Consider the following 57,671-nt stretch of genomic DNA (forward strand, 5'->3'; position numbering starts at 1 on the left):
GATCGTTTCTCCGTCTTTTGCCTCCACAATATTTTCTTTCCCGTTTTTCAGATTGAGCACTCTGATCTCCGTAGCTTCTTCCAATGACCCATTCGTCTGATAAGCCAGCATGTGTCCGTCATCGGACGCCGTATACTGACCCTCAGCCAGATCCTCCGCAAGGACTTCCTGCTTATTGTTATCCAGATCAACCTGGTACAGCTTTCCGCCCGCGAGTACATAGAGCATCTGACGCTCATGGCTGTAGTACACCATCTTGCCCAGCTCGTCTTCTGCGATGGCAAAAGACTTGTTGCTTGGAATAAACGCCTTTTCCTCCACCGCATTTTTGTCGATGTCAAAGTAATACACATCAACACCGACTTCCCCCTCGTGCTCGCCCCTGTTCATATATCCATAAACTGCAAATGCCGTACTGCCGTTTTCATCCACACTGATGATCCGTACTTCATGCTGATCGTACCTGCTGCGAACGTCATGACCTTCTTTGTTTGCAAAGCTGAACACCAGTGAGAGCTCATCTGCATCCTGATTGTATGTCCAAAGATCCCTTTCCTGTACAAAAGAAACGATTGTGCCATTTTTGTTCGTCTCGTACGGCACATTAGATGAAGCTATACCAAGCAGGATACCATTTTCGTTTAAAACTTTTTTATTGCCATTAAATACCTGATTCATACTTCGGTTGTAATCCAGCAGGTATAATTCATCTCCACTGTATCTCACCCGAAAGAATTCCTTGATATTGTATGTTTCGACCTCTTCCCCATCCCCCACACACGTTACCTGATACTTCGCCAGAAGAGAGGTATATACACTGTTGCTCTCCTTGATGCTCCATTCAACATCACTGGAAATCTCAGGGGCCAGGTTTCCCCAGGTCAGCTGCGAACTGCTGGAGTGAATTGTTACCGTCTGAAAGGTTGTATTATCTCCTTCTTCGTTGGGTTCAAGGTATGTGCTAAGATCGGACGCATTTTTTTTGTCAAATGTCTTAGTATGAAAGTCTTCTGCAAAATTCAGGCATTCTCCGACAGCAAGATCATCTGGACGCTCAATTCTCGTATAGAAATAAATGTCTTGCTTTTCCACCTTTAGTGTGACCTTTAGAACAGCTTCCGATATTCCTTCCGCCAGAGCGCCGTTTAAATCCAGCTGTATTGCAGTGTCAGAAAGATCCTTAATCTCACCCTTTTTATAAATCTCTTCCCCATCCAGTGAGTATACCTCATAATGGATTTCCTGTATTACATTGCCATCCGTATCTACTGCCATCTGAAGCGTTCCGTTTTCTTCCAGCGGAGTTATCGTATCCCGCATAGCGGTGATATCCATTTCATTAACATAGCCGGCCAGCGCATTTACATTTTTCCCCTGTACCGAAAAAGAAATCCGCGGCAGAGAAGGCTCGCTCAGGTCAACCGTCAAATCGGCCGTTCCTCTGTTTGTCAGCAGACTGCTTATGACAATTGCGATAAGAAACACGCCCGTCAGAATGCCTGCTTTTATCCACCTCTTTTTTTTCATTTGTCTGTCCCCTTTATTAAAAAGATTATCCCAACTCCCATTCTCATTCCCCATCCGGATACAACAGTCTTCCCAGGATCGGATTTACATGAAGCAATGTCTCACATTCTTTGATTTTTTGTTCTGCATCAGTACTGTTTTTACCGGTTTTCACCGCACGCAGCAGTATATTCTTCGGCGTATGCTCCATATCAATAAATTCCAAGACTTGTGTGGCATATCCGAAAGCCTCCAGATACTTTGCCCGCAGCCCGTCGGTCACCAGAGCGGCAAACCGTTCCTTTAAAAGGCCATAGTCCATGACCGGAGCCAGATCCCTGTTTTCTATCTGCCCATTTAATTCATGCTGACAACAGGGGACTGAAAGAATCACCTTTGCATTCCAGCCAATGGCTTTGCTCAGCGCATAATCTGTCGCCATATCGCAGGCATGGAGCGTTACCACCATATCGACAGATTGTACGCCTTCATAGTCCGCAATATCCCCCTCCAGAAATTGCAGTTTGTCATAACCGTACTTTTCCGCCAGCCGATTGCAATTCTCAATCACATCCCGCTTTAAATCAAGGCCGATGATGCGTATATCATACTGCTGTATTTCGTGCAGGTAATGATACATCGCAAACGTCAGATAAGACTTCCCGCAGCCAAAATCCAGAATAGTAAGCTCACGCCCCCGGTCAAGCTGAGGCAGAATATCCTCAATAAACTCCAGAAAACGGTTAATCTGCCGAAACTTATCAAACCGGGCTTTGACAACGCTCCCATCGCCGGTCATCACCCCCAGATCCTGAAGAAACGGAACCACCGTCCCCTCCTGCAGAATATACTTCTTACTTCGGTTATGCGATAATTCCGGCGCCTTCACCTCCGCAGCCTGTCTCTTCCTCTGAATCGTAACTTTTCCCTTCTTACTCACAAGAACCGTATAATTCATTGACCTCGTCGTCATCTGCATCTGCCGGAACGCCGACATATACTCCACGATCCGCCTGCCCGCATCCTCCGCCGTCAGATTCTCATGGAACGCCTGCGTCTCCGTGAAAGATTCAAATTGAAAATAAAGGCTTCCCTTCTTTTCCACCGGCCTCACCTTAATCTTCAGCACCCCATCCTTCGTACGAGGATTACTAAGAATCCCCTGAATAAAATCTATATTTAAAATATCAACCAGTAATTCCTGTAAAGATTCCATAAGCACCTCTTAAATCAACCATCATTCGTTCCTACCTAATTGTAAAGCAAAACACCGGATGGTGCAAGAAACACTTCCTGATTGGGTACACTTTATATTATCAGTATCCTCAAAAAGCCAAAACATATTAGAAAAAATGAGAATATTCTGAAAAAGGAACGCAAAGGGGTCAGACCCCTTTGCAGCAGGGTCTGACCCCTTTGAACACTTCCCCGATTTACTTCACCCGAGGAAACTCTATCGTTACTTTAAACAAATCGCCGTCCAGATAAAGTCTGAAATCTCCTTCCTGCATTGTTGTCAAGCTCTTAGCAATTGACAGGCCCAGTCCGCTGCCTTCCGTGCTTCTTGAGATATCACCTCTGATAAAACGTTCTGTTAGTTCATCCGCAGAGATATTAAGAGGCTGTTCGGAAATATTCTTCAGAGAGAAGCCTACATTCTCCTCCGTCACCCACAGATCCGCATATACACGTGTTCCGGGCATTGCGTACTTGGCGGCATTGTTATAGATATTCTCCAGTACACGCCACATCCGCCTTCCATCCACGTGAATCATTGCCGGCCCGTCCGGCAGGTTCTGTATCATTTCCAGGTTCTTTGCTGCGAATTTTTCTGCAAACTCCCCGGCAGTCTGATTGATCATCTCCACCAAATTGACGTCCATGAATTCCAGGACAATATTCCCGCTGCTCACTTTGGATGCTTCCACAACATCTTCCGTTAATGTTTTCAGGCGCTGCGCCTTTGCCTCCAGTATATCGAGATAGCCCTTTATCTTTGGATCATTAAAATTCTCCCGCTTTAACAAATCTACATAGTTGATGATGGATGTCAGCGGGGTCTTAATATCATGGGACACATTTGTGATCAGATCGGTCTTCAGACGTTCACTCTTCATGCCCTCTTCCACAGCCCGCTGCAAGCCGTTGCCGATATTATTCACCATCTCGGCCATCTTCAAGTCCCCGCCGTTAAGGCGGTCCAGCGGGATCTGATAATCCACGTTGCCTGATGCAATCTCCCGGATTCCTCTTTTTATCCTGCTCTTCGAAACAGCCCCTCTTACTACCAAAAATACGGCGGCCGCCTCTGTCAGCAGCATGAGGATAAAAAAGCCGGAAAAACCTCTAACCCCAATTGCCAGCCAGTGTATTACCATAAAGACACCCAATGAGAATACTGCCCGGAATGTTACATTACGGTTCAGCCAAAACTCTTTTAAAAACAGACAAACACTCCTCAGCAGGCTATTCCTCCAGACGGTCCCTGCCTTAATTCTGCGCACAAGGCTCAGGTAACCAAACAGGAAACACGCCGTAGTGAATGCCGCAAGTATTCCCATTAATATTAAATCAGATAATCTCAAATAACTGCCATACCCTCTGTATGCCATATTCGTAAATAATTCCCACGAATAGCTGCCATCCGGATAAACCGATGTATTAGAAAGTGATCCGATACCGCCCCACATGCTTCCTAAAAAGGTGACAGGTATCAGCCATAACAGGATAACAAACGCCGCACCCAGTTCCGTCTTCCACCTGTCAAACAGATTCAGGTGGACTTCACCGTCCTTGCCGCTCCTTCCCGCTATCAGTGTCATCCATATCAGGATTACAAGGAATAAGATGGAGCAGATTGTACTTCCAGCCGCCGCCAATCTCATATGAGGCGCATAGGTATCATAATCCTGTGCATCCGCATAAAATACGTCCTGTATTGGAAAGTTTGTATCCACAGCCGCCGCAAAAATGCAGTCTGCCTTTTGTCTGTAATTGTAGGACTTCACCATAGAACGCCATTCATTGGCAGAAATATCCATATTCGTCTCAAACTCTGCCAGTTTCGGCCTTACAATCAAATACTTATTGCTGCCGCCGGCCTTCATCTGTTCCAGATTTTCTTTTACAGAATCGTAATCCCGGAGATGGCTGTTATTTGTATATACTTTTTTCGCACTTTCATCTACAAACATGTAAATGAAATTCGTGTTCCCTTCTTCCCATGTATCTCCTGAATAAAGGTATCTGTCAACCTGGGATGACAGCGTACTCAGAATGTTCTGCAGATAGCCGTATACCCGGGACAGTTTCCCATTGAGCTCCGGCGATTTGTTTACCACCTCTAGAATATTGGCAGCCCCTGCCGGCGTATACTTTTCCCGCAATGCCTCGCTGAATGTCCAGCAGTCCGTATACACCGTGATACCATCGGTATTCTTAATTGCCATACTATTATAATAACCCGATGTATAATATCCGTTTTCCAGCTGATTCATAAAATCTTCAGATGTAATTCCTTCGACTTCCAGCCTCAGTTTATTATCCTCAATCAGAGACTTAAACTCTCCCGTATAATAATAATGATAAGTTCCGTCAGGCTTCTCGCAGACAACCACACCATTGTCATCGTAGCTGGCCCCTTCCTCCGTGTACTCGCTGCTCCAGTTCACGAGGTCCTCCAGGGTGTATGCCAGACCGCTTTCATTCTCCCCGTCTATTACTCCGTTCTTCGCAAAATTTATAATATCAACCAGCTTTTCGGGATTATATTTGCCGTCTGTCTCAAAATTATTCTTCATAGCAATGCCTTCCATGACATCCCATGTGGCACTGGATACTAAATTCTTAAAACTCGCGGATTCTTCATATGGCTTGCTCGCAGACTTCAGAAAACTATCGCTCCCTCTGCTTCCGAAAAAAGCCAGCATGATTACCATGCCAAGAACGGCTGTAACTACCGTAAGGTGGGCAAGCAGCAGCAGAATCCCTTTCGTCACCGGCTTTTTATACCAGTTTTTCATATCGCTCCTTCCTAGAGTTTTTCTATCTTATACCCAACGCCCCAGACGACCTTCAGGTATCTGGGCTCCTTCGGGTTGATCTCAATCTTTTCCCGAATATGCCGGATATGCACGGCAACCGTATTGTCCGCTCCGATTGCATCTTCATTCCAGATCGATTCATAAATCTGGTCTATAGAAAAAACTCTCCCCTGATTTTTCATTAATAATAATAAAATGTTATACTCGATAGGTGTCAGCTTCACAACCTCTCCGTCCACGGTAACTTCTTTCAGATCATCATTAATAGCAAGGCCGCCAACCTCATACACCCGCTCGGACTTTTCCTTAACACTGCCTCCGAGCTGGGTATATCTGCGCAGTTGAGATTTGACCCTCGCTACCAGTTCCAATGGATTAAATGGTTTTGTTACATAATCGTCGGCGCCGACGTTCAGTCCCAGAATCTTATCCGCGTCCTCAGATTTAGCGGACAGGATAATAATCGGGATGCTGTTGTTCTCTCGAATTTTAAGGGTGGCTCTGATTCCGTCCAGTCTGGGCATCATGACATCCAGTACAAGCAGATGCACTTCCTGCGATTCAAGCATCTTCAATGCCTCTGCCCCGTCATAGGCTTTCAGTACATGATAGCCTTCCTGGGATAAATATATCTCGATTGCTTCTACGATTTCCTTATCATCATCACAAACTAAAATATTATACATTTTTCATCACCTCCCTTACAGTATACATGATATCTGTGATTTTTTAAGACCCATTGGGGAAAATCTTATATTTTTCTTAAATTATTATTCATCTTCTTCCGCTTCCGGCCGCCCCGGCCCTTATCTCAAAGCCTCCCTCTCCACCTCACTCGTCCAGGTCCTGTTAAAAGCCTCAAGCCCCACATGGTGATAACAGGATGCCGCCAGGTACTCTTCATAATATCCCCGGTACTTTCTGCATCTGCTGGGCTGTCCAAGCAGATGCAGGGCGTTATTCTGCTGATTGGCCGCGGCATCCTTTGTGATGCCGATTGCCTCTCCCGTTTCCCTAAGCGTTTTCTGGTCCAGAAATCTGCAGCGAATCACTGCAGCCTGCTTTTCCTCAAGGCATTCCACTGCCTCCCAGAGCATTCTTTTCATATTCTGATAATCCAGCCGCCGTACAGCTTCCTCCTCCAGATCCTCTTCGGAGGCGATGGTCTCCTCCATATCCAGACCGCTGTCCTCCTGCCCCAGAGGTTCACTCAGACTGTATATCTTCTCCATATCCGCACTTTTTCTGACCGCCTTCAGCTTTTCCCGGCTGATCTGAAGCAGAGCGCATAAAGTATCATCCTCCGGTTCTGAGCCATAATATTTACAGTACTCTGCTGCCATCTTCCTGTATCTGCGGACCCAGTCCCTCGCGTGCGTGGGAATACGGACGGTCCCGCAGCAATTTTCTATGTAGCGCTTCATTCCCTGTTTAATCCAAAAGGCGGCGTAACTGATAAATGGCACCTCCTGGTCAATGTCATAGTGCCTGACCGCTTCACAAAGAGCAAGATAGCCCTCCTGCATCAGATCCTCTAATTCCGCCCTGCCCGGCCCCGCAAAGCGCCGGCCCATCATTCTGATAAACGGTTCATTCTGCTGCCAGAGCAGGAGCATATTATCCGCCTCATCTACCCCTGCCTGTATTCGTGCTGCTAACTGCTCATTTAACATAATCCCATCCGCCTCCTGTCATATTTGCTCCTCTTACACCGCATTTTTGTTAATACCCCGGACAATCATAAAATTTGAAAGTCCGGGATACTCTCACAAATAATATCCTATCCACGGCTCCACGTATTTTATAGATTCATTTCGAATCCATAAAAATCATATCATATTCGATTTGAATCGTCAATATATTTTTATTATTCATTTTGAATCTATTCAAACACCACTTAATATGTTATAGTTTTGAAATAGATAGAAAAAAGGTGGGATAAAATGTCTGTTGGAGATCATATTAAAAATGCAAGAAAGAGCGCCGGGCTGACCCAGAAAGAGCTTGCGGAAAAATGCGGAGCAGCCGAGATCACAATACGCCAGTACGAGTCGAACAAACGGGAGCCGCGCAATGAACAGCTTATGAAGATCGCCCGGATACTGAATGTGGAACTTTATGACTTACTAGGTTATACTGCACCGGAACAAAAAGAACACGTGAAAAAAGCCAGAATCCAGGTTCTGCAGGATAGGTTGGAAGAACGGGAAAAGAAAACAGTTTCTTTAGAAACACAAATCACACGGAGCCAGGAGACCGTGCTCCAATATATGGAGTCACTCAATGGGAACGGACAGGCTGAAGCCATCCGTCTGGTCGAACTGCTGACTAAGATACCTGAGTATAAAAAAGAGAGAAGATAGGCCGCTGTCCCAGAGCGTATCTGAAAATTCATTATCGCAATATACCTCCCCGCTTCACGGTCTATGGTCCGTGAATAGTAACCAATTTTGCTCCTGAGACATATAATAAAATGATAAGTATAGCCACTTTTTATATGGCAAAGGAGTTTTTTTATGAGCACACGAGGACTAGATGTCAGTGAATTTCAAGGTACTGTAGACTGGGAGCAGGTAAAAGCTGCCGGATATCAGTTTGCCATGCTCCGTGCCGGATACGGTTTCGGCACTTTAGATCAGCAGTTTCAGAGAAACGCCGCAGAATGTAACCGAATTGGACTCCCTATCGGCGTATACTGGTTCTGCTATGCCATCAGCCCTGAAACGGCCCGCCAGGAGGCTGACGGCTGTATAAATGCAATCTCTTCCTATCGTCTGGATTATCCGATATGCTACGATATAGAACAGGCAACGGTAAACTACGCCGCTCAGAACGGAGTGACACTTACCCCATCCCTTGCGACGCAGATTGTCCGGAGCTTTTGTGACAGAGTGGAAGAACGCGGCTATTATGCCATGTTTTATAGTAACCGTAACTTTCTGAATACCTATTTCCCGGCCGATCTGTCTGACCGCTACGCATTGTGGTATGCCTATTATAACAGCCAGTTCGACGGCACCAACTGCGGAATATGGCAGTTTACGGACCAGGGCAGTGTTCCCGGGATCAGCGGCAATGTAGACCTAGATACAGGCTTTATCGATTATCCTGCCGTCATCCGCAAAGCCGGCCTGAATCATCTTGACGGAGGAAGCAATCCTGCACCGCCGCCCGTTCAGGACTACATTACGTATGTGGTACAGCCCGGCGACACATTAAGCGGCATAGCAGCACGCTACGGCACTACCTATCAGACGCTCGCCGCACTGAACGGCATTACCAATCCAAACCTGATTTATGCCGGCCAGACGATCCGTATTCCGGAGGACGGCAGCTCCACCGCACGCTACTACACCATACAGCCAGGGGATACACTGAGCGGAATCGCACAGAAATTCGGTACTACGGTCAGCGAACTGCAAAGGCTCAACGGCATAAGCAACCCAAATCTGATCTACGCCGGGAATACGATTAGAATCTCATAAGAATGTTTTTAGAATTTGGTAATAATTTTTCCACTTCTTTTATAGAAACGACATACTTTATGCACATTTATCTCTTATAATAATACTCAGATAGTTGATAAACAACTATCTCCCCCCTCATAAAGTAAAGGTATTCTGAAATGCACAGAATGCCAACTTTACTCTCATTCCTTTAGATAACTATAAAAACAACGAAACCCCTGTAGCCGATACTGCAGGGGTTTTCGCTGTCTATTGTGCTTTTTACGCGTGTCTTTTCTCACGCCTTGCAGATCCTGCAGGACAGGTTTTCGCCGTATATTGTGCTTTTTCTGCCGGCTCCCTGCCCATTGTTTATACTTTTAAATCTGCACATTCCAAAAAGAACTCCCTTAAGATAGAAAAGACATATCAGCCTCCAAAACTTCTAACTACTGCCCCGCTGATTACATCCCCGATCAGTTCATAACCTTTATCCGAGCAATGAACCATATCTTCTCCCGGAACCGCTCCATAAACGCACCATGTTCTCCTGTTAATCCCCGATGTTTTCCACAGGTTACATACCGGAATACTGTTATCTGCGGCTACTGCTTCCATAATCTCCGTCATTTTTTTCAGGGATCTTCCTGACCCAGGCGGATACTCCTCATACCCATCCGCATTAATATATGAATATTTCCCTACACAGTGCGGTGTGACAATCAGAATTCTGCAATCCAAATTGCCGGCCTCCTCCAGGCGGTCGTAAATGATATCAATGCAATATTGCAGTGCCGCTGCTGCGTCAGTATCCACCCTGTCATTATATCCCGCAAAAAAAATAACCAGATCCATTTCCGCCAGAACTGAGGCAGACAACGGGGGGAGTACGCCCTCCGCACCGACTCCGCCGTCCACAATCTCCCGCATTTTAAGGCCGCCTTTGCAGTGTCTGTACACCCTGCAGCCCAGATTTTGCCTTAACCGCTCCGTCCATACGCCTGCCTGCGTCAGGCTGTCTCCCATGCAGCATACCCTTTTATTCTTCCATTTTTCTGTCATCAGCATATTTTGTACCTCCTGCACGCTTTTCTATCTTTCAGAAATTCCAATTAGATCAATCATTCATCATCGGTCCCGTTTGTTACTCTAGTCTGATCTCAACCATCTGATGCCCTTCTATCTTTTCGACTTCAAATTCTACATATCCATCCTTTTCTTCATAAGCAATCGGTTTATTCTCCGGGACAAGCCGCATTCCCTTCATATGGCGCCCACCCAAATGTACTCTGAACTCCGTATGGTATAAAGGAATCACATCTTCAATCGTATAAATTTCCTCCGACCTTTTTTCCGGAATATAGTGGAGCAGATGCAGTATTTTACAACTCTCTTCTGTTTGATCCGGCCTATCCTGTGTCTGTTGACTCAATATACACAGCAGGCTGGACGGACCGTTATGGGAAACCATTTTATTTCCACAGAATCTCTGTATCGCATCACTCACCATAACTTTACACCATTTCGGCGCATTTTTCCTATAAATCCCAAACACAGGATGTGCACAATAAATCACATTTCCCTTCTGAAACAGTTCCCCTTTTCTCTCATAATCCGGGGTAGGTGCGTGTTGATGGCTGCAAAAGCGAAGCCCCTCATGGCCGGTCAAACCCTCACTGGACGCATTTCCAGTTCCCCCTGACCATGTGCCCCTGCTGCCCCGTTCAAACCACGGACGAATTTTCTCCATGATTACATTCGCAGAATCAGCCTCCGCATCCATTCCTCTCTCATACATTACAAAGGGCTCTTTCGGAAGCTCCTTCCCAATCGTCTCGTTCGGCAGTACAAATTCCCGGCTGTACTCTGATTTGTTAATATCACGGATCCCATACAGCTCACTTTCGTCCCCCTTGATACACGCGTTAAAAGAGGCAAAAACCGCTCCCCCCTTCTCCACATACGCGTTAAGTTTCCTCTCCAGTTCCTCTGAATAGGGGAGCTCATCCGGCAAAAGAAGCAGCGGATACGCTTCAAAGCATTCCTCAGGATCAATCAGCGTGAATTGATACGCCATCTCCTGCAGCATATGCACTGCGCCGATCAGTGATTTGGGCAGCTCTCTCCCATCCAGAATCGGATTCAAAAACACATGCGGTGTAAGCACCGCTATCTCCGCCTCCGGGTATGCACCGCGGCAGTACTGCTCCTTCTGTTCCACACTTTCATAGACGCTGCCGATCAAATCATAGGTCGCTTCCGACAATTGCCCCCACGGATGAAGCTGGTCTCCCACGGAGCAGCCCGCTCCCATGGCAAGCATATGGAAACATTCGAATTCCAGCGCCGCTTTATTTTTCAGCGAATGGAAATCCCCCCACGAAGTGTGGAACTTCCCTGTCATCCCGATCATTTCTTTTCCAAAATGCCCAGCATACCTTGCCATAATTGGGAAATGGTCATATCCCCAGTCCCCGCTCGGCAGTGATTCCAGTTCCAGGTGGCTGTAGGTGTCAACGGAGCGCTTCATGACCAGATCCACGCCCGGATCATTATAGAAGATCGTGGCATTCGGCGCACTTTCCCGAATCAAAGCCGATATCTCGCTCCGGAAACGATTCAGCGTTAGCTCTGCAAAATAAACCCGGTCTGTCCGAAGCTTGGGATTCAGCCCTTCCTCCAGCATTAACCGCCGGCAGTCCTTACAGCAGCATTCTGTCTGGGACATGATATCCATAAATATTCCATCCAGATTCTCTCTTCCAACCACCTCAATGATATCCCTCAGATGCTCTTTAAAAAACTCCCGGTAGCCACTATTCAAACATATGTCATAGTAAAAATGCGGTTCTGGCACATTTCCTTTATCCACCGGACTACCATGCTCATCGCGGCACAGCCACTCTGGTTTCTCACGGATAATCCGCTCGTCCCATCTTACGGTCGTATAGACTGGCACGCGGATCCCACGTTTATGGCATGCTTCGATCTGTTCCTGCAAAAGATTCCTGTTTACGAGATTCGGATGTATCAGCTCCGGATGATTCACGGACGGATAATACAGCCACCCATGATGGCACCTGGCAAAACACGTTACAGAATCCACGTGCGCTCTTTCCAGCCTTTCTGCAAACCTCTCCGCATCAAAATCTTTTCCAATCTCTGTTATATACTGACTTGTATGAAAATCCATATGTACCTGTCTGTATCTTAATTTTTCCATTTTACATCTCCTTCTGCTCTGTATGTTTTTAGCCGCCTTTCTAGTCTGTTTCCTTTATTTTGCAGCTTGCTGCAAATCCGCCCTTCCGGGGCATGGTTTTTGGTGTTTTCTTTGGCATACCTACTCCTTCACCGCCCCTGCGGCAAGCCCGCCCTCTACCTTTTCCTGGAACAGCATATAAATGAACATCGGCAGGGCTACCGTAATGACGATTGCCGCCATCATCAGCCCATATTCGGTGCCTCTCTCCCCATTGAAATTAAGAATCCCAAGAGCCACCGGCTTCAAATCATTATCCTTAATAAAAATCAGCGGAAAAATAACATTATTCCACGCGTTCAGAAAATTAAAGATAGATACCGTAGCAATCGCCGGCTTTGTCATCGGCAGCATCACCTTCCAGTAGATCTGGACATAATTTGCCCCATCCACCAGCGCCGCATCTTCCAGGGAACGGTTCACCCCCCGCATAAAATTGGTCAGGACCAAAATACTAAATGGCAGCCCAAAGGCAACATATACCAAGATCAGTGCCGGTATATTATCGGAAAGATTCAGCTTCCCAATCATATAGGATATCGGTACCAGCACCGTATGCATCGGAACCATCATCCCGATCAGGAAAAAAAGCATGACCCCTTTACTGATGCGAAGCCGGAATCTGGATAATACAAATGCAGCCATAGAGGACAGGATCCCCAAAACAATCACCGTGATTCCCGACTGTATGATACTGTTCAAAAAATACCGGCTCATCCGGGCTCCCTGCCACGCATCTATATAATTTGACCACATTGGCGTTTTGGGAAGTGCAAATGGAGCGGCGAAGATCTCCACCTTTGTCTTCAGTGAAGACATCAGCGTAAAAAGCATCGGCGCTGCGAACATCACTGCCATGACCGACAGAAAAATATATACTCCAACCCGTTTTTTCTTCATCGTTCTCCCTTTCTCCTAATCGTTTTTCTTCATCTTTGCCTGAATCAGATTCGTTGCCAGGGTTCCTGCAAGACAGATCAAAAGGATCACAATCCCGATGGCGCTGCCCTGACCATAATGTTTATATTTGAAAGCTTCATTGTACAAAAGCGTAGTGGGCAGATTAGTCAGCCCGTTCGGCCCTCCGCCTGTCATCGCATACACCAAATCAAAGACCTTTACCGATCCCATGATATCAATTAAGATGCAGACAAAAATCACATCCTTCAGCATCGGTACCGTAATGCAAAAAAACTTTTTGACTGGACCGGCGCCATCAATTGCAGCCGCTTCATACACATCCTCCGGGATCGACGTCAGTCCGGCCAGTAAAATCACCATATAATAGCCAATACCAGCCCAGATATTCACAAAGATGATCGAATTCATAGCCGTGCTTTCATTGACCAGCCATGGAGCCATCATATCCGAAAGTCCGATCACATCTAAAAACGCGTTGATTGCACCCGTAGGCATGAATATGAAATACCACATCAGGCCGACAGCCGATAACGGAAATACCGTAGGCACAAAATACATGGCTTTAAATATGCGAAACCCTCTGCACCTCGTGTTCAGAGCCACTGCCAGGAGCAGAGCAGCCGGAGTGTGGAACACGACACTGAAAACAACCATCTTAAACATGTTCTTCAGCGCAAGCAAAAAATCCGGGCTTTTAAATATAGTTTTAAAATTTTCCAATCCGGCAAACTCGATTGCAGAACCGGCAATCCCGTTCCAGTTCGTTACCGAAAAATACCCCGCCTGCACCAACGGAATAATCTGGAACGCGGTATATATCAACACTGCCGGAAGCAGAAAAACTAAAACCGTCAGTATATCCTTCTTATTTTTAATTTTGAGCATTTTCCTCTCCTTCCTCATCCAGTGGGCGCCCGCGCACCCTGCCTTAGGGTATGCCCAGAGGTATAAAACGAGCCACCCTCCGGGAACGCGGGCCCAAGCCGCATCTCCCGGACAGATGGCTTTCATTTATTGTGCCGCATCCACTTCTGCCTGAATTTCTTTTGCCGCATCTTCCGCCGATGCATTGATAAACATACTCACAATAGAATTCCTTGTCCGGTCCATCATAGAAGGGATCGGGTCAAAATCAAACACATCTACTCCGATACCGGTATTATTCTCACAGAGTTTGATATTGTCCGCCAGAAGCCTTGGAACCTTTGACTCATCCAGATCGATGTCATTTCTCGGGATCAGAACGCCTGCCTCCTCGGAAAATCTCTTGGCCGCATCTTTATCAGTCAGCATCTGGATCAGCTCCATTGTCAGATCCAGCTCTTTTCCTTCAAGCTGACCGCTGACCATATAGGAACCAATTGTCTGCATATTTTCATTTTTAAACTCTGGCTTTTCCTCAAAATACGGGAAATTTGCAGTCTCAATCTGATCAGAAACCGGGGTCAGCGTCTCATCCAAAAAGCTGTCACTGTTCCAAAGCCCGGTCAGAACCATGGCTGCCTGTCCCTCCCGGAACTGGGTGAGCGCCATCTCATCGGTAAGACCAGCCGCATTGGGGTCAAACGCACCTGCATCGATCAGATCTTTCACAAACTGCAGAGTCTCTACCACCCCCTGATCCGTCCAGTTCATTTCTCTGCTTCCAAGCTCTTTTGCAGCATCCGTTCCCAGCCATTTGTAAAAAATGGAATCATGCAGATGACCAGCCATATAAGTGGACTGCGCGCCCATTGCAATCGGAATTACGCCCGTCTCTTTGAGTTTTGCAACAGCGTCCAGCAGCTCGTTCCAGGTCTCTGGAAATTTATCGATCCCGGCCTTGCTCAGAAGCTCCTTATTATAGTAAAAACTAATCGTACCGGATTCCATTGGAATTGCATATACCCCATCGTGACCCGGAACTTTAAAGTAATTCAGCGCGCCCTCTGTGAAACCTCCGCCCCATTCCTGGTCTTTTTCCAGATAATCTGATACGTCCTTAATCAGGCCGTTATCAATATAATCCGCCAGATTGGCAACACCCTGAATCCGGAAGATATTTGCCATATCGCCGGAGGCAATATCAGAAGCAATCAAATTATTAAACGCACTTTCCTCACTTTGAGAGTTATCCACAATCTCAACCTCTGGATGTGCTTCCTTGAATTCGTCCAGTATCTCATTGTAGATCTGCGTCTGTTTGGAGGTTCCTGCAATTCTTGTTAAGATACGGATTGTCACCTTATCCTCCGTTTCTTTCCCCTTATCCGCAGCTTCCTTACTACCGCTTGTGCATCCTGCTAACATTGTCGCCCCAAGCGCTGCCGCCAGCAGCATGGATATGACTTTCTTCTTTACATGTCTTTGTCTTGCCATCATAATTCTCCTTTTCTCTCCTATGTTTTGTCATAACTATTAACCCGCCGGGATGTACCCCGGCTGCTTTATGCTGTTATTCTAACCGCAAACCAGGCATATTAAAATGGACAAAATCTAGGCGGCATGTACATTTCCACGGTAAAAAAATAAACCTCGTCCGATATTCTTGACATATGAAAAAGATACATATTATAGTAATTTTACCACTACAGAAAGCAGGGGTATATATGAAGATTCAAAAACGGGAGGCCCCCCTCAAAACCAAATTTTTTCTCTCTATGTGCAGCCTGACCACCTCCGTGACCGTCCTGCTCCTTATTATCATGTCCCTTATTTTTTACGGCCATTTTTTCTCTGTACAGGCGGAATCCTCCGCCCTGCAGCTGAACGCAGTGAACAAGCAGCTGAATTTTTATCTGGATTCTCTGGACAATTATTCCAGAATGATGATCAGTGATACCATCATACAAAAAAATGTCATCAAGTATGAAAATTCCAGGCGGAAATACGCGAAGGCTGCAAAGGGGTCAGACCCCTTTGAACTATACACGGAGGCGGACCGGACCCTCCTGCGCTCCGAGATGCGGAAGTTTCTTCAGACAATTCCCTATATTCACTCCGCAACCATTTATGCGGATGATTATACTTGTATTGCTTCAACCGCAACCGCTTTATATCCCGCGCCTCTCAAGGCCATCGGCACGGAGAGGCAGAGCGTTTATGCCATTACCCAGAAGTTTTCCAATTTCAACCTGAAGACCGAGATACAGACTTTGTCTCTGCTGCGCCCTTTTTATGAGATTGCAACCGGAAAAAGACTTGGCTATATTGAGATCTCCATTTCCGAACAGGATATCGCGGCGCTATACTCGGCCAATACCTCAGAAACCAGTAAACTTCTGATCACAGACCGGTCGGGGAAAATTGTAAGTACAGACGGCACCTATGCGTTAAATAAAACCTTTGCTCCCATCACGAATCAGGGGGGCAGCATTCCAAAGCAGTTTTACACGGGAAATGGGTCTATCTGTTTTGTCTCATACATCCATGATTTGGACTGGTTTATTGTAAATGAAGTGAAACTCTCCGCCTTTTTCCAGCCGCTGTACCGCATTCTTATGATAACAGTACTGATTTATCTGCTGTTCCTGGTATTTTCCATGGTGATATCCAGAAAGGTCAGCGAAACGATTACAAAACCGCTGTATCTCCTGATAGCACATATCCAAAAGGTAAAGCAGGGAAACTGGAGTCCGCTGAACAATGCTCCCAAAGACGTGGATTTTCATCTTTTATTCCAGGAATTTGACAGTATGCTTTTGTCTCAGGAACAGCTCACCCAGGATCTGATTGTAGCCCAGAAGACCAAAGACAAATTATCCCTGGATCTTCTGCAGCAGCAGGTGAATCCACATTTCCTTTATAACACACTAGACAATATTGAGTCACTGGCCGAACTGGATGAAACGGCGCTTCTTATCCGGCTTGTCTCAAACCTGTCCGAATTCTATCGGCACAGCTTAAGCGGCGGTAATCTAATCGTCTCCATCGCAGATGAGCTGGAACTGACACAGGCATATGTCAATATCATGCAGATCCGCTATGTGGACAAATTCTCCTTTACTGTGGACTGTCCCGGGGAGATCCGGGCTCGCCGCTGCCTGAAGCTGCTTTTGCAGCCAGTCATTGAAAACAGCATTTATCACGGCATAAAAGAGTTGGACGGCTTTGGCCATATCACAGTGCAGGTGCTGATGTATCATTCCGACATTAAATTCGTGATTGAAGATAATGGCCCGGGCATACTTGAAGAAGCTTTCAATCTTCAAAATATTTCCGGGGAAGGGCATTTTGGTATCCAAAGCATACAAAAACGGATTCAGATGTATTATGGTGATAACTATGGACTTACCATGCAGAACAGGGAACAGGGTGGTCTTAGAACTATTATCATAATACCGGGAGAGGATAGGGCAGAACATGAGCTATAAGATTATTGTTGCAGACGACGAATTTTATATTCGCAAAAAACTACTAAAGATTATTGATTACGTCGGGCTCCAACTGGAACTGGCTGGTGATTTTGAAAATGGCCAGGGCGTTTTGGATTATCTGTCCGGGCATCACGCCGACATCGTCCTTCTGGACATCCGTATGCCAAAGGTTTCCGGCCTGGATGTAGCACGGTTTATACACGAAAATCACCCGGAAATTAAGGTCATCATCCTCTCCGGGTTCAGCGATTTTGAATATGCCCAGACGACGCTTCGCTATCAGGTATTTGATTATCTTTTAAAACCCGTAGAAGCGGATACTTTAAACACCACTCTCGAAAACTGCATCCACAGAATAGAGGAACGCAGGCAGGAGCAAAACCGCCTGGACAGCCTTTCCCACTATGAAAAAAACATACGGCTCAACGCGGTTCTGCGTGGAAAAGATACGTTCCATTCCATGCAGGCCCTGTACCGTGAATTTGAAAAGATCCGTTACTCTGCATTCTACGCCTTTTATGTGGACACAGACAGTGCCCCCGCTGCGGGAGAACTGATTTCTGCCCTGCGTGACGAGGAAATAGAGTGCGAATATTTTATTGAGAGCGACCACATTTTTTATATCCAGCTTTTTCTGGAAGATGATGTGCCAGAACCTCTCTGCCGGTATCATTGCAAAAAGTTTTTCCGTGCACTTGCTCAACCTCATTTTTATTATTTTGGAGAACTTTTTAAGGCAGACACAGACTGGCTGCCTTACAGGAAACAGGCACTAAATCGGCTGGACGATCGTTTTTTCTCTGCTGCAGGTGAACTTTCTTCTTCTGCTGTGAACCAGGTTTTTGATGAGACGGCCTCCCCCTCAGACGGCACTGTCGGCATCGATTCCATCCGGCAGTCCCTGACACGCTTTCTCAACGCCGGGGACACGGCCGGATTCCTGAATTATATGGAAACCTTATTTGGCTCGATTGTAATGACAAAATCCTCTGATTACCTCCATCTGGCTGTAATGGAAATATGCAGTGTTTTCTCGATTTTGTCCTCTTCCCGGAAAAACTGCCGCCCTCTCCCGCGGGATTATGCACAGTCTATCATAGCGGAGGAATACCAATTAGAAGAAATTCTGGCTACCTTAAGCGGCTATGGAATGAATTATATGCAAAGCGCCGACGCGGTTCCGTCGGACATTCGTCTCAGCCAGGGTATCATCAATTATCTGTTGGAGCACTACCAGGAACCGTCATTAAGCGTCGCAAATCTGGCAGAGCATTTTAACCTGACGGTTTCTTATATGGGCAGCGTATTTAAAAAGGTAAATCATACTTCTATCCTGCAGTTTCTCACGACCTTGCGCATAACAGAGGCGAAGAACCTGCTGAAAACCAGGCAGTATAAGGTTGCCGAGGTTGCAGAAATGGTCGGCTATACGGATGTCTTCTACTTTAGTAAGCGGTTTAAAGCATTGTGCGGGCATTCACCGAAAGAATTTATGCACCTTTCGCATTAGGAGAGCCATAATAAAATCAAGCTGCCTCCTGCTCAAACAACAGCAGATCAAAACCCCCGCAGCCAATCCTGCGGGGGTTTTCATTGATATACATTCCGAATTCTCTCAATACCTGAACTATCCGAAATAATTTACTTTCTGTTAATACATATTACCTTTTTTTACGTCTCCTCATCAGGAATACTGCCGCTGCACCCAGAAGCATACTGCCGCCCAGCACGCCGAGCCAGATTCCAACCATTGCCGTATCACCGGTCTTCGCAGATTTTACCTTCCCGGTTCCCTGGCTAGCTGTTGCGCCGTTTCCGGATGTTCCGGTATTTCCGCTGCTTCCGTTATTTTCATTGCTGCCAGAATTTCCGTTATTTCCATTATTACCGGAGTTTCCATTATTCCCCTCTTTTTCCTTCAGGTCAGCCTTAGCCTGTTTCAACTCCTTAACCGCATTATCCACAGTTTTCTGATCATCTACAGACAACGAATCATCCTCCATTACTCCATTTGCCTTTGCCAAAGCTGTCATATAGACTTCCACGGATGCCTCAGTATAGATATTCAAATCCAGATCTTTCAGGCTTTCCAACAGTTCCTGCAATACAGCTTTATTTGCCTTCAGTCTGAGATTGTCCATCGCTTCGACCAGAGCACTCCAGGCAGCATCTACATCTTCCTGCATTGCATCGCCATTGGCCATGACTGCCTCTGCCCCGGACTTAGCAGCAAGATATTCTGCCTGACCGGCCTCAACATATTTGTTCAGATCAATTAACTGAGTCAGTTCCAGAGCCATCTCCAGATCGGTTTTGTCTCCGGCCAAGAAATCCAATGCATTGATTGCCTTCATCAGTTGTACTGTTGCCTTTGTAACATCCTCTTTCGTAGCCGCATCATTCTCCATGACAGCATCGCCTTCTTCAATTGCTTCCCTGAATAAATTCTGAATGGTTTCGATCAGATCTGCCGTATCTCCATTAGCCACATGTTCTTTTGCTTTATTCAGGAAATATTCCAGCGTCTTCTTGCTAACCGGCTCCGTAACCGCTGTCTCTTCCCACTGTGCATATACAGTTTGAGCTGCGGTAAAGTCTGTCACCTTCTCGCCGCCGGTCTCGGCCGTAAACCAGCCCTTAAAAGTATATCCGTCTTTTACCGGATCAGCCGGCATCTGAATCTGCTCTCCTGCGTTTGTAACAACCGTTGTCTCAACTCCGTCTACTATAAATGTGGTTGTAAATGTTTCTGTTTCTGCCGGTCTTTCAACCTCGCCAAGCACCTTGAAGAAATCAACTGCAAGCTTGCTGCCGTTTTTCTTCACGCCCTTGATTGTATGAATTCCTTCGTTAAGTCCGGATACTTCATAGACTTTTTGCTGGAATTGTGCATTGCCGGACTGCAGGTTAATTGTATCGCACAATTCACCGTCAATATAGATATCCACTTCGCCCATTTCTGCTGTTTTTGCTGTATAGAACTCCACGCCTGTGCCGCAGAATTCGAACTCAAAATAGGATCCGTCATTGGTGGTATAGGTATAATCAGAGTGATAGTAATTTCCGTCATTATTTACATAAGTCCAATCAGCAGTATCGTTATCATTCTGGTCGTAATATTTGGTAAAATACCAATGATCATTGTATGTTTCCATTGGTTTCAGATGGTCGCCGCCCTTTACTACCGCTTTAATGCGCTTCCACTGTTCCATCTGGTCAGGATCAATGCGTCCGAATCTGTTCACTCTTGAATCAGATACAAGAACAGCATTTTTCTCTACATTATTCTTAAACCATCCTGTCACCTGCTCGGTATCTACCGCTGCGCCTTTTTGTCCCCAATATCCATAGAAAGGTACGGGAACACCCATGCTGGACATGAAGAACCACTGGATGCCAAGCTCCTGGCTCGCCCAGCCGTCCATTTGTGAGAGTGCCGGATTCCGCGGGCAGACAGAGTTAAAGTTGGTTGGAGGATGCGCTTCACCGCCTACATAATCTTCATAAGGTACGTTAATCTCATCGCTTCCGCCAAGGCTCAGGGAAAGGATACGATTTGAATTTCCCTTTTTCAGTGCGTCAACCCATGTGTGCCAGTTGTACTCCTTCGTGGGAGCATAAGCTGCATTCGGGTTCGCATTTGCATTCGGAGTCAAATCCGGATTCACTTCATAAGTATTTCCACGCATAGAGTTTTCTGAAGTCCACATTCCGTCGATCCACCATCCGGCCAGATATTCCCCATAGTGTTCAGACCAGTATCCCAGGACTTCCTGCCATTTTTTGAGTGTTTCCTGGGTAGGCGGTGTGTCCGTATTTCTTGTCTGGCCAAATGCATCTGTAATTCCATAGTCCCCGTCATGCGGATTGGTTGCAGCATCAAAGTTCGGTCCAAAGTTTCTGTGTGCCCGGAACGGAGGGCAGCCTACCGCATAAAACATCATCTTAATCCCATGAGGTTCCAGTGCCTTTGCAATCTCCATCGGCAGGTCTCTGGCCGTGCTGGACGGCGTTCTCTCACCCTCTTCCACCTGCGCATACTTGTCATAAACCGGATTATGCGCATTGAAAAATCCATCGTGCTGTCCGATTGTAAAGATCACAAAGGAAGCTCCGGTTTCCAGAATATCTTCTACATAAGCATCTACATCAAAGCTGTCGAGGTAAGCATCCCAATTCTCTTCAGGTTTTAATTTTTCATCTTCATTTGCTGCCGCCAGAGTGATATAATCGTGCAGGAAATGATGCATGATTCCGTATTTTCCGTCTCTGAACCATTTTACTTCCTGATTGCCTTTATTCTCAATAGGCCCTACAGGCTCTGACATGACAGGCTCACCTTCCGCATACTTTTCATTGACCGGCGTAACCATTGCCTTTAGATATCTGTCCGTATAATAGCTGATTAAGTAGATATCCTTTGTCCGGATTCCTTCCAGCTTTGTATATTCCCCGTCCTTGTCTCCTGCAGGGGAAATCCACCATTCTATTTTTGAACGGCTTTCCACTTCTCCGTCGGTATCCTCATAATCATAATTCACTGTCAGACCTGCTTTTACATCCGGAGTTCCTTCAACTGTAACATTTGAGACTGACGGCGGGTTAGGGTCATCGTATTTGGCTACCACATACTGCCCGTCCCTGGTCACTCGATTGTAGGTCACCGCCATGTCAATCGTCTGATCAGAGCCCACGGCTGTGACCGGATCAAACTCCAGAGTAACCTGAAGCCCGTCCACCGTACAGTTGATTAATTCCACCGGTTTCGTCTGAGTAGGGTCTACCACCGAGTTGTGCATGGTTACAGCAAAATCTTCTATGACCGGCTCTTCTGTAAAATCCTTCTCAAAGTCAAGAACTAGTTTTCCATTCTCCGCAGTCAGGGTAAATGGATTCATATTGTACTCGTACTGTGCCTTAATCTCTTCCGAGCTCAGAGTAGAATTATATATTTTCAATTCATCCATGGCTCCCTTAAAGGGCCTTCTCTGTGAAGCCACCTTATCTCCGATCAGCAGAGACTTGCCCTCTGTCTGAAGATTACCGGTACGACCATTCACGGTATCCTGCCCTACTTCTTCCCCATTAATATAGAACTTTAAGACATCTCCGTCTGCCGTCACCGCAACATGCTGCCATTCTCCGCCCTGCAGGGATCCGTACATATTCTCGCGACCTGCGCCGTCATTGGTTCCATGCTGAAAATACAGCTTACTGTTATGTTCGCCTAGAATCCAGGAATTCCGATATGAATTTTCTGTCTGGCGGCTCAGAATCGTCATAGAAGTGCCTGTCCCCACAGAATCTGGATAAATCCATGCCGAAAATGTATAATTGGGCTGTACATTAAAATCAAACGCCGCCGAGGACTCGGGGACATAGATCTGCGTACTGCCGTCAAACTGCAGCGCATTCCCGATCTCCCCCTTCACAAACTGTGCCGTTCCTTCAATATCAAAAGGCGTCTGGCTGGCACTGTCCAACGCGGCATTTCCGGATTCCTCGTCAAACCCCAGCTGCAGTATCGGCTGCACCAGGTCTTCGGCCCGCACTTCCCGGGTCAGCCCCGGCAGACCAAACGAAGTTCCCGTTACGGCAACAGCCAGCAGTAAACCCGTTGCCTTCTTAGAAAACTGTTTTAAACTCTTTTTCACCTTACTCTTCCTCTCTTTCTCATCTTCTTTTATCCTGTCATTCTCGTGATTTTCAAAGTTCTATTACCTTCCCTCCTTTCATCCTGGATTCCTCCGCAGCATATGCCATCACATGTCCCTGAAGGGAAAGTCGGGCACTATACATCAGGTTTTTCTCTTCCGGGTTTCGCAATGCTTTTGTGAATGTTTCCATAATGCACTCATCCCCGCCCGAATGCAGTGTTTTTGGTGTATGTACTTCTACTGTCGTTTCATTTCCTGAACCAAAATCCCTGATAATAAACCGGTCCTCATCGATGCTTCCTTCGATCTCTCCTGCCGTGCCCATGATCTTAGTCTGGCGCGCCGTATCCATGGTAAATGCAATCGCCTGCCATGAAGCCGTAACCCCGTCCTCGTATTCCATCATCACAACCTGATGGTCTGCCACGTTATTATCGCAGTAGTAAACACAACGTGCATACGGTGTGGTCAGCATATATTTCAAAAACTCATCATTGTTATCCGTACGTTTGATGATATCCCTGAAATTATGGCGGAGTTTCCGGTCTTCCAGATATTTGTATGCGGAATACATGCAGCTCTTATTATAGATGCAGTCCTCACAGCGTTTTGCAGCCCCTTTTGGAGCGTTCTCCGGCCTAAACCAGGATAAAGATCCAAAGGAAGAGATCTTGGTGCACTTTTTCCCGTCTAGAAGATAGTTCATAATATCCGTATCATGGCTGCATTTTGCGACGATCATAGGCGTCGTCTCATCGCTGTTGCGCCAGTTCCCGCGCACATAGCTGTGGGCATAATGCCAGAATCCAATATTTTCGATATGATGGATGGACTGGATTTTCCCAATCTTCCCCTCCTTAATCACCTCTTTTACAGCCCGAAAGAACGGCGTATGCCGCAGAACATGGCATACCATCAGCAAAACGCCTTTCTCCCCGGCTGCATCCACAATCTCTTTTGTCTTTTCCGCCGTTTCTGCCATCGGTTTCTCCAGCAGCAGATTTAATCCCTTTTCAATGGCTGCCATGGCAGGGTCATAGTGCTGCCTGTCCTGTGTTGCAATAATCACTCCGTCCAGTTCCCGGCTATGTTCCAGCATCTCATGCCAGTCGGAATATCTTCCTGCTTCCCCAATTCCATGCGCATCCGCAAACACATCTCTGCGCTCCTTTAATGGTTCCGCAACACAGACGAATTTTACTTCCGCCGGATATTTCAAGGCATAGGGAGCATAGCAGTTTGCCCCCCTTTCCCCTGCTCCTATCAGTCCTAATTTCAACTGTTTCATGTTGTTTCTCCCTTCTTCGCAAAGGGGTCTGACCCCTTTGTTTGCACTATCCTTTGACAGCCCCAGCCGTCATACCCGCAATAATGTATCTCTGCCCCAATGCATACACGACAATGCTCGGAACGATTATCATCACCATGATGACACATACCAGGTTCCAGCTTCTCTGATACAGTCCAAAGAAGCTGTATACCATCGTAGTCAGCGGCATTTTCCTGGATTCATTGATTACATAAAACGGGGTCACAAAATCATTCCATGAACTCATAAAATTTAAAATAATCACCGTTACCGTAACCGGCTTCAACAGCGGAAATATCACCTTTCCAAACAAGGTCAGCGGGCCGCACCCGTCAATGATCGCAGCTTCGTCAATTTCTCTTGGAATCGATCCGATAAATCCGTAATATAAAAACACAGTAAACGGCGTTACCAGCGCTGAATACAGCAGCACCAGCCCCACCAGGGAATTGGTCAGGTGGATTTTCTGCAGCACCAGCACGGCCGGAACCATATTCAGCGGCGCCACAAGGCCTACCAGAAAGAACAGATATATTTTGTTATGTAACTTCGTTTTTCTTCTTGCCATTACATAGGAGGCCAGCGCAGCCCCTGTCGTCGCAATCAATACCGTAAACACCGATATCAGCATGCTGTTGGAAAACGCCTGAAAGATATCTACTGTTTCCATAACCTCCTGATAATTCCCCAGCACCCACTGGGTCGGCATGGAAAATTCCATTGCAACGGATTCCCCCTGCGTTTTCAGAGAGTTCAGCAGGATAATGAGAAGAGGAATAAATACCAGGATTGAGAGCAGCCATAATATCAATGCTTTGATAAAAGACAGTATTTTCTTTTTTCTGACCATCTTACTCCTCCTCCCTTGTCATAGCCTTTAATACTGAGAACGCCACAATACAGGTAAATACAAACATAATAAGCCCCAGTGCGGTGGAGAATCCATACCGGCCCGAACTGTATTCTTTGTATACCAGCGTATTCAGCACTTCCGTTGCCCTCGCCGGGCCTCCGTTTGTAAGCACAAATACAAGATCGAACACCTTCAGGCCCGCGATCAGGTTCAGCACCAAATTGATGGTAATCGATGGAATCATTTCCGGAATAATTACATAACGCAGTTTCTGCCATCTGCTGGCCCCATCGATGTCTGCCGCCTCCAGATAATCCTCTGAAATCGCCTGCAGCCCTGCAATATAGATCACCATATTCTGCCCCACCAGGCGCCATACTTCCACGGCCATTACCGCAATTAATGCCGTTGCCGTGCTCCCCAGCCAGTCTTTCGCAAGCGCGTCCAGCCCAATTGCGCGGAGCGCTTCATTAATGACCCCATACTGGGAATTGTAAATAGACTTGAATACCAGCCCGATAATTAACGGGCAGAGCATGACTGGAAAAAAGAAGATTGTCCGCAAAAAGTTGCGTGTCTTAAACCCTTTATTTAATGCGAGTGCCATAGTAAATCCAATCAGATTCTTAAATACTGTCGTTACCGCCGCAAAAATCAATGTATTAATAATCACTTTAATGTATCTCTGGTCAGTAAAAATATCTTTAAAATGCGACAGCCCGATAAAATGAATTTCGTCATTCATTGCATTCCAGTCCGTAAAGGAAAGTACCAGTCCCATGGCACTCGGGATAATGAATAATCCCACATATAAAACTAATGGAATCACGAGAAAATATGAGGGATAAATCTTTTTATGATTCATGACTGCCTCCTTCCTTTCATTTTTTGAGCATAGTACCCAAAAACCGGAACTATGCTCATTTTTTATAACAGTCCTGTCTTGTCTGAACTGTTGCTATTTTTTCATTCTGCCTATTATTTAAAGCCTTCCTGTCCCGCATCTTTAGCAAGCGCTCTTCTGTGTGTGTCAAACTCTTCCAGCACCTGCTCCGGCGTCAAGTTTCCGACAAACATCTCCTGGCAGAGTTCACTGATCTTGCTTCCGTCATAGAACAGCACACTCGCCTCTGCTCCCTGTGCTTCCCCGGCCTCAGCAGCCTTTAAGTCTTCAAATGCCTTTGTCGGGCTTGCTTCAATCCCCTGCACAGAAGAAGACACATACTGAATCTTTTCATCATAAAGTTTCTGCAGATTTTCTTCCTCTGCAAGGAAGCTGAAGTACTCTTTTGCCTCTTCCACATGTTTGCTGTTTGCATTGATGCATTTGGTGGTTCCGCCTGCCGTCAGGGTTACATACTGGTTGTCCACCAGAGGGCTCGGAAATGCGCTCCACTCATCCGGCTCAGCCTCATCCAGATTGTTCTTCATTTCATTCGGATAAGCGCCGCTGTTGATAATCATGCCGTACTCTTCATTATTCATCGCCGCATAAGAATTGTCATAAATATTGGACATATGGTTTTCACCGAAATAACCGGCAGCCTCAATTTCCTGGAGCTGCTTCATAGCCTCCTTAAATTCCGGTACATCAGCAAATCCGATTTCATTCGTGTTGAGCTTCTCATAGAGATCTGGATCGTTCTGAACCGCCAATGCGCTGGCGCCTTCCATCCAGTAGTGTGTATGCCATAAATCCTTAACAAATTCATAGATCGGGGTAATTCCGCCTTCCTCAAGTTTCTTGCATGCCTCCTGGAATTCAGCATAATTTGTAGGAACTTTAATTCCCAGTTTTTCAAATACTGCCGGCTTATAAAGAATTGCATTTGTTGCATCTACGCCGGCTGTGTTCTGAGCGTACAGCTTGCCGTTGATTGAATTTCCGTCGATGGCCCACTGTTCTAGGTTTGCAGCCCATTCCTCATCAGAGAGGTCAACCATGTTCTTTTCCGGATTATAATCTCTTAACTTAGTACCCGAATAGGACATAAAGATATCGGGGCCTTCACCTGTGTTCAGTTTTGATTTTACAATGGTCTGGTACTGGTCGTCCGGGCTCAGCTGGAAGTCGATCGCGATCCCCGTCTCTTCCTCAAACTTTTCCGCCAGCTCCCTGTCTACGTCTACAATCCAGTTCTGGGATGCCGCCAGGGTCAGGGTTACTTTTTCTTTTTCATCCCCTGATCCGCCATCTGCTTCTTTTTCCTTTCCTCCGCAGCCTGCCATAAGCCCGGCCGCCATCGTTGCGCATAACATGCAGGCAATAATTGCCACTCTTCTTTTCTTCATTTCTTCCTCCATTTCTCCTCTGGTTCTCAAACCGTTTTTTGTTTTCTGGGCTTATTATAGCTTTTATTTCATTTTCCAAAAATGCACAAATCTGAACTTCTATGTGGACATCTGTGAACAGTTTGTATTTTCAATTTTTTACTTTACACTTCTGTTTTTCTGTGATTATATTAAATATACAGGAAGCCGACGAAATGTAAGGAGGATGCTGAATGAAGAAATTACATCAAAACTCACTCATGAGAAAAATCACGTTCTCCTATAGTATTGTTTTCTTTTTCCTGATCATTTTGCTTTCTATTATCTATTATTTTACGGCCTATCATAATTTTCTTCAGAACCACACACGGATTTCGAGGCAGCTCGCTAAGACCATCTCTAACCAGATCGATACACAGGGCAGCAAATTTAACAATCTAGAGATCCGGATCCTGGAATCCGAAGAAATCATGAAGTATATATTCGAAGAGGCAAAGCAGCACAATGTCGTCAGCGACTGGGAATTCCGCAAAAACCTATATGCCATCACAGGGTATAATTATGAGTTCTACCAGCTGAACATTGTGAACCTGAATGAATCGACAATCCATACTTTTGGTGAAGAATATTACTATAAACCTTATACCATCACCAGAAACGTGCAGGAGAATATTATAGAGCCAACACTGGAACTGGACGGCGCAAAAATTATCATTCCGCCCAACAAAGGATGCCTGTACGCCCCCGTCAAGGATGTTCCTATCATCAGCGTCTGCCGGGCATTCAGCCGATATCCCTTATCCAAAAAAGCCGGGATAATTGAGATCCAGGTAAAGGAAGCGTCTCTGGAAAAATTGATCAATGACAACCTGTATGCCTTAGAAAATGGCGGTGAGCAGGTTTTAATATTTGACAATAACAATAATCCCGTCTATCCCTCCGACATACCGCAGGAGAGACTGGATTATTATACCTCCCTGGATACGGACAACAAGACCATGTTCCGCTCTTCCTTGTTTTCTGAAACGGAAATCGTAACCTCACATTACTCTTCCGAAACAATGTGTACGGTCATGCTTATTACCCCGGCATCCTATATTTTGCAGAACCGTCTGTTTTACCTTGAGATATGCATCGGATTCTTTCTTTTCACCTTTGCCCTGCTTGTGTTTATTACCAGAAGGCTGGCACTTCGGATCACCGCGCCGATTACGGAACTTAAAAACCGGATCTCCAGCCTGGAACTGGATCAGATCGCGGAGGAAGACTATGACAATCTGTCCGGCGATACCTTTAATGAACTGGAAATACTTAATAAGTCATATTCCCGCATGCAGCGCAGGCTGAAAAGGTCACTGGACGATGTCATCAGCTCCAGAACTCTCACCATCCAGTCTCAGATGCTGGCGCTGCAGGCACAAATGGATTCCCATTTTCTTTACAATACTTTGACCATCATTTCCATTATTGCCGAGGACAATGATGACGAACAGGCGGCAGCCATGTGTATCAAACTAACAAAAATGCTGCGCTACATAACGGAGGATATTTCTCACGGAACCACACTGGCACAGGAGATTACGCATACACAAAATTATACAGACCTGATCACTACCAGATTCGGAAAGGGAGTTGAATTCGATTATCAGATTGATACCGCACTTGACATGGTGCGGGTACCCCGGCTGATTCTGCAGCCCATTGTAGAAAACTGTGTAAAATATTCCCGCAGCCCGGACCGGGTTCTGAAGATTGCAATACGTATCTGGAACGAAGATGACTGCTGGTATGCCAATATCCGGGATAATGGGAATGGATTTTCAGAGGAGGCTCTGAAGATTATCAGGGACAGAATTGCTGATATGAATCCGGAGCAGCAGCATCCGGCCCTCAGCATCAATGGAATGGGGCTGGTTAATATTTATCTCCGCCTAAGACTTTATTACAACAGTCAGTTCACCTTTCAGCTGGAAAATAAGGCACCTCCCGATTCCATATACGGAGGCGTATCTATAACCATAGGAGGAAATCTAGATGAAACAAAATAATACATTCTCTGTACTGGTCGCAGAAGATGAGCCAATTATTTTAAATAACATCATCAAAAAGGTGCAGGGCGCCTCCCCGGACATCCGGATTGCAGGAAAGGCGGCCTCCGGAATGGATGCACTGGAAATTCTAGGCCATACCCACGTGGATATACTGATCACAGATATCGAAATGCCTGGACTTAGCGGGCTCGAACTGATCCGTCAGGTAAAAGAGGCCTTTCCCAGCGTCCATATCATCATCTTAAGCGGCTATAGCAATTTCGAATATGCGCGCACGGCACTCCGCTACGGTGTTGAAGATTACCTGCTAAAGCCAGTGGAGCAGGAGACGCTTTGCGGCCTTCTGCGCGGGCTATGTGCACGGATTGACGAAGAGCGCAGAATGGATGGTCGGGAAATTCTTTCCCTTGCCCTTAACAATTCTATTGATTCCGACATCCCCTATATGTTCAGTGAAGGTGGATTTCTTCTATTTCACATAACCCTTGGGAATCTGCCTCCGTCCATAGAGGGGGCGCCTATCTTCTGTGCAGAGGATACCGGTTTACTCTGGCAGAAAACCGATTTTGCCAGATGTTTTGAGAACGCCAGGGAAATCGAGCATCTCTGGCTGATCGATGAGCATCTGCCGACACAGAAATTCCTCATCCTGCATATGGACACAGCCCATTTTTCCGCATACTACTTTTGTATCCTGTTGAAAAAATATCTCACAGCCTGTTTCCATGATTTACCGTTTTTTGTCCTCTCCAGCCCGGATTTGATCCCTTATCAGGATCTCTGGAAAACCGGCCGCCATCTGCGCTCGCTTACCCAGCGGCTGGCACGGCCTTTTGTGCAGGAAGCCAAAATAGCGGAAAGTACAGAAGATATACAAAGCGGGCAGTCCGAAACCGTTCTCAGGGATATGCAGATCCTGTTTACACTCAACAACGAAACCGCCTTTCTGCAATACATCGGCCGTGTGCTTCCGGATATCCTGCAGTCCCCCTCCGCTGTATTTCATCCGTGTATCCGTCTGGTCTATCAAGCAATGCACAATAGTTTTCAAATCAGTACGCAGGAATGTACCATTGCAGAAGCAGAATTTTGCAGCCGGATACCCACTATGAAAACACCAGAGGAATGTATTTCCAGCCTCACAGAATCTCTCAAATCACTTTGGAAAAATGCCTCCTCTCATTACACTGGAAGCACGCTTTGCGCACGGATAGCGGAGTATATGGAAAAGAACTACAGTCAGCAGGTATCCATGACCGACCTGTCAGAGTGCTTCGGATATACAGCATCATATATCAACAGGCTTTTTAAAAAGGAGTATGGGACTTCTCCGATTCAGTATCAGACCGTTTTAAGAATGTCCCGCGCAAAAGAAATCCTGCTGAAAAACCCGGATATCAATATCAAATCCGTCGCCCAATCCGTAGGATACGAAGACTCGCGGTATTTCAGCCGGATCTTTAAAAACGAAACAGGAATGACACCTTCCGCATGGCTGGAAAGCCAGGCTGAGTAACAGATGAAGGGGTATGTAATTTTTACTTTGAGTTATGCTGGTGCCTCCAGTCGTAAATACGCCGGGAGGCACTTGTATTTTTTGGTAATATAGTTTTTAGAATTCTATAATATTTTTTCCACTTCTTTTATAGAATCGACATACTTTATGCACATTTACCCCTTATACTTGTATTTAGATAGTTGATAAACAACTATCTCCCCCCTCATAAAGTATCGACGTCCGGGGAAGCCCAGGACGTCACACTTTACTCTCATTCCTTTAGATAACTATAAAAACAACGAAACCCCTGCAGCCGATACTGCAGGGGTTTTCGCTGTTCTTAATGTATTAGTTTTATGCTCCTATCCCTTTAAGCAAGGTACGCATAGCCAATCCTATCCGCCGCCCCCGTTTCGGGCTCCCAACTTGGGAACAAGTTCTTTACCGCCGACCGGATGAACCAGCCAAGCGGACTGTAAGCGGCAAGCCCTCCATCCGCGCCAAGGCGAAAACTCGTCGCTATATCCCGACTCATTTAAGAATTTCATAATATTTTTTCGATTTCTTTAATATTTATTACATACTTTGGACACATTTTTCTTTTATACTAAAGTCAGATAGTTGATAAACAACTATCTCCCCCCTCATAAAGTAAAGACATCTTGGGGCAACCCAGGATGTCGCACTTTACTCTCATTCCTTTAGATAACTATAAAAACAACCAGAGGCCCGGACAGCCGATACTGTCCGGGCCTTCTGCTTTTCCTTTTCTCCGGCCCTGCCTATACCTGTCTCATCTTCACGTCGAAGGCCTCTTTACGGGCATTGTGTTCCTGGTTTTGATTCTCCGGTTTCTTCTTTTCCGTAACGCTGTTGAACTCATTTCTGTTCTTCTGCCCATTGATTTCTTCCTGTTTCTTCTTATCCATGTCGTCACCTCACAGTTAGTATGTTCACTAGACACAGTCATATACACACTTATTGCATTTGCCGTAAAAAAAGAGCCGGTAAGATTTCCGACTCTTCTGAAATGCACTTTAATTATATCTAATAAATGAAAAATTATATTTTACTTTCCAGCCACTCGTACAGATCTTCATACACCTGATCCCTGTCAGTCTCATTAAGCAGTTCATGCCTGTCTCCGGCATATAAGCGCAGTGTGACATCCTTTATTCCTGCTGCCTTGTACCTCTCATAAATCTTTCTGACGCCCTTGCCGAAATCTCCGACCGGATCTTCTGATCCTGCGGCTATCATCATGGGAAGCGTCTTTGGAATCATGTAGATACTTTCTTTCTTCTGCATCTTCAACATACCGCAGAACATGTGATAATAAGCATTTACGGTAAATACAAAGGAGCAGAGAGGGTCCGCCACATATGCATCCACCATCTTCGTATCGCTTGTTACCCAGTCTGCCCTGGTTCTCGGCGGCTTATAGCCCTTGTTGTATCCTCCGATCGCCAGATTGTCAATCAGTTTACTGCGGTAATGCCATCCCTTGAAAGCAGCTATAATACGACAGAGCCTCTTGGCAGACTTCAACGTGACCCGTTTCTTATCCGCGACCACTCCAATGATAATCACACCCGTCAGGCCGTTACCATACATTTGGATGTACTGGCGCACAAGGGTTGATCCCATACTGTGCCCCAGCAGGAAATACGGAACCCCGGGGTACTTCGCTGCAGTCTTCTGACGCAGCGTATGCATGTCCCCCAGCACGCAGGCATTGCCGTACTTCTCGTTGAAATAGCCATATTCTGTTTTTCCCTGTATGGACTTTCCATGGCCAAGATGATCATTGCCCACCACGTAATAGCCCTTGCTGCACAGGAAGTCCGCAAACTCATCATAACGGTTAATATACTCAACCATCCCATGGCTGAGCTGCAGAACTGCTTTTACTTCGCCTTCCGGCTTCCATTCAATTGTATGGATCTCTGTATTACCATCTTTTGATGGGAAGTAAAATTCATCTTTCATCTTATCCTCTACCTGTCCTCTAATTTTATGTAATCACGGTGAGGCGCGAGTGGTTTATACGCCGGTCGGATAATCTTATCCACGTTCTTAAGCTCTTCCAGTCTGTGCGCACTCCAGCCGACGATACGCGCTGCTGCAAAGATCGGAGTATACAGTGCAGCCGGAAGATCCAGCATACTGTAAACAAGTCCGCTGTAAAAGTCAACATTGGCATTAACACCCTTATACATCTTACGCTTCTCACTGATAATCTCAGGCGCCATATGTTCTACCTTCTCATAAAGAGCGTACTCTGCATCATAGCCCTTTTCAGTAGCCAACTGCTTAACAAACTTCTTGAAAATGTCTGCTCTTGGGTCAGAAATAGAGTAAATCGCATGACCCATTCCATAGATCAGACCCTTTTTGTCAAATGCTTTCTTGTCCAGAAGGTCGGTCAGGTACTGGCGGATCTGATCATCATCGTTCCAGTCTGTCAGATTCTGTTTCATATCATCAAACATCTGCGTAACCTTTACGTTCGCACCGCCATGCTTCGGACCTTTCAGAGAAGCCATCGCCGCAGCAATCGTAGAGTAAGTATCTGTTCCGGAAGATGTAACAACATGTGTTGTAAATGTTGAGTTATTACCACCGCCGTGATCCATATGAAGCACAAGGGCCATATCGAGTATCTTTGCCTCCAGCTCGGTGTACTTTCTGTCCTCACGCAGCATCATCAGAATGTTCTCCGCTGTTGAGAGTTCCGGATACGGTGCATAGATATAAAGATCTTCGCCTCTTCTGTAATTATATGCATGGTAACCGTAAACCATTAACATCGGGAACTGGCTGATCAGATTCAGGCACTGGCGGAGTACATTCGGTATGGATGTATCGTCCGCTTTCTTATCGTACGTATACAAGTTCAGTATGCACCGGGAAATCATGTTCATCATGTCCTTGCTTGGCGCCTTCATAATAACGTCCCTTACAAAATTCGGAGGAAGCATTCTTCTCTCCGCGATCATTGCCTGAAAATCATCCAGCTGCGCCTCTGTCGGCAGACTTCCAAATAACAGCAGGTAGGCAGTCTCTTCAAATCCAGAATGCTTTGCTTCCAAAAAGCCTCTTACAAGGTCTTTGATGTTGTAACCACGGTAATAGAGGTTGCCTGCACAAGGGACTTCCTTTCCGTCCACGATCTTAGTAGCGCAAACATCGGAGATATTCGTTAAGCCTGCCAGTACCCCTTTACCATTTACATCACGGAGGCCTCTTTTCACCTCGTACTGTGTGTAAAGTTCTTTCTCGATTGCATTGTTGTCCTCGCAAATCCGGGCTAACTCTTCAATCTTCGGGGTGTTTTCAAAAAAGATATTATCAATGTCTTTAGGTATTCTTGCCATAAAACCTCTCCCTTCCTCTTAAATATTCACTTGTCTGATCCCTCTATTATACTAAAAAAGTGGGTTTTATACAATGAAATGTCTATTAAATATTTATGAACTGCCTAAAAAGAGTGTTATACAGACCTACCTGTCCTGTTGGATTTTGGCCCTGTTGCCGGACGGGATCATATGGCAGCAGCCTTCCGGGGATCTATCTATATGCTTTTTCGTACCAAACAGATGAAGCCGCAGCTCAAAATGTGAGACCGGCACCGGCAGGCACTGCCCTGCCGGATGCCGGTCTCACCGTCATTTGCCTCCCTGATCCGCAGCATTCGAATTACTTTCCCTAATCAGCGAATTTGTAAGCGCCGCGAATTCTTCCAGGTTCAGCGCTTCTCCCCGCACTCCGGCCCCTTTTCCGAGGCTTTCTATCGCCGCTTCGATCTGTTCCTTTGTATAATCCAGCTCAGGAGAATTTTTCATGCCGTTTGCAAGCGTTTTTCTCCTCTGGTTAAACGATGCACGGATAATCCGAAACAGCAGCTTTTCATCATCCACCAGCACCGGCGGCTCCTCGTACCGCTCCAGCCGGATCACGGCGGAGCCTACCTTTGGTCTCGGCATAAAACAGTTCGGCGGTACATTTGCCACTATATAAGGCTTTGCATAATACTGCACTGCCAGCGACAGGGCGCCGTAGTCCTTTGTCCCCGGTCCTACCTGCATACGCTCGGCCACTTCCTTCTGCACCATGACTGTAATGCTCTTTACAGGCACATGCTTCTCAAATAACCCCATAATGATTGGTGTTGTAATGTAGTACGGAAGATTTGCAACCACCTTAATAGGGCGTCCCCCGTTCTCACGCTCTGCCAGCTCTGCAATATCCACCTTCAGTATATCCTCATTGAGCACGGTTACATTATCAAAACCATCGAGGGTGTCCTCCAGGATAGGGATCAGCGCCCTATCAATCTCCACCGCAATCACTTTTCCTGCCGCACACGCAAGATACTGCGTCATGGTTCCGATTCCCGGACCGATCTCCAGCACCATATCTTCCGGCGTGATCTCTGCCGAGCGGATAATCTTATCCAGCACATGAGTATCTATCAAAAAATTCTGTCCGAACTTCTTCTGAAAAGCAAAGTTATATTTTTGTAAAACAGCGATTGTATTCTGCGGGCTGCCTAGTGTCGGCTCCTTCATAAGCTCCTCCTCGTTCATGTTGTTGAACTTTTCTCTAAACAGTATAATATACTTTCCCATGCCCGGCAACGATTATCAAAAACTTTCTCTTCCTGCAGCATAAGCAGCGTAACCGTCCCGGGCTGCCTGAACCGTTACTGTTCATCCTCTCAGCATTCAACTGCATGCAGGAAAATATCATTGAACTTCTCCAGTTCATCATACATGATGCCGTGGCCGCTTTCTTTCAGTGTATACAGACTGCTGCCGCTGATGCACTCATGCTGAATTTCTGCAAGGTCATTGGACACTACCACATCTTTTTCGCCATGAATGACCACCGTAGGCACATGCACGTAACAGAGATCATCCCTGCCGTCCTCATCCCGCAGAGACAGCGCACATTCAATCGTGCCGATAGCTGAAGCCGACATCGCTATCTGCCGGAACCAGTCGATAATACATGCGCTGTGCGGGCTGGCAAACAACTGTTGGCTGAATTCCTCTGCATACTGTGCCCGGTCCGTCTCAATCTGACAGATGATCTCATCAACCGCTTCTCTTGTCAGCCCATAAGGAAATCCGGGACGCTGTGTCCAACATGGAGCCGCGGCAGCCAGCAGAAGCAGCTTCTTTACCCCATATCCGCGGAACAGGCGCATATATCTCAGGCTGATCGCCCCTCCCATGGAGAATCCCACTAAGGTAAATGACCACAACCGCAGCCTTTTCACCACCTTGTGAATATCTGCCGCCATCTGGTCATAACTATAGCCGCACCCTGGAACATCAGACATCCCAAAACCTCTCAGATCCAAAGCCACAACCCGGTATCCCATGCGAACCAGAATCGGAATCTGATACTCATAAATTTTATGGGACAGAGGCCAGCCATGAACCAAAAGTACAGTCTCTGTCCCGCCACAGTTATAATCATATACCGCTATCTTTACTCCATCCGTAGAATTAACATAAAACATAAAGTCACACATCTCCAGTTTATTTCTCTACACTATATGCAGAAAGATAAAAAACTGCTTACGGCTTCACGCCCGTTAAAATCTAACGATTCTTTCGGCGGCCGGACCAGGCGGCCGGCTAAGTTCTATGCCTTCTCAGGCATCTTCCTGAGTTCCATGTATGACAATACCATCTATAGTAAGTTGTAAAGCCTTCTGGCATTTTTTTCTGTCTGTTCTACCACCTCGTCATAAGATAACTGCTTCAGTACTGCGATCTGCTCTGCTACATAGACCAGGTTTAAAGAAGAGTTTCGTTTGCCCCTGTTCGGAACCGGCGCAAGATACGGACAATCCGTCTCAAGCAGCAGGTATTCCAGCGGAGTCTCCTCCACCACTTCCTTCAGTTTTCTGGAATTCTTAAACGTGACAACGCCCCCCACGCCAATATAGAACCCCATCTTCACGTATTCCCTTGCCATCTCAGCTGAATAAGAGAAACAGTGAATCACGCCCTCAAGTCCCAGGGCATGTTCCTTCATAATCTGAAGCGTATCCGCAGCCGCTTCCCGGCTATGGATAATGACCGGCATTTCCAGCTCCCGGGCCAGCTCCAGCTGGCGGATAAACCATTTCTTCTGAACCTCATGACTCTCATTGTCCCAGTAATAGTCCAGCCCAATCTCTCCTACCGCAACCATCTTTTCTTCCTGGAGAACCGCCCGGAGCCTCCTAAAATTTTCTTCATTCAGTTCCCCCACATCATCGGGGTGCACTCCTGCTGCCCCGTATATGAAAGGATATCTTGCAGTCAGTGCCCTGACATCCTCCCAGGATGCCACATCGGAACCTGCATTAACAATAGTCCCAACGCCGCCCTCCTGCATGGAACATAAAAGGGAATCCCTGTCCTCATCAAACTGTTCATCATCATAATGTGCATGTGTATCAAATATCATAAGTGACCTCCCTGGTATACAATATCATATAAAAACCGGACCCTGCATAAGAGGGTCCGGCCCCAATCGCTTCCACGATTATAGCACAATATCATCCACCTTTTCAAATGTATCCATCCGGAAAGATTCAACAGTATTGCCAGCCACTAGATAGAAAGTATCTTTGCTGAACATTCCGCGCCCTTCCGAATATCCGCTCAGTTCCCGTTCAAAAATACACTGGAACCCTTTTTCCTTGTCGTAGGAGAACAAGTAATACTTCTGGCTCTGTCCGTAAGCAGCAAATCCGATCAGATTCCTGTCCGTATTAATCAGAGCCGCTTTGTAGTTGTAAGAAACGTTTGTAGAGTAACAATCCTCCATCACATACTTTTCGATCTCCTTCACATCGGAGGGATCCGAGATATCAAACATGGACAGCTTCACGCCCTCCGTAGTGGTTCCTGTCTCATCCACATCCATCCCGATCCCGAGCAGCAGCCCCTCACCATATGGATGAAGATAATCCGAGAATCCGGGTATCTTCAGGGCCCCGATCACTTCCGGCTTCTCCGGATTGGACAAATCAACAGAAAACAGCGGATCCACCTGCTTGAATGTCACAAAATATCCCGTGCTGCCCATAAACCTCGCCGAATACACCTGCTCATCTTCTGCAAGCCCTTCAATTTTTCCCAGTTCATTCAAATTTTCGTCCAATACATAGAGTGAATTGCTGTCCTTCTTTGTGGATTTGGAAGAAAACGGGGACTCTCCAAACGTTACGATCGGAAACGGGCCTGCACTGCCTGTAGGGCTGACTGTAGTTACCAGCCGCAGTTTTCCCTCATACTCATCAATACTGAACGAATCGTTTAATGTGCCGTCGATCCGCGTCTGTCCCACTGCCTCCAAAGTACCGTCCTTATAAGCCACCTTACGGATACAGGTCTGTGTTACATCGGACTCCTCGGAATTATAATAGGATTCACAAACATAGATGCTGCTTCCGCTAACATACACAAGCCCGGAACTTCCGAATACCGCTTTGCTGTCCAGCTTCCTGCCGGGATCCTTCAGGGAAAAAGCAGAGATGACGGTATACTGGTATCCCCGCACATACTGCGGCAGCAGAATGCTTCCGCTGTCAATGGCCTTTCCCTGCACCTGGGGAATGTATAAATCAATATCGTTCCTTGCAGCCGAAACCTCGGCGTTAAAATTGCTGAACAGGTATACATAGTCTCCCGTCACACGTACCGTATAAAAGCTGCCGCTCTGTGTAATCTTTCCCACAGATTTGGGCTTCTCCGGGTTGCTGACGTCATAAGTCTCTGCCACAGTGTACTGCTTGTAGGTACCGTCATATCCCTCATTGCCGTCATTGTACTCGGTCTTCGTATACACAATAAGCAGTTTATCTCCCTTTATATAGATCTCAGAGATGTACTGGTCGTCCTCTAGCCTGATTGATCCCATCTCCTTCATCTCTTTATTCTCAATGTTGACAATCTGCACCTTCTGCCCATTCAAGATATAAAGTTTCTTACCGTCCGTTTTAACGATATCCCCTTCCTCAACGCCCTCTTCCCTGATATTTGTATCCGAATAGGACGCGCCGCTGTCGGCAGCCCCCGCCGCAGATGTATCGGCTTTGCTCTCGGCAGATTCCGTGCGTGCTAAATTAGACGCACTGCCGTCGGCGGCACTGTCCACACTATACTGCTTCTGGAGCTCCTCCTGGCTCTTTTTCTCCGCCTCGATATATTTATAAATCTCATCATAGTCCCTGGCGGAAGCTATAACCGTATCAGATGTGCCCGAGGCCTCCGTATCCGCCTTGGCTTCATTCGTTCCTCCCGCGTCAGCGGCAGAAGTACTCTCAGTATTTAACATATCTTTATGACCCCCAAGACCGCCAAAAACGGCAATCCCCACAACAATCACACAGCAGGCTGCTGCTGCAGCTGCACTATACGCTGCCTTCCACCGGAAAGGTTTCTTCCCGCCTTTTTCAGTCAGCATCTTTTCTATATTCTCCGGTTTTAGAGATTCGGGGATCTCCACATCATCTGCCATCTCCCGGATCTGCTCCTCCACAGCCTGTTTTTCCACCCGTTCTTCTATTTTGTGCTCATCGGTCCTCTGTTCTTCTGTTTTGTTTCCCCTCGGATTCTCTCTCCCATTCTTCCCGTTTAAATCTTTCCCATCCAAACTCATATCTACACCCCTTTCTACTGCAGCACACGGCGCATCTTATCCAGCGCCCGCGTCTTCTTCGAGCGGACTGTGGCCGGGTTCATCTCCATCATACCGCCGATCTCGTCGCTTTGATACCCGCCAAACACGGAAAATGCCACTATCATCCTCTCGTCTTCATTCAATATCAGGAATGCTTCACGCACATCATGAGCGCCTGCATAATCCCTCTCCGCCGCCGGCATCTCTGCCTCCAGCTCTTCTGTATGCCCCGTATCCCTTAACTTTTTCCTGCACCTGTTACTCAAAATCTTAAAAATCCAACTCCGGAAAGACGCTTCTTTCCTCAGGCTCCCAATATTCTCATAGGCAGATATCACAGCCTCGCTGACCGCATCCTCCGCATCCTGCGGATGTTTCAGCATATAAAGTGAAAATTTATACAGATCCACATAAATTCTCGCGTACAGTTCTGAGAATGCTTTCACATCACCTCTGCGGGCCTTCCTGATCAAGATCAGTTCCGAACAGCTCTCATAATCATACATCTGCACCCCTCCTCTCCTGCTCCGTATCACAGGAGCAGTTATAAACATTCATGAATGAGAACGAAATAGATATTATATTCCGTTCATACATATAAGAGTATCATAAACCATGGTTTGTTGCATTGGAAATGTTTTTTTTGCTGCGGGCGGGGATGAACAAGGGGGGCGCTTGTGGGGAGCGGGAGTTCCGGGGGCGTGGGGAAAACTTCTGTGCACCTTTTTCAAAGCGGGCTGCTTGCCAAGTATCACTAAATAAAAACCACATCGGATGGGGAGGCAGCGAAGGCATTCACCCCGCAATTCTGATGAATTGTGCGGCTCATGCCTTCTTAAATGCTGCTTTGGTGAGCAGCATTTAGCCTCCACATCCGATGTGGTTTTTATTAAGTGATACTACAGCGCGCTCTATGCTTTCGAAAAAGGTGCACAGAAGTTTCCCCCACGCCCCCGGAACTCCCGCTCCCCACAGGCTGGGTTCATCCGGACGGCAGGGCTTGTATTTCCCAGCAGCACCCCATCCGCTCTCGCTCCTTATCCTTTATAGTAGTTGATGAGGCAGCCTTTGAGGATGATTTCCCGTTCTGCGTCTGTGAGTTCTCCCAGGCAGAATTCTGTTTCTTTGAGGCTGTCGCCCACTACGTATGCTTTTATGGTGTCTTGTTTTTCTTCTACGGCTTTTCTGACATCGGGGATGAAGATGTAATCTCCGTTCCTGAATGGCAGGGACTCGTGATTTTCTTTGGTCAAAAGCGGGAGCATTCCCCAGTTGATCAGGTTGGAACGGTAACGCTTTGTGGCATACTCATTCGCAATGTTTGCCCAGCCTCCCAATACTTTCTGGCAGGATGCCGCCTGCTCGCGGGCAGAGCCGTCTCCTGGTTTTACTGCAAATATGGCGCTTCCTACACCCAGGTTTCCTTCTCCTGCTGACGGGTAGGATTCCTGGATCTTTGCCATCACCGGTTTCAGCTCCTCAAGAACGTCCAGCGGGCATGTACCTGCCTCGATTGCCTTTTGGGCTGCCTGTACTTCTTTGGCGCGGGCTACGTATGCAGGGTCTTTTCTGGACAGTGTAAACTCAGCAAGGCCCAGCGGATTGGAACGGTAGGAAGAGGTCTCGCCCGATGGGATCAGCTCATCTGTGGTGGTTACCGGATCATGGATCTCGGAAACGATCTTTACAACCAAGTTCTGTGGTAATGCTGACATGGCCGGCCAGTCTTTGATGTTCGGGCCGAACTTGATCTCTACATCCGGGTCTGCCTCACCTTTGCTGTCGAATACCCGGTTCTCATATATGCTCTTGTCAAAATGATATTTCTGTCCTGTATATTCGACATCCAACGCAGTGGCCGGTGTCAGGAATCCCTTATTGGCAGCTGTTGCAGCAATGGAGCGTGCGTCCATAAGGGCCACGGAAGCAATCTGACCGCTCTGGAGCTTGGAACCCTCACGGTTCGGGAAGTTTCTTGTAGAGTGGCGGATAGAGAATGCATTGTTGGCCGGCGTATCTCCTGCTCCGAAGCAGGGGCCGCAGAAAGCGGTCTTTACGATGGTTCCTGCTGCCATTAAGTCTGCAACCGCCCCGTTTTTAACAAGTTCCATGTAGATCGGAGTACTTGCGGGATAGACGCTGAATGTAAATTCATCATGTCCGATATTTCTTCCTTTGATAATGTCTGCAGCCGCACAGATATTTTCAAATCCGCCGCCCGCACATCCTGCGATAATTCCCTGCTCTACATATAATTTACCGTCAACCACCTTATCCTGGAGCGTATAGTCTACTGCACCGTCCAGGCTTACAAGCGCCTTCTGCTCAACATCGTGCAGAATATCCTTTAGATTTGCGTTCAGTTCATCGATTGTGTAAACATTGCTTGGATGGAACGGCATTGCAATCATCGGCTTGATCTCGCTTAAGTTCACATAAACCATACCGTCATAATATGCTGCTGCACCAGGATTCAGCTCTTTGTAATCCCCGCTTCTGCCATGGATCTCATAGAATTCACGGATCTTATCGTCAGTTTTCCAGATCGAAGACAGACAGGTTGTCTCTGTTGTCATAACGTCAATACCGATTCTGAAGTCTGCGCTCAGCTTGCTGACTCCCGGTCCGACGAATTCCATCACTTTATTGTTAACATAGCCATTTCCAAATGTCGCGCCTATAATTGCCAGAGCCACATCCTGAGGGCCAACGCCTTTCATCGGCTCACCATCCAGGTAAATCGCAATGACTCCCGGCATCTTAATATCATAGGTTTTGTTCAGAAGCTGTTTTACAAGCTCCGGACCGCCTTCTCCCATGGCCATCGTTCCCAGGGCGCCGTAGCGGGTATGGCTGTCTGATCCAAGGATCATCTTTCCGCCGCCTGCCAGCATCTCACGTGCATACTGATGAATGACTGCCTGATGAGGTGGTACATAGACTCCGCCGTATTTCTTTGCACAGGTCAGTCCAAACATATGGTCATCCTCGTTGATCGTTCCGCCAACAGCGCACAAACTATTATGGCAGTTCGTCAGCACATAAGGGATCGGGAATTTCTCAAGCCCTGAAGCCCTCGCCGTCTGGATAATCCCCACAAATGTGATATCATGGGAAGTCAGTTTGTCAAACTTAATCTGAAGATGTTCCATGTCAGATGATGTATTATGCTCTTTCAAAATACCGTAGGCCATCGTATTCTGAGCTGCTTCGTCTTTTGAAACCGGGACAGAAACACTGCCTGTATCTTCAACTATTTCAGTGCCGTTCAGCAGATAGACACCATTATCGTATAGCTTTATCATGTTCGCTCCTCCTAAAGATACTTGATTTTAATCGTTACTGTTAATCATTTTAGCATGTTAAAGAATGGATGTAAATAACGGAAGCGGCAAAAAAGGGCGATGCCGCCGATGGCACCGCCCTTTTTAACCTAATTCGTTTCCCTGAGAATCTTCACTACTTCAAGATCAGTTTCTCCCATTGATATAATATCTTCTTTCTGAATCACGATTGGTTTCTGAACCTTCTTTCCATTCAGGAACGTATGGTTCTTAGAACCTTCATCCCTGAGAAACAGCTTATCTTTGCTCCTCACAATGGCGCAGTGGACCTTAGAAATCTTCCTGTCACCGGGCAGGGAAAGAAATTCCTCAAAAGCAACATCCTTCGTCGTTCTTCCAATCCCGATACTGTCATAGAAAACGAAACTGTAACGCTCTCCCGTATCCGGATCCTCCAGGATAATCTTCCAGCGCCTTTTTTTGCCTGCACCCGCTGCAGGCGTCTTCGGCGGCTGTCCGACAGCCTGTTTTTTCTTTCTCACCGGAGGCCTGTCATCGTAATCATCGTCGTCATAATCATCGCTTTCTCCGCCGTAAGCCTCATCAAGCTCATAATGCCTATATTCTTTTCTCTCTTTTACTATGGTCACTATGGTAACAATTATAGTAACCGCTATCAAAGCAGCTAAAACTATCAGAATAATCCAGTACATCATATGTATATCCACTCCTTCAAGAGTTTATAGTACTATATTTTTACCTTTCAGGCAACCCAATCCGCCATTTTTTATCGCCTGAGCCTGAAATTGTTACTGTTCACACCCGTTGGGCGTGCACAGTAACAAAATGAATTCCCCGTTCTTACTGTCCCGGTTTCTATTCATATTCGCAGATATACCCCAGGAAACCGGTATATGACGATTCTGCCGCCAGCATATCGTCCGGCACGTCATTCCATACAAACCGCTTTTCGCCGTCATAGAAAAACAAATCCATATACTGCTCTTCCAGGCTGCCGTCCTGAAAACTTGGCTCCCCGTTTTTCCATTCGTCAGAACACCAGCTGCCCTCAGAATTCAGCTTCTCCCCAAACAGCTTATTATTCTCATTCACCCAATAATAATCTTTGGAATTGTCGTCTCTTCTTCCCCCAATCCGGAAAAAGATATTGGTCATCCCTGCCCTGCTGATTTCTTTACGTATGTACTCGTATTCTTCTGAACTGTTAATTCTGGCAAGATAACCACCCCGGTTTAAGCAGTCCTGAAACGCCTCTGACCAGGTGCAGTCGCTCTTTATATACTCGTATCTGTGGATTGCCGTATCATCGGCAGGAGCAGAAGCGTCATAGGTGCCTGCATTTTGATCCGCAGCATTTTCATCCTGAGAATTGTCCTTGGAGCTGTCAGTTCCTTCGCCGGCATGATCCCCTGCATTGTCCCCCGTATTATTATTTGCGGGATCCTTTGTCCCATTATCCTTATCGGTGTTGGAAGCGTCACCCTGTTGTGCCGCTGAATTCTTATCCTGTTCCGCCTTCCCTGCAGCATCATTTGAAGTTACCTTCTGGCTGTCCTGCACCTTTTTTCCGGTCACAATCCCAAGCCCAATTCCTGCTGCAAATACAACGATAACTCCGATAATGACAATCACCAGTATCTTCCCGTTGTGTCTTGGCTTTTTCATCTTTTGTCTCCTCCCTTTTCTTCATACTGAAGTTTTCCCAATAGTTACTTATACCCAAAGAGCACCCAGCAATTTATGCCCCTTTGGGACGGGTTACAGCAAGCTGCAAAACTATGTATAGAAAAGACAGAAGCCTCTGATTCTAAGGCTTCTGTCTGCTAGAACTTCCTACAATCTATCCGTATCCTGCGCCTGCACGTCCTTTGCCGCAGCAGCTCCCGCAGCGATACTATTTTATAATCTCTTTAATAATTCTTCTCTTTCTTCTTCATAACCCGGTTTGCCCAGAAGTGCGAACATATTCTTCTTATAGCTTTCCACGCCTGGCTGGTTAAATGGATTCACGCCGAGTAAATATCCACTAACACCGCATGCAAACTCAAAGAAATAGAACAGCTGTCCGAGATAAAACTCATTTTGCTGTGGAACTGTCACCATCAGGTTCGGCACGTTGCCGTCCGTGTGTGCTAGAATCGTTCCGTTCATAGCACTTTTATTGATAAAGTCTACGGTCTTGCCTGCCAGATAATTCAGTCCGTCCAGGTCAACCGGTTCTTCGTTGATAATCAGCTCTTCTCTGGACGTCTCCACATTCAGAACTGTCTCAAATAATATTCTGTTTCCATCCTGGATAAACTGTCCCATGGAGTGCAGATCGGTCGTCAAATCTACTGATGCCGGGAAGATGCCCCGCTGGTCTTTACCTTCGCTCTCTCCATATAACTGTTTCCACCATTCGGATACATAATGCAGGCTTGGCTCATAATTAGCCAGAACCTCTATTGCTTTGCCCTTTCTCAGCAGGATATTGCGTACTGCCGCATACTGCAGGGCCCCATTATCTTTAAAATCATTTTCCAAAGCTTCTTTTCTTCCTGCCTGTGCGCCTTCCATCAGTTTATCGATGTCTGCGCCGCTCACTGCGATCGGCAGAAGGCCTACGGCCGTCAGTACGGAGAAACGTCCCCCGACATCGTCCGGCACTACAAAGCTCTCATATCCCTCTTCTGTAGCAAGGTTCTTCAAAGCTCCTCTGGCTTTGTCGGTCGTAGCATATATTCTCTTTGCTGCGCTCTCTTTTCCATATTTATTTTCCAAAATCTCTTTAAATACACGGAAGGCAATGGCTGGCTCTGTAGTAGTTCCTGATTTTGAAATCATGTTGATGGAAAAATCCCTGTCGCCGACTACGTCAATCAGATCCTTAAGATAAGTACTGCTGATACTGTTACCTACATAGTAGATCTCCGGAGACTTTCTGAGTTCTTTGGATACCACATTGGCAAATGAATGTCCAAGGAAGTCAATTGCAGCTCTTGCTCCCAAATAAGAGCCGCCGATTCCGATTACCAACAACACCTCAGAATCACTGCGGATCTGCTCTGCCGCTTTCTTGATCCGTGCAAATTCTTCTTTATCATAATCAACCGGAAGGTCAATCCATCCAAGGAAATCATTTCCCGCGCCTGTCTTTGCAACAAGCTTGTCCTTTGCCTGGGCTGCCAGTTCGCTCATATATTCCATTTCATGTTCCTGAATAAAACTACTTGCTTTTGAATAATCAAATGTAACTTTGTTAGCCATTGTTTACCCTTCCTCTCTAATATCGTCTTTTACAAGCTAATTCTACCAAATATGCCCACCTTAATCAAGCTAAAAACTCCTCTAAAATTTGGCGAATTGCCTCTTCTTTTAGTGCAGGCTGCTCATCATCTTCCTCCATTTTTTCTTTTACTGTCCGGCGGATCACCTGTCTCGCCGCTTCCCCTTTTTCTACCCTGCGCGGTTCTCCTTCAATATTGATCGACAGTGCAGGTTCCTCCCGCTGTGCCGCCGCTCTGGATGCCCCCGCAGTTTCGGGGCTGATAACATCTATATTCTCCTTCTCGGTCTGTTTCACCTTCTTATAACGGTGAGCGCAGACATTTTCAAGGTAATCAACCATATAATTCTTTGCTGCTTTTACTTTATAAGATTCATCGGACAGCTGGCTGATTACAAACAACGCAACCATTTCCGCCGCCCCTACTGCAATATACTGGTACATCGCCTCACACAGCCCATGTGCCAGGTAGTGCCCTGCCGCTCCCAGCGCCGCCAGGATTCCGGAAAACCAAATACTCTGTATTTCCAATTGTCTCCACGTATGTACTTTAAAAAGAAATCCCCGGTATTCATATATGTACTTCTCCACAAATGCTCCCACATTGTCTACCTTATCGTGTATCATACACGCGTGCTCATATTTTGCCCGCACGAGCTTCATCAGTTTGTGTGTGCTCTTTGACATATTGCCTGACGCCTTTACCAGACGGCGGAGGGTAACCTGGTTCACGAGCTTGGCCAGTACCCCAATGACACCCACCGCAATCATCAGATAGAAGATTACGTTTGTGTCGGCTGCTACATTTTTAAACATAATAAGACCTCCTGTTTTTATGGTTGTGCCACAACTACCATTTTTTGGTGTGAGCCTATTATAGCCCAACTTTTCCGTACTTGCCGCAAAAACCGTTCTACATAATTCGCCATTTCAGAGTGTTTTTAAGGAAAGACAGGAATATCTCAGGGTTAAGAAACATAGAATTTAAGAACGGCCTCAATCCTTCAATTTAACACATCATTTATCTTCACAGTGCATTCTCTGCCTTAAGAAAACTCCTGTCATTTAATCGGGGAAAAACTCGAAAATTGGCACACGAAAATGTACTGGTAATTTCCCCTTCATTTTGCTATAATCAACATATCTGATAAATGCTGGTAAAATACGGGTTATAGTGCCGCCATAACACCCCAATGCCAGATTAAAATCATTATTTGCAGGAGGATAAAAACATGCAGTATAAGACAAGCGGAGTCTGTTCGCAAATGATCAACTTCGATATCGAAGACAATAAGGTAAGAAATGTAGCCTTTGTTGGAGGGTGCGCCGGCAATCTGCAGGGCATAGCCCGCCTGATAGAAGGCATGGATGTGGATGAGGCTATCTCCAGAATAGAAGGTATCCGCTGTGGTTTCAAAAGTACATCCTGTCCCGATCAACTCGCACTAGCATTAAAAAAAGCAACCGGAAGATAATCCGATTGCTTTTTCTATGTTTAGTACATGAACCATATAATAAAAGATCCCCCTCCTTGAACAATTGAAGCAGCTGTCATGCGGCGCGCATAAAAAAATTTGTGGTGTTTTCTCGGTACAGGTCTTTTCTATAATCAATTAATGGTTAATAGTTTCTCCTGTATGCGGTACACTTGACAGCTGCTTCAATTGCTCAAAGAGAGGGGGTACAGGGTGGTAAAGTTAATATTAATTTACGTAGATACCGTCGGTGAGTGAGGTGGCTTCGTCGTATGGCTTTTCTGCAGTCATTCCAGCTACATGATCTGCATGGACTCTATAATAGTATCCACGATCCACCATCATCATTTTGTTAGTGCTTACATAATATGTATTACGGTCCTCTACCTGCCAGCAGTCTATTTGATCCCATTTACCCGTTTCTTGATTATACTGATCAACATAAATAACTGTAGAGATGTAATCTACTACATGATCTGCTGTTGTAGCCGCATATACGTATATTCTACCAACGCCCGACTTTGTTATGGAACACTCTCCATCCATCAAATGTTCGCCTCTTGTCACTATACTCCCATCAGTATTACCTGTTGAAGTATCTAGTGTAGTGAGATATGAACCGTCAACTTTTATAACCTTATCTTCTGAAGCTCTAACATCCGTTACAGATATAACGCAAATACTTAAAGCTAATAACAATGTAGATAATGTGGCAAATATTCTTTTTCTCATCCTTATCATCCTCTTATGTGTTCTATTAAATAAACAATTGAGTGTATTAAAACTTACGCCTTTAATCAAAAAATATCAAATTTTCTATTAATCCTAAAAATTCGTCTTCTTCCATAACTCCTTTAACTTGATAATAAACCCCTTGATAATCAAATTTAGCTACAAATCTATACTTATTTGATTTTTTATATTTTTTTATATCTATGTTTTGATTATGGTTTTCAATTACAAAACTATCTATTAGCGTGTCTTCCTCTTTTTGACTTAATGATGAATCTAAATTATTTAAATATATAGAATAACGTATAATCTCATCATTATATGAATAAAATAGTTGTGCTCTTTTCTGCTCTTCATCTATAGTATATTCTGATAAGTACATATCTTTAGGCTTACTGCCCAGTCTTACTGCTACAACCCCCAGTCGCTCTCTAATTTCTCTATATGCAGTAACTTCCTCACCATCTTCGGATTCTTGTGTTTCCATATCTTTAACATTAACAACTTGCATTGCCTGTCCACCATGAATCTTCTCCCATAGTATTTTCAAATATGACTTACTCCCCACGCTAGTCACACTCGTTCCAACCACCAAAACAAGTACCGCCGCAAATGCAATTATAAACCTCCTTCCACGCGGCATACGTAATACACTGGTCTTCCTCCCTTCTTTTTTCTTCCCCTTTTTCTCATCACTGTTAAGATGTTTGTGGTATTCTGTATTGACTTCAAACAGCTTTGGTTCGTCCTCTTTCTTTTTCAGGAGTTCTCTGCCAAGGCGTAATGCTTCTCTGTCTTCTTCTGAAAGAAAACTTTCCGGATTATCTTTTGTACGTTCGGTAAAATTTGGAGCAAGTTCCTCCCCAAACTCTGCTGTATTTTCTCCAGTGCTGTGCTCTTGTCCACGTCTCTTCTCGTATGCCTGAATTTCAGCTAGAAGTGCAGCTTCCATCCTGCCAGATACCTGGATATCTTTAAGATCAGGATTTTCCGCTATTTTCCTTTCCACCCTCTCAGCTGCATTCTCCACTTCTTCTTGCAGTGATAATTTTTTGTTTTGTTTCATGCTTATTCCCCTTATTTTGGCTACTACTTTTTCTTGACTTTTTACTAAATAAGTTTAATATGAAATTATATGTGTTTTATCGGTTATATGCAAGTATAACTTTTAAATTTTTAAGCATAATATGAACATTTCAAATCTGGAGGTTTTCATTATGAAAAGAATCATACTCACCGGTGGAGGAACTGCCGGGCATGTCACCCCCAATATTGCACTGATTCCCCGGCTGAGGGAACTGGGTTACGATATCCAATACATAGGATCTTACAAAGGGATTGAGAAGGAACTCATTGAGCCTTTTGGTATCCCTTATCATGGTATTTCTTCCGGAAAGCTGCGGCGCTATTTCAGCGTTCAGAACTTTACAGATCCTTTTCGAGTAATAAAAGGGTTTGGGGAGGCTCATTCCATTATAAAGGAATTGAAACCTGATGTTATCTTTTCCAAAGGGGGATTCGTTTCTGTTCCCGTTGTACTGGCCGGCAAGCGGTGCAAGGTACCGACCATTATCCACGAGTCTGATATGACACCGGGACTTGCCAACAAGCTAGCCATCCCATCGGCAACCAAAATCTGCTGTAATTTCCCGGAGACCCTTGAGTCTCTTCCGCTGGAAAAGTCTATCCTTACCGGTTCCCCGATCCGGCAGGAGCTGCTGTCCGGCAACAAAATTGCTGCACTGGATCTATGCGGCTTCGCGGCGGATAAGCCCGTCATCCTTGTAATCGGAGGAAGCCTTGGCTCAGTGGCCGTCAACAATGCAGTACGCCTTGCTCTCCCTGAGCTTCTGGAGTATTTCCAGATCGTTCACCTCTGCGGCAAAGGCAAAGTTGATAATTCCCTTAATGGCCTGAGAGGCTACGCACAGTTTGAATATATCAAAAATGAGCTTCGGGATATATTCGCCCTGGCAGATATCGTTATTTCAAGGGCCGGTGCAAATGCAATCTGCGAGCTGTTAGCACTTAGAAAGCCGAATCTTTTGATCCCACTTTCGGCCAATGCCAGCCGCGGCGACCAGATTCTAAATGCCCGCTCATTTGAAAGGCAGGGCTTTAGTATGATCCTTGAAGAAGAGGAGCTTACAAAAGAGTCTCTCCTCGAAGCTGTCCGGAGGCTTTACGATAACCGCAGTTCTTATATGGACGCTATGCGGGATTCCAGACAGCAGGATTCCATTGATACAATTATAGGACTTGTAGAAGAGATAAGTTTATAGTAATTGTCGGATTGCAACACAACCAGGAAAACAGGTGGCGTATAGACACCTGTTTTCTTATACTCGGTTCAATTCGTCATATTCTACGCCAAACTCTTTCTTTATCCAGCTTTTGGCTCTGTGCAATACACTATGCAGCACTTCGACACGGACTCCCATTTGTTCAGCAACTTTTGCCTGTGGTATTTCCAGATAATATACCAGCGTAATCGCCTCATACCATCTGGGATTTTTCTCAAGCAGTGCCTCAAAGATACGCTCGTGAAGTTCGGAGCGATCTAAATCTTTCAACTCTTCCATAAACGTTTCTTCAGCACTCTCCACAGTTTCCCGAACAAAGTCTTCCTCATTAAAATTTTCTCCAAGTATCTCCCGACTGGCCTTCTTGTTATAATTCAACGCGTAATTCTTAGCAGTCGTATACAGCCACGATTTAATATTGCTGTGATTCATGTGGTTGTAATAAATATATAATTGGAGAAACGTATTCTGAGTAATATCTTCTGCCACATCGTAATTGCCCGAATATGTATATGCTGCTTTTAAAACGAGATTTTTATATTCTTCATAGATCTCATCAAACTCACGATTATCAGTCAACATTTTTATCCCCGGTTATTAAATCACTTTACTTAATATTTCTTCTTTGTCCTCATCTGAAAGTTCGCCCATCTTCCAGCCCAATCCTACTTTATCGCCTTCATATCTAGGAATCATATGCATGTGAAAATGAAATACTGTCTGACCTGCGGGCTCCTCATTGTTTTGAACAATGTTATAACCGTCACACCCCAACACGTCTTTGAGCTTAAGTACCATCTTTTTAGCAAGAACCAATACCTTAGCTGCAAGCTCATCATCCAGGTCATACAGATTGCGGTAATGCTCCTTCGGTATAATCAAAGCATGTCCCCTGGACGCAGGATTCAGGTCTAAAATCACACGAAAGTCATCGTCTTCATACAGCGTTGCTGATGGAATTTCACCCGATGCCAGCTTACAAAAAATGCAATTTTCGTCTTTCATAGCTTTTCCTCATTTCTTCTTTTAGAATGTTTTAACTTTAGTATATCCCATTTTCAACTAAATGAGAAGCTCTTTTATCAGCATTATTCTGTCGAAACTTGTCAATCTGATTTTGTTGAACACTGCCCACCATCGTGCTAGACTACAATTATAACGTACTATAAGGAGGGCATAAATATGTTACATAATGTTGACATCAATAAAATGAACACTCTCATGGAGGAAAACCATGATGCAAAACAGATCATTAGTCAGCTGTTAGAAAATCATCATGAAACGGTGTCCGCAATTGCTCATGAAATACGAAATCCGCTGACACTTGTTTCCTCGTCCTTGCAGGTTATGGAAATCCAGCATCCTGAAGTACGTGATTTTCCACACTGGCGTCAGACGATCGACGATGTAGAATTTATGTGTCAGCTGTTAAACGAGCTTTCTACTTTTAATAATGGCGATACTCTGCACTATTCTGTCTTTTCTATCGAACGTCTCCTAAAGAACATTGCCGTCTCATTTGCAATTTCTATCGACAGCGAAGATTCCGATATTGAATTCACATCCTCTATTCCTGCCGGTCTGGGCGATTACACTGGTGACAAAGTCAAGCTGGAAGAAGTATTCTTAAACCTTCTTCGAAATGCTAAAGAATCTATAACAGGTGAAGGCCGCATACATTTTTCGGCCAGCCGTCATAATGACTCTCTGACAATTCAATGCAAGGATACCGGATGCGGTATTGCGGAAGAAATCATAGATTACATCTTTGAGCCGTTTAAAACCTATAAAGAGGGTGGGACAGGCCTTGGGCTGTCATTGTCCAAACGAATCATCGAATCCCATGGTGGTTCCATATCGGTAGACTCCAAAGTGGACGAAGGTTCCACGTTTACAATTATTCTTCCCATATAGTACGGTATTGCTGAATTAATTAATCATAGAATACTGTACCAGCCGCGCCACGCTGCCTGCGGTACAGAACCGCCGCCATCACAAATCCGCAGACAAGACCGCCAACATGGGCCGCATTGTCTACTCCTGAGCTTGTAAAGCCAAAATACAGGCTCAGGACTACCATAACCAAAAGTCCACGGTTTGTCAGCCTTCCCACTCTTCCATGATTTTTCAAGACTACGCACAGCAGCGCTCCCATGAGACCGAATATGGCTCCTGAGGCTCCTGCCGATACCACCATCTTATCTGTACTCATATTCATCCACAATGAAAGCAGATTCCCCCCCAGCCCTGATATAAAGTAAATAATCAGAAACTTGATCCGGCCGGTCTCCAGTTCCAGGTTCCAGCCAAGTGCTCCCAGCAGTACCATATTGTTCAGCAGATGTTCGATACCAAAATGCAGGAACAAGCAGGTAAAGATCCGGTAATACTGATGCCCTTCCACAACATAAGGCCCGTACATAGCCCCATGCTCGAGCATAAACAGGGTATCTTCCGTAGCTCCCATAACAGAAAGCACCAGAAATACTCCAATATTAATTACAATCAATGCGGTGGTGCACACTGCTTTTTGATTTTTCTCCAAGATGACTCTCCTTTTCTTAACTGCTCTTCTATATTATAATAGCTCTCTGCCCTTCTGTCTATGAAAGAATCAAGCACCTTATCCGAAATTGTAAATATTTTACTCCGAATGAGATGCTTTTGTATTTTATCATGTATCCTTAATTTATTGTTTAGATTTTATAACCTCACATATCCTCTTCTTCCTTCCCGTTCGTCTCCAGAATCAGGTCCTTCCAGCTGCCCCATTTTGTCTTTTTTAACCGATCTGCAGTTTTCTTCCATGGGCTCCAATGCCCTCCCATCTCCCGGATTGTCTCCACATCGGCAACCGGTTCATATTCTTCTTCCTCAAGAGAAAACAGATTTTCCCGGGACAGCTGCTCCCCGTCCTCCGGGGTATCCGCATTTACAGGTTCCGGCCCGCGTCTTTTTTCTTCGTGAATCCGGTATTCCTCCATAATTTTTTCAAGATCGTAATTTTCCTGCAGCGTTGCTTTATGAAGCTCATAAGCCAGCATAATGCCTTCCGTATCCTCATAATCAAGCTTCCGGACAAAATATTCGGTTATCACATGGAAAGCCTCACAGAGGGACTTTTTCCTGCCGGGCAGATAACAGAAATGCCAGGTATCTTTACCATAAAACATAAATTCAGGGTAGAGTAAGAGTCCGTCCGGATTCAGCATAAAACGCCGGAGCGCCTTAACCACTTCCATCAGACGGTTCACAAATCCCAGCATATCCTCCTTTTTAATTGCAGATGCCTCAAATAAAGATTTCATCGACAATAACCCCGTCACCGTGTAACTGTATCTGCTCTTCCCATCCATCCCACACCCCGCTATTTCAAGCAGACCGGGTATTTTATTTTCCCGGAGCATATGTATCTGATAATCCTCTTCATACAAGCGGGGGATATCTATATGCAGGCTTACCCTGTTCAGTTCTTTTTCATAACCTGTCTTCATAATTATCTATTCCTCCTGGTCTGTCAATGACTCTAAGTGTCTTTTCTTTCTTATCTTTTTCTCCGGTCCCGGTATCCTGGTGATCTGCACTGCCTGTACACGCATCCTGCCCCTGCCTGCACGGGCCGTAACTCTGGCCTGGGTTTTATCCAGCTCAACTTCAACGTCTGTCAGCCTCAGCCAGATCAGTTTTCCCTCCGTACGCTCCTGGTAAAACCTCTGCAGATCTGGTTCTCCGCCGCCCTGCTGCCTGTCCGACTGGGCCGCCAGCACCGCCGTTTCTGCTGCCGCCCCCAGCAATATGTTTTTGTCATGCCAGTAGAATACGATATATATCGTCAAAATAATCACGAAAATTACAATCGGAAAAATATATGCCATTTCCACTGTCACGCTTCCATTTAGCTCTCTTTTCTTCTTTAATACGTCTTCCATTTTAAGTCTCATTGTACGCCACACATCCATAGAAAATAGGACGCCAGCAAAAACGGAATAAACGGATATCCCGCCTTTCTGTCAAAGCCTTTATATACCAAAAGGGCCGCTGCAAACAGCGCCGAAAAGAGGAAAGCACCGGACAAGACAGCCAGCAGATTCCGGAACCCTAGATATACCCCCATAATAAGTATCAGTAGGCTGTCCCCATATCCAAAGCCTTCCTTTGTTACCCTGCTTACCGCTATAAATACCACCCCTGTAACAGCACCCGCCAGTGCGGAAAAATCAAGAGTCCCCGTCTGGCAGATACGGGCAGCCGCAGCCCCAGCCCCTCCCGCCGCAAGAAACCACAGAGGAATCCTTCTGGTCCAAATATCTATCACTGACAAGATGCATAAGTATACGGCGCATCCTATTCTGCTTATTTCGAGCATCTGCTGCAGCCTCCTTTCAAGCCAACTTCAGACTTTTTTACTGCATGTATGGTTCTTTTGAGTCCACTGCAGCTTAATGAATTGTGGTACTTTCCTCCTGTATTTGTAATATAAACTCCGGCGAAAGCATCTCCGTGTACGCATTTTTCGCATCTGTAATACCTACCGCCGTCCTCGTTGCGGATCCCGGAAAGTCCTGAGTACGGCACAAACCGGACTGACAGCTGCAGATATGTACATTGGTAGTCCTCGTGATAAACCAAAGCTGTATCCGTTATATATACAATCTCCTCTCCGTCGGAATTTCCATCCCTTTTTAAATAACCGGTCCAGGCCTTTACCCTCATTTCTTCCCTGAATTTTGCTTTCAGATTCGTGAACTGCGGAAAGGGAAGACTTACGGCATATTCCACAGAGACATGAATCTCCCCCGTAAGTACAGACATATATGTCCTGCTGCAGTTAAGCCCAGAACTGCCTCCTGCCAGAATACTCCGATCCAGGCGGCCAGCTCCCGCGGCTTCTACGATATCCTGTCGGAATTTTACCAGGTTCACGACAGGCAGCATAACCGTATCCTCCGCGGCTGTCTTAGCTGCGCTCTGCACAGCGTTTCGGATACATGTCCTTACAGATTGTATTTCCAGCAAATAGACCAGGCTCAATACCGCGAATAAAAATATGGGAACCGCCAGTGCCGCTTCTATGGTAACGCTTGCTTTTGAACCCAATGCAGATGCCCTTTCTATGTTCGAGTCGGGTGAGTTTTCATTTGATTGTGTCATCGCAGTTTTTCCTTTCTTTATATTTTTTTGATTGGGATATATTTGCCTGCCGGAAGGGATGCGCCGGCAGGGTTTGAAGAAAGGGCATCTGCATTGGGTTCAAAATTTTATCTGTATCCAAAATATAACGGAAACTGGTAGGTCAGCCCCTCACGAATGACTGCTTTATTCTGAACTCTTAACCGGACGATACAGGCGTCTGCACAGAAAGACAAACCGCCCTTTTCAGTTCTCATGTTTTGTTCGACACGGTCCAGCGCCTTCATGACCAGAACATCCTCCTCTTTTAAAAAAAGAAGGATTCTGAGGTAATCTGTATAGGAGAGTCCCCCCTCGGTATCCGCACCTTCCTGCAGATCCTCCCCCGTTCCCAGTGTCATAAGAGACGAGAGCGACAGCTGCCAGTTTGTGCTGTTTTTCACCAGGGCAGCTTTTTTCCCCGCCATTAAAGAACGCAGATCCATCAGGCTCTCTCCAAATGCCCAGGCTGCAAGGAGCGCTTGTTTCACAATTCCTGATACAGCCGGAAGCGCTGCAAGCGTCGAAAGACTCAGCGCCAGCGCCTCGGCCTCGGCCTGCTTCGCAGTATCTGTCTGCAGATAAAGATAATTAATCCCAAACCGGATTCCAAGAAGCTTCTTCACGACTGCTTCCAGATTCTCCCGGTCCGAGGCACAGCCCGAAAGTATGTATTCCATTTCATATACCAGACTGCGTTTTCCACTTACTTCATTTACCGCGCTGCCAAATTTTTTAATCAGATATTCATGAAACAGCAGCCGCTCTTCTATGCCTTCCATCCCCTGCCTTGTATAGAAACTGCCCCTGCCATATCTCAGCTTCCTTCCACTGGGCTGTTCTCCCGGAGCAATCTGCCCGTTTGAGAGTTGGTAATCCTGCGGCAGTACGAGCTGAAGGATTCCAGATTTTTTCAGTTCAGCTACATGCGGCAGAGGATTTTCCTCATCGGGCAGCGCATTGCCACTGTCTGCCAAAATATCTTCCAGTTCCGTATTGATCTCCGAATTCTGCCTGTCTGCTTCTTCTCCCTGCATCTTTTGTTCCTCCCATATTCCAGTCCGGTCAGCCAGCTCACGTATGGCCGCTATTCCGTATGTCTCTTCCATGTAGGCAAGCGCCTGCTCTTTGAATGCGCTTCCGTTTCTGTCAGTCAGGTACTGGATCCCCTGGATATCATGTTCCATACCGCTTGTGCCATAGTAGTGCATACGGTCTGTCAGATATTTCTCTTCATAAGAATCCGCGCCATAGCTTCCATCAATTGCCAATAACTCATATTCTTCCAGAAGTTCTCTGCTATACTCGCCAAAGACAGAGAACACGGCGCGGTCGGCATCCAGACGTTTTAGATTTTTAGCCACCTGGATAGATGTACTCTCTAGAATCGCTGTGATAAATGAGATAAGAAGAACAAAAATAAGACTCAAAAATGCCGTTATCTCGCCCCGCTTCCCCATTAAATACCCGAACTTTCACTTGTTATCTTTTCAAAAATTGAGTTCACCAGGCTGATCAGCTGGGTTTTAAATATCAAAACTAAGGCTATAATTACCACC

48 protein-coding genes (2 of these 48 only partly in view) are annotated in these 57,671 nt (G+C 45.9%); 9 read left to right on the top strand and 39 right to left on the bottom strand.

Going from position 1 to position 57,671, the window contains the following annotated elements:
- The 5 genes from MWG26_RS21665 to MWG26_RS21685 form a co-directional block, all read right to left on the bottom strand.
- Positions 1–1,527, bottom strand: partial view of a C39 family peptidase gene (locus tag MWG26_RS21665; protein ID WP_025653709.1) — the 5' portion only. 909 nt of this gene lie to the left of the window's left edge; the window shows 1,527 of its 2,436 coding nt (coding positions 1–1,527); the start codon lies at positions 1,525–1,527; the stop codon falls past the left edge of the window.
- Between the two features lie 43 nt (positions 1,528–1,570).
- Positions 1,571–2,722 (bottom strand): class I SAM-dependent methyltransferase, encoded by a 1,152-nt coding sequence (locus tag MWG26_RS21670; protein WP_025653710.1) that lies wholly within the window; start codon positions 2,720–2,722, stop codon positions 1,571–1,573.
- A 217-nt stretch (positions 2,723–2,939) separates the two neighbouring features.
- A complete protein-coding gene (locus tag MWG26_RS21675; protein ID WP_025653711.1) occupies positions 2,940–5,528 on the bottom strand; it encodes a sensor histidine kinase in 2,589 nt (862 codons plus the stop codon).
- Positions 5,529–5,539: 11 nt separating this feature from the next.
- A complete protein-coding gene (locus tag MWG26_RS21680; protein ID WP_025653712.1) occupies positions 5,540–6,235 on the bottom strand; it encodes a response regulator transcription factor in 696 nt (231 codons plus the stop codon).
- 120 nt (positions 6,236–6,355) lie between these two features.
- Positions 6,356–7,222 (bottom strand): sigma-70 family RNA polymerase sigma factor, encoded by an 867-nt coding sequence (locus MWG26_RS21685; protein ID WP_025653728.1) that lies wholly within the window; start codon positions 7,220–7,222, stop codon positions 6,356–6,358.
- A gap of 270 nt (positions 7,223–7,492) precedes the next feature.
- Here MWG26_RS21685 and MWG26_RS21690 point away from each other — a divergent pair, with 270 nt between their 5' ends.
- Together MWG26_RS21690 and MWG26_RS21695 are read left to right on the top strand one after the other, a co-directional pair.
- Positions 7,493–7,912, top strand: coding sequence for a helix-turn-helix domain-containing protein (locus tag MWG26_RS21690; RefSeq protein WP_025653729.1), 420 nt, complete (start codon positions 7,493–7,495; stop codon positions 7,910–7,912).
- 153 nt (positions 7,913–8,065) lie between these two features.
- Positions 8,066–9,034 (top strand): LysM peptidoglycan-binding domain-containing protein, encoded by a 969-nt coding sequence (locus MWG26_RS21695; RefSeq protein WP_025653730.1) that lies wholly within the window; start codon positions 8,066–8,068, stop codon positions 9,032–9,034.
- Positions 9,035–9,424: 390 nt separating this feature from the next.
- Here MWG26_RS21695 and MWG26_RS21700 read toward each other — a convergent pair whose 3' ends face one another.
- The 5 genes from MWG26_RS21700 to MWG26_RS21720 all read right to left on the bottom strand — a co-directional run bounded on the left by MWG26_RS21700 (position 9,425) and on the right by MWG26_RS21720 (position 15,536).
- The gene (locus tag MWG26_RS21700) at positions 9,425–10,063 is read right to left on the bottom strand and encodes an SGNH/GDSL hydrolase family protein (RefSeq protein ID WP_025653731.1); all 639 of its coding nucleotides are present in this window, start codon (positions 10,061–10,063) and stop codon (positions 9,425–9,427) included.
- Between the two features lie 76 nt (positions 10,064–10,139).
- On the bottom strand, positions 10,140–12,218 hold the full coding sequence (locus MWG26_RS21705; RefSeq protein WP_025653732.1) for an alpha-amylase family protein: 2,079 nt from the start codon (positions 12,216–12,218) through the stop codon (positions 10,140–10,142).
- Between the two features lie 120 nt (positions 12,219–12,338).
- A complete protein-coding gene (locus MWG26_RS21710) occupies positions 12,339–13,157 on the bottom strand; it encodes a carbohydrate ABC transporter permease (protein WP_244062778.1) in 819 nt (272 codons plus the stop codon).
- A 15-nt stretch (positions 13,158–13,172) separates the two neighbouring features.
- Complete coding sequence (locus tag MWG26_RS21715; protein WP_025653734.1) at positions 13,173–14,063, bottom strand: carbohydrate ABC transporter permease; 891 nt, start codon at positions 14,061–14,063, stop codon at positions 13,173–13,175.
- Positions 14,064–14,189: 126 nt separating this feature from the next.
- The gene (locus MWG26_RS21720; RefSeq protein WP_025653735.1) at positions 14,190–15,536 is read right to left on the bottom strand and encodes an ABC transporter substrate-binding protein; all 1,347 of its coding nucleotides are present in this window, start codon (positions 15,534–15,536) and stop codon (positions 14,190–14,192) included.
- Between the two features lie 230 nt (positions 15,537–15,766).
- Here MWG26_RS21720 and MWG26_RS21725 point away from each other — a divergent pair, with 230 nt between their 5' ends.
- Positions 15,767–17,530: a cache domain-containing sensor histidine kinase gene (locus MWG26_RS21725; RefSeq protein WP_181969551.1), complete on the top strand. Its 1,764-nt coding sequence runs from the start codon at positions 15,767–15,769 to the stop codon at positions 17,528–17,530.
- Positions 17,520–19,043 carry a response regulator gene (locus MWG26_RS21730; protein ID WP_025653737.1) on the top strand — a complete coding sequence of 508 codons (1,524 nt, stop codon included), beginning with the start codon at positions 17,520–17,522 and terminating at the stop codon, positions 19,041–19,043. The genes MWG26_RS21725 and MWG26_RS21730 overlap by 11 nt, the downstream gene beginning before the upstream one ends.
- A 151-nt stretch (positions 19,044–19,194) precedes the next feature.
- Here the strand turns inward: MWG26_RS21730 and MWG26_RS21735 are convergent, their stop codons facing one another.
- The 5 genes from MWG26_RS21735 to MWG26_RS21755 form a co-directional block, all read right to left on the bottom strand.
- Complete coding sequence (locus MWG26_RS21735) at positions 19,195–23,187, bottom strand: LamG-like jellyroll fold domain-containing protein (RefSeq protein WP_025653738.1); 3,993 nt, start codon at positions 23,185–23,187, stop codon at positions 19,195–19,197.
- Positions 23,188–23,239: 52 nt separating this feature from the next.
- Positions 23,240–24,478, bottom strand: coding sequence for a Gfo/Idh/MocA family protein (locus MWG26_RS21740; protein WP_044925920.1), 1,239 nt, complete (start codon positions 24,476–24,478; stop codon positions 23,240–23,242).
- A 46-nt stretch (positions 24,479–24,524) separates the two neighbouring features.
- Positions 24,525–25,349, bottom strand: a complete 825-nt coding sequence (locus MWG26_RS21745) for a carbohydrate ABC transporter permease (RefSeq protein ID WP_025653739.1) — start codon at positions 25,347–25,349, stop codon at positions 24,525–24,527.
- A gap of 1 nt (position 25,350) precedes the next feature.
- A complete protein-coding gene (locus MWG26_RS21750) occupies positions 25,351–26,217 on the bottom strand; it encodes a carbohydrate ABC transporter permease (RefSeq protein WP_025653740.1) in 867 nt (288 codons plus the stop codon).
- Between the two features lie 113 nt (positions 26,218–26,330).
- Positions 26,331–27,644, bottom strand: a complete 1,314-nt coding sequence (locus MWG26_RS21755) for an ABC transporter substrate-binding protein (protein WP_162149245.1) — start codon at positions 27,642–27,644, stop codon at positions 26,331–26,333.
- A 212-nt stretch (positions 27,645–27,856) separates the two neighbouring features.
- Here MWG26_RS21755 and MWG26_RS21760 point away from each other — a divergent pair, with 212 nt between their 5' ends.
- Both MWG26_RS21760 and MWG26_RS21765 read left to right on the top strand, forming a co-directional pair.
- Positions 27,857–29,671, top strand: a complete 1,815-nt coding sequence (locus MWG26_RS21760) for a sensor histidine kinase (protein WP_117440562.1) — start codon at positions 27,857–27,859, stop codon at positions 29,669–29,671.
- Entirely contained in the window at positions 29,658–31,190 is a 1,533-nt protein-coding gene (locus MWG26_RS21765; RefSeq protein ID WP_117440561.1) for a response regulator transcription factor, read from the top strand. Before MWG26_RS21760 ends, MWG26_RS21765 begins: the two co-directional genes overlap by 14 nt.
- A 764-nt stretch (positions 31,191–31,954) precedes the next feature.
- On the opposite strand, the gene MWG26_RS21770 is transcribed toward MWG26_RS21765, so the two are convergent.
- The 13 genes from MWG26_RS21770 to MWG26_RS21830 all read right to left on the bottom strand — a co-directional run bounded on the left by MWG26_RS21770 (position 31,955) and on the right by MWG26_RS21830 (position 47,249).
- The gene (locus MWG26_RS21770; RefSeq protein ID WP_173005538.1) at positions 31,955–32,101 is read right to left on the bottom strand and encodes a hypothetical protein; all 147 of its coding nucleotides are present in this window, start codon (positions 32,099–32,101) and stop codon (positions 31,955–31,957) included.
- A 133-nt stretch (positions 32,102–32,234) separates the two neighbouring features.
- Positions 32,235–33,161: an alpha/beta fold hydrolase gene (locus MWG26_RS21775; protein WP_025653745.1), complete on the bottom strand. Its 927-nt coding sequence runs from the start codon at positions 33,159–33,161 to the stop codon at positions 32,235–32,237.
- Positions 33,162–33,169: 8 nt separating this feature from the next.
- Positions 33,170–34,540 (bottom strand): citrate/2-methylcitrate synthase, encoded by a 1,371-nt coding sequence (locus MWG26_RS21780; protein ID WP_025653746.1) that lies wholly within the window; start codon positions 34,538–34,540, stop codon positions 33,170–33,172.
- A gap of 300 nt (positions 34,541–34,840) precedes the next feature.
- Positions 34,841–35,743, bottom strand: a complete 903-nt coding sequence (rsmA, locus tag MWG26_RS21785) for a 16S rRNA (adenine(1518)-N(6)/adenine(1519)-N(6))-dimethyltransferase RsmA (RefSeq protein WP_025653747.1) — start codon at positions 35,741–35,743, stop codon at positions 34,841–34,843.
- 149 nt (positions 35,744–35,892) lie between these two features.
- Positions 35,893–36,702: an alpha/beta fold hydrolase gene (locus tag MWG26_RS21790; protein WP_025653748.1), complete on the bottom strand. Its 810-nt coding sequence runs from the start codon at positions 36,700–36,702 to the stop codon at positions 35,893–35,895.
- A gap of 173 nt (positions 36,703–36,875) precedes the next feature.
- A complete protein-coding gene (locus MWG26_RS21795) occupies positions 36,876–37,640 on the bottom strand; it encodes a TatD family hydrolase (RefSeq protein ID WP_025653749.1) in 765 nt (254 codons plus the stop codon).
- Between the two features lie 78 nt (positions 37,641–37,718).
- Positions 37,719–39,839 (bottom strand): beta-propeller domain-containing protein, encoded by a 2,121-nt coding sequence (locus MWG26_RS21800; RefSeq protein ID WP_081732964.1) that lies wholly within the window; start codon positions 39,837–39,839, stop codon positions 37,719–37,721.
- A 14-nt stretch (positions 39,840–39,853) separates the two neighbouring features.
- Positions 39,854–40,366: an RNA polymerase sigma factor gene (locus MWG26_RS21805; RefSeq protein ID WP_025653751.1), complete on the bottom strand. Its 513-nt coding sequence runs from the start codon at positions 40,364–40,366 to the stop codon at positions 39,854–39,856.
- Between the two features lie 531 nt (positions 40,367–40,897).
- On the bottom strand, positions 40,898–43,165 hold the full coding sequence (locus MWG26_RS21810; RefSeq protein ID WP_025653752.1) for a hydratase: 2,268 nt from the start codon (positions 43,163–43,165) through the stop codon (positions 40,898–40,900).
- A 128-nt stretch (positions 43,166–43,293) separates the two neighbouring features.
- Entirely contained in the window at positions 43,294–43,860 is a 567-nt protein-coding gene (locus MWG26_RS21815; RefSeq protein ID WP_153917704.1) for an FHA domain-containing protein, read from the bottom strand.
- A 160-nt stretch (positions 43,861–44,020) separates the two neighbouring features.
- Entirely contained in the window at positions 44,021–44,830 is an 810-nt protein-coding gene (locus tag MWG26_RS21820; protein WP_025653754.1) for a C-type lectin domain-containing protein, read from the bottom strand.
- A gap of 234 nt (positions 44,831–45,064) precedes the next feature.
- Positions 45,065–46,414 (bottom strand): glucose-6-phosphate isomerase, encoded by a 1,350-nt coding sequence (locus tag MWG26_RS21825; RefSeq protein WP_025653755.1) that lies wholly within the window; start codon positions 46,412–46,414, stop codon positions 45,065–45,067.
- 64 nt (positions 46,415–46,478) lie between these two features.
- Positions 46,479–47,249, bottom strand: a complete 771-nt coding sequence (locus MWG26_RS21830; RefSeq protein WP_025653756.1) for a hypothetical protein — start codon at positions 47,247–47,249, stop codon at positions 46,479–46,481.
- A 416-nt stretch (positions 47,250–47,665) separates the two neighbouring features.
- Here MWG26_RS21830 and MWG26_RS21835 point away from each other — a divergent pair, with 416 nt between their 5' ends.
- The gene (locus MWG26_RS21835; protein ID WP_025653757.1) at positions 47,666–47,908 is read left to right on the top strand and encodes a TIGR03905 family TSCPD domain-containing protein; all 243 of its coding nucleotides are present in this window, start codon (positions 47,666–47,668) and stop codon (positions 47,906–47,908) included.
- Between the two features lie 228 nt (positions 47,909–48,136).
- Here the strand turns inward: MWG26_RS21835 and MWG26_RS21840 are convergent, their stop codons facing one another.
- Together MWG26_RS21840 and MWG26_RS21845 are read right to left on the bottom strand one after the other, a co-directional pair.
- Positions 48,137–48,640 carry a hypothetical protein gene (locus MWG26_RS21840; RefSeq protein ID WP_025653758.1) on the bottom strand — a complete coding sequence of 168 codons (504 nt, stop codon included), beginning with the start codon at positions 48,638–48,640 and terminating at the stop codon, positions 48,137–48,139.
- 61 nt (positions 48,641–48,701) lie between these two features.
- Positions 48,702–49,706 carry a DUF4367 domain-containing protein gene (locus MWG26_RS21845; protein ID WP_025653759.1) on the bottom strand — a complete coding sequence of 335 codons (1,005 nt, stop codon included), beginning with the start codon at positions 49,704–49,706 and terminating at the stop codon, positions 48,702–48,704.
- 151 nt (positions 49,707–49,857) lie between these two features.
- Between MWG26_RS21845 and MWG26_RS21850 the strand changes: the two genes are divergently transcribed.
- A complete protein-coding gene (locus tag MWG26_RS21850; protein ID WP_025653760.1) occupies positions 49,858–50,922 on the top strand; it encodes an undecaprenyldiphospho-muramoylpentapeptide beta-N-acetylglucosaminyltransferase in 1,065 nt (354 codons plus the stop codon).
- Between the two features lie 57 nt (positions 50,923–50,979).
- Here the strand turns inward: MWG26_RS21850 and MWG26_RS21855 are convergent, their stop codons facing one another.
- Positions 50,980–51,525: an RNA polymerase sigma factor gene (locus tag MWG26_RS21855; protein WP_025653761.1), complete on the bottom strand. Its 546-nt coding sequence runs from the start codon at positions 51,523–51,525 to the stop codon at positions 50,980–50,982.
- A 15-nt stretch (positions 51,526–51,540) separates the two neighbouring features.
- Positions 51,541–51,948: an HIT family protein gene (locus MWG26_RS21860; protein WP_025653762.1), complete on the bottom strand. Its 408-nt coding sequence runs from the start codon at positions 51,946–51,948 to the stop codon at positions 51,541–51,543.
- Between the two features lie 177 nt (positions 51,949–52,125).
- Here MWG26_RS21860 and MWG26_RS21865 point away from each other — a divergent pair, with 177 nt between their 5' ends.
- On the top strand, positions 52,126–52,857 hold the full coding sequence (locus tag MWG26_RS21865) for a sensor histidine kinase (protein WP_025653763.1): 732 nt from the start codon (positions 52,126–52,128) through the stop codon (positions 52,855–52,857).
- Between the two features lie 19 nt (positions 52,858–52,876).
- Here the strand turns inward: MWG26_RS21865 and MWG26_RS21870 are convergent, their stop codons facing one another.
- The 7 genes from MWG26_RS21870 to MWG26_RS21900 form a co-directional block, all read right to left on the bottom strand.
- The gene (locus MWG26_RS21870) at positions 52,877–53,488 is read right to left on the bottom strand and encodes a rhomboid family intramembrane serine protease (protein WP_025653764.1); all 612 of its coding nucleotides are present in this window, start codon (positions 53,486–53,488) and stop codon (positions 52,877–52,879) included.
- Positions 53,489–53,654: 166 nt separating this feature from the next.
- A complete protein-coding gene (locus MWG26_RS21875) occupies positions 53,655–54,437 on the bottom strand; it encodes a DUF6382 domain-containing protein (RefSeq protein ID WP_025653765.1) in 783 nt (260 codons plus the stop codon).
- Positions 54,438–54,443: 6 nt separating this feature from the next.
- Entirely contained in the window at positions 54,444–54,872 is a 429-nt protein-coding gene (locus tag MWG26_RS21880) for a TadE/TadG family type IV pilus assembly protein (protein WP_025653766.1), read from the bottom strand.
- 8 nt (positions 54,873–54,880) lie between these two features.
- Complete coding sequence (locus MWG26_RS21885; protein WP_025653767.1) at positions 54,881–55,309, bottom strand: prepilin peptidase; 429 nt, start codon at positions 55,307–55,309, stop codon at positions 54,881–54,883.
- The gene (locus MWG26_RS21890) at positions 55,297–56,094 is read right to left on the bottom strand and encodes a pilus assembly protein (RefSeq protein ID WP_025653768.1); all 798 of its coding nucleotides are present in this window, start codon (positions 56,092–56,094) and stop codon (positions 55,297–55,299) included. Before MWG26_RS21890 ends, MWG26_RS21885 begins: the two co-directional genes overlap by 13 nt.
- Before the next feature lie 107 nt (positions 56,095–56,201).
- Positions 56,202–57,542 carry a DUF5702 domain-containing protein gene (locus MWG26_RS21895; protein ID WP_244062779.1) on the bottom strand — a complete coding sequence of 447 codons (1,341 nt, stop codon included), beginning with the start codon at positions 57,540–57,542 and terminating at the stop codon, positions 56,202–56,204.
- A gap of 29 nt (positions 57,543–57,571) precedes the next feature.
- Positions 57,572–57,671, bottom strand: the 3' end of a protein-coding gene (locus MWG26_RS21900; RefSeq protein WP_025653770.1) for a Flp1 family type IVb pilin. The gene runs 101 nt beyond the window's last position; only the last 100 of its 201 coding nucleotides appear in the window; its start codon lies off the right edge, out of view; the stop codon is at positions 57,572–57,574.

The organism is Faecalicatena contorta (genome assembly GCF_022835095.1).
In the GTDB taxonomy this organism is placed as follows: Bacteria; Bacillota; Clostridia; order Lachnospirales; family Lachnospiraceae; genus Faecalicatena; species Faecalicatena contorta.

Coding starts and splice junctions, on each gene's coding strand:
- MWG26_RS21670 (WP_025653710.1), bottom strand. CDS start 2,722: ATGGAATCTTTACAGGAATTACTGGTTGATATTTTAAATATAGATTTT.
- MWG26_RS21675 (WP_025653711.1), bottom strand. CDS start 5,528: ATGAAAAACTGGTATAAAAAGCCGGTGACGAAAGGGATTCTGCTGCTG.
- MWG26_RS21680 (WP_025653712.1), bottom strand. CDS start 6,235: ATGTATAATATTTTAGTTTGTGATGATGATAAGGAAATCGTAGAAGCA.
- MWG26_RS21685 (WP_025653728.1), bottom strand. CDS start 7,222: ATGTTAAATGAGCAGTTAGCAGCACGAATACAGGCAGGGGTAGATGAG.
- MWG26_RS21690 (WP_025653729.1), top strand. CDS start 7,493: ATGTCTGTTGGAGATCATATTAAAAATGCAAGAAAGAGCGCCGGGCTG.
- MWG26_RS21695 (WP_025653730.1), top strand. CDS start 8,066: ATGAGCACACGAGGACTAGATGTCAGTGAATTTCAAGGTACTGTAGAC.
- MWG26_RS21700 (WP_025653731.1), bottom strand. CDS start 10,063: ATGCTGATGACAGAAAAATGGAAGAATAAAAGGGTATGCTGCATGGGA.
- MWG26_RS21705 (WP_025653732.1), bottom strand. CDS start 12,218: ATGGAAAAATTAAGATACAGACAGGTACATATGGATTTTCATACAAGT.
- MWG26_RS21710 (WP_244062778.1), bottom strand. CDS start 13,157: ATGAAGAAAAAACGGGTTGGAGTATATATTTTTCTGTCGGTCATGGCA.
- MWG26_RS21715 (WP_025653734.1), bottom strand. CDS start 14,063: ATGCTCAAAATTAAAAATAAGAAGGATATACTGACGGTTTTAGTTTTT.
- MWG26_RS21720 (WP_025653735.1), bottom strand. CDS start 15,536: ATGGCAAGACAAAGACATGTAAAGAAGAAAGTCATATCCATGCTGCTG.
- MWG26_RS21725 (WP_181969551.1), top strand. CDS start 15,767: ATGAAGATTCAAAAACGGGAGGCCCCCCTCAAAACCAAATTTTTTCTC.
- MWG26_RS21730 (WP_025653737.1), top strand. CDS start 17,520: ATGAGCTATAAGATTATTGTTGCAGACGACGAATTTTATATTCGCAAA.
- MWG26_RS21740 (WP_044925920.1), bottom strand. CDS start 24,478: ATGAAACAGTTGAAATTAGGACTGATAGGAGCAGGGGAAAGGGGGGCA.
- MWG26_RS21745 (WP_025653739.1), bottom strand. CDS start 25,349: ATGGTCAGAAAAAAGAAAATACTGTCTTTTATCAAAGCATTGATATTA.
- MWG26_RS21750 (WP_025653740.1), bottom strand. CDS start 26,217: ATGAATCATAAAAAGATTTATCCCTCATATTTTCTCGTGATTCCATTA.
- MWG26_RS21755 (WP_162149245.1), bottom strand. CDS start 27,644: ATGAAGAAAAGAAGAGTGGCAATTATTGCCTGCATGTTATGCGCAACG.
- MWG26_RS21760 (WP_117440562.1), top strand. CDS start 27,857: ATGAAGAAATTACATCAAAACTCACTCATGAGAAAAATCACGTTCTCC.
- MWG26_RS21765 (WP_117440561.1), top strand. CDS start 29,658: ATGAAACAAAATAATACATTCTCTGTACTGGTCGCAGAAGATGAGCCA.
- MWG26_RS21770 (WP_173005538.1), bottom strand. CDS start 32,101: ATGGATAAGAAGAAACAGGAAGAAATCAATGGGCAGAAGAACAGAAAT.
- MWG26_RS21775 (WP_025653745.1), bottom strand. CDS start 33,161: ATGAAAGATGAATTTTACTTCCCATCAAAAGATGGTAATACAGAGATC.
- rsmA (WP_025653747.1), bottom strand. CDS start 35,743: ATGAAGGAGCCGACACTAGGCAGCCCGCAGAATACAATCGCTGTTTTA.
- MWG26_RS21790 (WP_025653748.1), bottom strand. CDS start 36,702: ATGTTTTATGTTAATTCTACGGATGGAGTAAAGATAGCGGTATATGAT.
- MWG26_RS21795 (WP_025653749.1), bottom strand. CDS start 37,640: ATGATATTTGATACACATGCACATTATGATGATGAACAGTTTGATGAG.
- MWG26_RS21800 (WP_081732964.1), bottom strand. CDS start 39,839: ATGAGTTTGGATGGGAAAGATTTAAACGGGAAGAATGGGAGAGAGAAT.
- MWG26_RS21805 (WP_025653751.1), bottom strand. CDS start 40,366: ATGTATGATTATGAGAGCTGTTCGGAACTGATCTTGATCAGGAAGGCC.
- MWG26_RS21810 (WP_025653752.1), bottom strand. CDS start 43,165: ATGATAAAGCTATACGATAATGGTGTCTATCTGCTGAACGGCACTGAA.
- MWG26_RS21815 (WP_153917704.1), bottom strand. CDS start 43,860: ATGATGTACTGGATTATTCTGATAGTTTTAGCTGCTTTGATAGCGGTT.
- MWG26_RS21820 (WP_025653754.1), bottom strand. CDS start 44,830: ATGAAAAAGCCAAGACACAACGGGAAGATACTGGTGATTGTCATTATC.
- MWG26_RS21825 (WP_025653755.1), bottom strand. CDS start 46,414: ATGGCTAACAAAGTTACATTTGATTATTCAAAAGCAAGTAGTTTTATT.
- MWG26_RS21830 (WP_025653756.1), bottom strand. CDS start 47,249: ATGTTTAAAAATGTAGCAGCCGACACAAACGTAATCTTCTATCTGATG.
- MWG26_RS21835 (WP_025653757.1), top strand. CDS start 47,666: ATGCAGTATAAGACAAGCGGAGTCTGTTCGCAAATGATCAACTTCGAT.
- MWG26_RS21840 (WP_025653758.1), bottom strand. CDS start 48,640: ATGAGAAAAAGAATATTTGCCACATTATCTACATTGTTATTAGCTTTA.
- MWG26_RS21845 (WP_025653759.1), bottom strand. CDS start 49,706: ATGAAACAAAACAAAAAATTATCACTGCAAGAAGAAGTGGAGAATGCA.
- MWG26_RS21850 (WP_025653760.1), top strand. CDS start 49,858: ATGAAAAGAATCATACTCACCGGTGGAGGAACTGCCGGGCATGTCACC.
- MWG26_RS21855 (WP_025653761.1), bottom strand. CDS start 51,525: ATGTTGACTGATAATCGTGAGTTTGATGAGATCTATGAAGAATATAAA.
- MWG26_RS21860 (WP_025653762.1), bottom strand. CDS start 51,948: ATGAAAGACGAAAATTGCATTTTTTGTAAGCTGGCATCGGGTGAAATT.
- MWG26_RS21865 (WP_025653763.1), top strand. CDS start 52,126: ATGTTACATAATGTTGACATCAATAAAATGAACACTCTCATGGAGGAA.
- MWG26_RS21875 (WP_025653765.1), bottom strand. CDS start 54,437: ATGAAGACAGGTTATGAAAAAGAACTGAACAGGGTAAGCCTGCATATA.
- MWG26_RS21880 (WP_025653766.1), bottom strand. CDS start 54,872: ATGGAAGACGTATTAAAGAAGAAAAGAGAGCTAAATGGAAGCGTGACA.
- MWG26_RS21885 (WP_025653767.1), bottom strand. CDS start 55,309: ATGCTCGAAATAAGCAGAATAGGATGCGCCGTATACTTATGCATCTTG.
- MWG26_RS21890 (WP_025653768.1), bottom strand. CDS start 56,094: ATGACACAATCAAATGAAAACTCACCCGACTCGAACATAGAAAGGGCA.